The organism is Novosphingobium mangrovi, from assembly GCF_022818885.1.
Taxonomy (GTDB): domain Bacteria; phylum Pseudomonadota; class Alphaproteobacteria; order Sphingomonadales; family Sphingomonadaceae; genus Novosphingobium; species Novosphingobium mangrovi.
Genome location: NZ_JALHAT010000039.1, coordinates 1 through 56,703, shown reverse-complemented (window position 1 = coordinate 56,703; position 56,703 = coordinate 1). Strand labels below are relative to the sequence as shown.

The 56,703-nt window shown below is 67.6% G+C and carries 47 protein-coding genes and 1 pseudogene; 24 read left to right on the top strand and 24 right to left on the bottom strand.

Annotated features, from left to right (window positions below; all coding sequences use genetic code 11):
* From MTR65_RS16960 to MTR65_RS16945, 4 genes are all read left to right on the top strand, one after another.
* The coding region (locus tag MTR65_RS16960) for a TonB-dependent receptor (protein ID WP_243802300.1) at positions 1 to 2,329 on the top strand (2,329 nt) is incomplete at its 5' end.
* Positions 2,330 to 2,354: 25 nt separating this feature from the next.
* Positions 2,355 to 2,723 (top strand): hypothetical protein, encoded by a 369-nt coding sequence (locus MTR65_RS16955; RefSeq protein WP_243802298.1) that lies wholly within the window; start codon positions 2,355 to 2,357, stop codon positions 2,721 to 2,723.
* 85 nt (positions 2,724 to 2,808) lie between these two features.
* Positions 2,809 to 4,206, top strand: coding sequence for an FAD-dependent oxidoreductase (locus MTR65_RS16950; RefSeq protein WP_243802296.1), 1,398 nt, complete (start codon positions 2,809 to 2,811; stop codon positions 4,204 to 4,206).
* Positions 4,203 to 5,009 (top strand): alpha/beta fold hydrolase, encoded by an 807-nt coding sequence (locus tag MTR65_RS16945; protein WP_243802294.1) that lies wholly within the window; start codon positions 4,203 to 4,205, stop codon positions 5,007 to 5,009. The genes MTR65_RS16950 and MTR65_RS16945 overlap by 4 nt, the downstream gene beginning before the upstream one ends.
* Before the next feature lie 24 nt (positions 5,010 to 5,033).
* On the opposite strand, the gene MTR65_RS16940 is transcribed toward MTR65_RS16945, so the two are convergent.
* Positions 5,034 to 6,239, bottom strand: coding sequence for an FAD-dependent oxidoreductase (locus tag MTR65_RS16940; protein WP_243802292.1), 1,206 nt, complete (start codon positions 6,237 to 6,239; stop codon positions 5,034 to 5,036).
* 138 nt (positions 6,240 to 6,377) lie between these two features.
* Here MTR65_RS16940 and MTR65_RS16935 point away from each other — a divergent pair, with 138 nt between their 5' ends.
* The 3 genes and pseudogenes from MTR65_RS16935 (at position 6,378) to MTR65_RS16930 (ending at position 7,706) form a co-directional block, all read left to right on the top strand.
* A complete protein-coding gene (locus MTR65_RS16935) occupies positions 6,378 to 6,824 on the top strand; it encodes a (2Fe-2S)-binding protein (RefSeq protein WP_243802290.1) in 447 nt (148 codons plus the stop codon).
* Positions 6,821 to 7,216, top strand: a pseudogene (locus MTR65_RS20320) (molybdopterin cofactor-binding domain-containing protein); the annotation flags it as partial. The gene MTR65_RS16935 and the pseudogene MTR65_RS20320, both read left to right, overlap by 4 nt.
* Positions 7,203 to 7,706 (top strand): molybdopterin cofactor-binding domain-containing protein, encoded by a 504-nt coding sequence (locus MTR65_RS16930; RefSeq protein ID WP_243802288.1) that lies wholly within the window; start codon positions 7,203 to 7,205, stop codon positions 7,704 to 7,706. The pseudogene MTR65_RS20320 and the gene MTR65_RS16930, both read left to right, overlap by 14 nt.
* A gap of 10 nt (positions 7,707 to 7,716) precedes the next feature.
* On the opposite strand, the gene MTR65_RS16925 is transcribed toward MTR65_RS16930, so the two are convergent.
* Complete coding sequence (locus MTR65_RS16925; RefSeq protein ID WP_226631950.1) at positions 7,717 to 8,643, bottom strand: LysR family transcriptional regulator; 927 nt, start codon at positions 8,641 to 8,643, stop codon at positions 7,717 to 7,719.
* A 261-nt stretch (positions 8,644 to 8,904) separates the two neighbouring features.
* On the opposite strand from MTR65_RS16925, the gene MTR65_RS16920 reads away from it, so the two are divergent.
* Positions 8,905 to 10,329 (top strand): MFS transporter, encoded by a 1,425-nt coding sequence (locus tag MTR65_RS16920; RefSeq protein WP_243802286.1) that lies wholly within the window; start codon positions 8,905 to 8,907, stop codon positions 10,327 to 10,329.
* 135 nt (positions 10,330 to 10,464) lie between these two features.
* Here MTR65_RS16920 and MTR65_RS16915 read toward each other — a convergent pair whose 3' ends face one another.
* Positions 10,465 to 11,964: an OprO/OprP family phosphate-selective porin gene (locus MTR65_RS16915; RefSeq protein WP_243802283.1), complete on the bottom strand. Its 1,500-nt coding sequence runs from the start codon at positions 11,962 to 11,964 to the stop codon at positions 10,465 to 10,467.
* 351 nt (positions 11,965 to 12,315) lie between these two features.
* Between MTR65_RS16915 and MTR65_RS16910 the strand changes: the two genes are divergently transcribed.
* Together MTR65_RS16910 and MTR65_RS16905 are read left to right on the top strand one after the other, a co-directional pair.
* Positions 12,316 to 12,981 carry a response regulator gene (locus tag MTR65_RS16910; protein WP_243802281.1) on the top strand — a complete coding sequence of 222 codons (666 nt, stop codon included), beginning with the start codon at positions 12,316 to 12,318 and terminating at the stop codon, positions 12,979 to 12,981.
* On the top strand, positions 12,971 to 14,383 hold the full coding sequence (locus MTR65_RS16905; protein ID WP_243802279.1) for a sensor histidine kinase: 1,413 nt from the start codon (positions 12,971 to 12,973) through the stop codon (positions 14,381 to 14,383). Before MTR65_RS16910 ends, MTR65_RS16905 begins: the two co-directional genes overlap by 11 nt.
* Before the next feature lie 143 nt (positions 14,384 to 14,526).
* Here MTR65_RS16905 and MTR65_RS16900 read toward each other — a convergent pair whose 3' ends face one another.
* The 5 genes from MTR65_RS16900 to MTR65_RS16880 form a co-directional block, all read right to left on the bottom strand.
* A complete protein-coding gene (locus MTR65_RS16900) occupies positions 14,527 to 15,207 on the bottom strand; it encodes an SDR family oxidoreductase (RefSeq protein ID WP_243802277.1) in 681 nt (226 codons plus the stop codon).
* A 119-nt stretch (positions 15,208 to 15,326) separates the two neighbouring features.
* On the bottom strand, positions 15,327 to 16,481 hold the full coding sequence (locus tag MTR65_RS16895; protein ID WP_243802275.1) for a cytochrome P450: 1,155 nt from the start codon (positions 16,479 to 16,481) through the stop codon (positions 15,327 to 15,329).
* A 28-nt stretch (positions 16,482 to 16,509) separates the two neighbouring features.
* Positions 16,510 to 17,349, bottom strand: a complete 840-nt coding sequence (locus MTR65_RS16890; protein ID WP_243802273.1) for an SDR family NAD(P)-dependent oxidoreductase — start codon at positions 17,347 to 17,349, stop codon at positions 16,510 to 16,512.
* 2 nt (positions 17,350 to 17,351) lie between these two features.
* Positions 17,352 to 18,674: a cytochrome P450 gene (locus MTR65_RS16885; protein ID WP_243802271.1), complete on the bottom strand. Its 1,323-nt coding sequence runs from the start codon at positions 18,672 to 18,674 to the stop codon at positions 17,352 to 17,354.
* A gap of 124 nt (positions 18,675 to 18,798) precedes the next feature.
* A complete protein-coding gene (locus tag MTR65_RS16880; RefSeq protein WP_243802269.1) occupies positions 18,799 to 19,128 on the bottom strand; it encodes a 2Fe-2S iron-sulfur cluster-binding protein in 330 nt (109 codons plus the stop codon).
* 283 nt (positions 19,129 to 19,411) lie between these two features.
* Here MTR65_RS16880 and MTR65_RS16875 point away from each other — a divergent pair, with 283 nt between their 5' ends.
* Genes MTR65_RS16875 through MTR65_RS16860 form a run of 4 tightly spaced genes read left to right on the top strand, consistent with a single transcriptional unit; the run spans position 19,412 to position 24,508 of the window.
* A complete protein-coding gene (locus tag MTR65_RS16875; RefSeq protein WP_243802267.1) occupies positions 19,412 to 20,698 on the top strand; it encodes a metal-dependent hydrolase family protein in 1,287 nt (428 codons plus the stop codon).
* A gap of 25 nt (positions 20,699 to 20,723) precedes the next feature.
* Positions 20,724 to 22,148, top strand: coding sequence for an aromatic ring-hydroxylating oxygenase subunit alpha (locus MTR65_RS16870; RefSeq protein ID WP_243802265.1), 1,425 nt, complete (start codon positions 20,724 to 20,726; stop codon positions 22,146 to 22,148).
* 24 nt (positions 22,149 to 22,172) lie between these two features.
* Positions 22,173 to 23,303, top strand: a complete 1,131-nt coding sequence (locus MTR65_RS16865; RefSeq protein WP_243802263.1) for a CaiB/BaiF CoA transferase family protein — start codon at positions 22,173 to 22,175, stop codon at positions 23,301 to 23,303.
* Positions 23,300 to 24,508, top strand: coding sequence for a CaiB/BaiF CoA transferase family protein (locus MTR65_RS16860; protein ID WP_243802261.1), 1,209 nt, complete (start codon positions 23,300 to 23,302; stop codon positions 24,506 to 24,508). Before MTR65_RS16865 ends, MTR65_RS16860 begins: the two co-directional genes overlap by 4 nt.
* A gap of 6 nt (positions 24,509 to 24,514) precedes the next feature.
* Here MTR65_RS16860 and MTR65_RS16855 read toward each other — a convergent pair whose 3' ends face one another.
* Genes MTR65_RS16855 through MTR65_RS16845 form a run of 3 tightly spaced genes read right to left on the bottom strand, consistent with a single transcriptional unit; the run spans position 24,515 to position 27,524 of the window.
* On the bottom strand, positions 24,515 to 25,300 hold the full coding sequence (locus MTR65_RS16855; protein WP_243802259.1) for an SDR family NAD(P)-dependent oxidoreductase: 786 nt from the start codon (positions 25,298 to 25,300) through the stop codon (positions 24,515 to 24,517).
* Positions 25,297 to 27,060, bottom strand: a complete 1,764-nt coding sequence (locus tag MTR65_RS16850) for an FAD-dependent oxidoreductase (protein WP_243802257.1) — start codon at positions 27,058 to 27,060, stop codon at positions 25,297 to 25,299. The genes MTR65_RS16855 and MTR65_RS16850 overlap by 4 nt, the downstream gene beginning before the upstream one ends.
* On the bottom strand, positions 27,057 to 27,524 hold the full coding sequence (locus MTR65_RS16845; protein WP_243802256.1) for a VOC family protein: 468 nt from the start codon (positions 27,522 to 27,524) through the stop codon (positions 27,057 to 27,059). The genes MTR65_RS16850 and MTR65_RS16845 overlap by 4 nt, the downstream gene beginning before the upstream one ends.
* Before the next feature lie 153 nt (positions 27,525 to 27,677).
* Between MTR65_RS16845 and MTR65_RS16840 the strand changes: the two genes are divergently transcribed.
* Complete coding sequence (locus MTR65_RS16840; RefSeq protein WP_243802254.1) at positions 27,678 to 27,992, top strand: Rieske (2Fe-2S) protein; 315 nt, start codon at positions 27,678 to 27,680, stop codon at positions 27,990 to 27,992.
* Between the two features lie 22 nt (positions 27,993 to 28,014).
* On the opposite strand, the gene MTR65_RS16835 is transcribed toward MTR65_RS16840, so the two are convergent.
* The 6 genes from MTR65_RS16835 to MTR65_RS16810 form a co-directional block, all read right to left on the bottom strand.
* Positions 28,015 to 29,730 (bottom strand): class I adenylate-forming enzyme family protein, encoded by a 1,716-nt coding sequence (locus MTR65_RS16835; protein WP_243802253.1) that lies wholly within the window; start codon positions 29,728 to 29,730, stop codon positions 28,015 to 28,017.
* Positions 29,727 to 30,923, bottom strand: coding sequence for a MaoC family dehydratase (locus MTR65_RS16830; protein ID WP_243802251.1), 1,197 nt, complete (start codon positions 30,921 to 30,923; stop codon positions 29,727 to 29,729). The genes MTR65_RS16835 and MTR65_RS16830 overlap by 4 nt, the downstream gene beginning before the upstream one ends.
* A gap of 11 nt (positions 30,924 to 30,934) precedes the next feature.
* A complete protein-coding gene (locus tag MTR65_RS16825; protein WP_243802249.1) occupies positions 30,935 to 32,272 on the bottom strand; it encodes an aromatic ring-hydroxylating oxygenase subunit alpha in 1,338 nt (445 codons plus the stop codon).
* A gap of 42 nt (positions 32,273 to 32,314) precedes the next feature.
* A complete protein-coding gene (locus MTR65_RS16820; RefSeq protein WP_243802247.1) occupies positions 32,315 to 35,806 on the bottom strand; it encodes an indolepyruvate ferredoxin oxidoreductase family protein in 3,492 nt (1,163 codons plus the stop codon).
* Between the two features lie 7 nt (positions 35,807 to 35,813).
* Complete coding sequence (locus MTR65_RS16815; protein ID WP_243802246.1) at positions 35,814 to 36,845, bottom strand: helix-turn-helix transcriptional regulator; 1,032 nt, start codon at positions 36,843 to 36,845, stop codon at positions 35,814 to 35,816.
* Positions 36,846 to 37,009: 164 nt separating this feature from the next.
* Positions 37,010 to 37,996, bottom strand: coding sequence for an enoyl-CoA hydratase/isomerase family protein (locus MTR65_RS16810; protein ID WP_243802244.1), 987 nt, complete (start codon positions 37,994 to 37,996; stop codon positions 37,010 to 37,012).
* Positions 37,997 to 38,131: 135 nt separating this feature from the next.
* On the opposite strand from MTR65_RS16810, the gene MTR65_RS16805 reads away from it, so the two are divergent.
* Positions 38,132 to 39,190, top strand: coding sequence for a helix-turn-helix transcriptional regulator (locus MTR65_RS16805; RefSeq protein WP_243802242.1), 1,059 nt, complete (start codon positions 38,132 to 38,134; stop codon positions 39,188 to 39,190).
* 27 nt (positions 39,191 to 39,217) lie between these two features.
* Here MTR65_RS16805 and MTR65_RS16800 read toward each other — a convergent pair whose 3' ends face one another.
* The 3 genes from MTR65_RS16800 to MTR65_RS16790 all read right to left on the bottom strand — a co-directional run bounded on the left by MTR65_RS16800 (position 39,218) and on the right by MTR65_RS16790 (position 44,193).
* On the bottom strand, positions 39,218 to 41,293 hold the full coding sequence (locus MTR65_RS16800; protein WP_243802241.1) for a hydantoinase/oxoprolinase family protein: 2,076 nt from the start codon (positions 41,291 to 41,293) through the stop codon (positions 39,218 to 39,220).
* Positions 41,294 to 41,340: 47 nt separating this feature from the next.
* Positions 41,341 to 43,191, bottom strand: coding sequence for a hydantoinase B/oxoprolinase family protein (locus tag MTR65_RS16795; RefSeq protein WP_243802239.1), 1,851 nt, complete (start codon positions 43,189 to 43,191; stop codon positions 41,341 to 41,343).
* Between the two features lie 126 nt (positions 43,192 to 43,317).
* Positions 43,318 to 44,193: an SMP-30/gluconolactonase/LRE family protein gene (locus MTR65_RS16790; RefSeq protein WP_243802304.1), complete on the bottom strand. Its 876-nt coding sequence runs from the start codon at positions 44,191 to 44,193 to the stop codon at positions 43,318 to 43,320.
* Between the two features lie 283 nt (positions 44,194 to 44,476).
* On the opposite strand from MTR65_RS16790, the gene MTR65_RS16785 reads away from it, so the two are divergent.
* Positions 44,477 to 44,950 (top strand): MarR family winged helix-turn-helix transcriptional regulator, encoded by a 474-nt coding sequence (locus tag MTR65_RS16785; RefSeq protein WP_243802237.1) that lies wholly within the window; start codon positions 44,477 to 44,479, stop codon positions 44,948 to 44,950.
* 10 nt (positions 44,951 to 44,960) lie between these two features.
* Here the strand turns inward: MTR65_RS16785 and MTR65_RS16780 are convergent, their stop codons facing one another.
* From MTR65_RS16780 to MTR65_RS16765, 4 genes are read right to left on the bottom strand one after another with little or no spacing between them, the layout of a single operon-like run.
* Positions 44,961 to 45,731: an enoyl-CoA hydratase/isomerase family protein gene (locus MTR65_RS16780; protein ID WP_243802235.1), complete on the bottom strand. Its 771-nt coding sequence runs from the start codon at positions 45,729 to 45,731 to the stop codon at positions 44,961 to 44,963.
* A gap of 2 nt (positions 45,732 to 45,733) precedes the next feature.
* Positions 45,734 to 47,005, bottom strand: a complete 1,272-nt coding sequence (locus MTR65_RS16775) for an acetyl-CoA hydrolase/transferase family protein (RefSeq protein WP_243802233.1) — start codon at positions 47,003 to 47,005, stop codon at positions 45,734 to 45,736.
* Positions 47,002 to 47,883, bottom strand: a complete 882-nt coding sequence (locus MTR65_RS16770) for an HpcH/HpaI aldolase/citrate lyase family protein (RefSeq protein WP_243802231.1) — start codon at positions 47,881 to 47,883, stop codon at positions 47,002 to 47,004. Before MTR65_RS16770 ends, MTR65_RS16775 begins: the two co-directional genes overlap by 4 nt.
* A gap of 30 nt (positions 47,884 to 47,913) precedes the next feature.
* Positions 47,914 to 49,080: an acyl-CoA dehydrogenase family protein gene (locus tag MTR65_RS16765; protein WP_243802229.1), complete on the bottom strand. Its 1,167-nt coding sequence runs from the start codon at positions 49,078 to 49,080 to the stop codon at positions 47,914 to 47,916.
* A gap of 182 nt (positions 49,081 to 49,262) precedes the next feature.
* Between MTR65_RS16765 and MTR65_RS16760 the strand changes: the two genes are divergently transcribed.
* The 7 genes from MTR65_RS16760 to MTR65_RS16730 all read left to right on the top strand — a co-directional run bounded on the left by MTR65_RS16760 (position 49,263) and on the right by MTR65_RS16730 (position 56,672).
* Positions 49,263 to 50,429, top strand: a complete 1,167-nt coding sequence (locus MTR65_RS16760; protein WP_327194345.1) for a CaiB/BaiF CoA transferase family protein — start codon at positions 49,263 to 49,265, stop codon at positions 50,427 to 50,429.
* A complete protein-coding gene (locus MTR65_RS16755) occupies positions 50,426 to 51,223 on the top strand; it encodes an enoyl-CoA hydratase/isomerase family protein (protein WP_243802227.1) in 798 nt (265 codons plus the stop codon). The genes MTR65_RS16760 and MTR65_RS16755 overlap by 4 nt, the downstream gene beginning before the upstream one ends.
* A gap of 283 nt (positions 51,224 to 51,506) precedes the next feature.
* A complete protein-coding gene (locus tag MTR65_RS16750) occupies positions 51,507 to 52,643 on the top strand; it encodes an acyl-CoA dehydrogenase family protein (RefSeq protein ID WP_243802225.1) in 1,137 nt (378 codons plus the stop codon).
* 30 nt (positions 52,644 to 52,673) lie between these two features.
* Positions 52,674 to 53,435 carry an SDR family NAD(P)-dependent oxidoreductase gene (locus MTR65_RS16745; protein WP_243802223.1) on the top strand — a complete coding sequence of 254 codons (762 nt, stop codon included), beginning with the start codon at positions 52,674 to 52,676 and terminating at the stop codon, positions 53,433 to 53,435.
* Complete coding sequence (locus MTR65_RS16740; RefSeq protein WP_243802221.1) at positions 53,432 to 54,592, top strand: acetyl-CoA C-acetyltransferase; 1,161 nt, start codon at positions 53,432 to 53,434, stop codon at positions 54,590 to 54,592. The genes MTR65_RS16745 and MTR65_RS16740 overlap by 4 nt, the downstream gene beginning before the upstream one ends.
* On the top strand, positions 54,592 to 55,581 hold the full coding sequence (locus MTR65_RS16735) for an NAD(P)H-dependent flavin oxidoreductase (protein WP_243802219.1): 990 nt from the start codon (positions 54,592 to 54,594) through the stop codon (positions 55,579 to 55,581). The genes MTR65_RS16740 and MTR65_RS16735 overlap by 1 nt, the downstream gene beginning before the upstream one ends.
* Complete coding sequence (locus MTR65_RS16730) at positions 55,578 to 56,672, top strand: CaiB/BaiF CoA transferase family protein (RefSeq protein ID WP_243802217.1); 1,095 nt, start codon at positions 55,578 to 55,580, stop codon at positions 56,670 to 56,672. Before MTR65_RS16735 ends, MTR65_RS16730 begins: the two co-directional genes overlap by 4 nt.
* The last annotated feature ends 31 nt before the right edge of the window (positions 56,673 to 56,703 follow it).

Genomic DNA, 56,703 nt, shown 5'->3' with positions numbered 1-56,703 from the left:
CGAGCCCGCCGCCCAACCCGCCGCCCAACCCGCCCAGGCCACGCGCGGCGAGGCCATCCTCGTCACCGCGCGCCGTACCGAGGAGCGCCTCGAATCGGTCCCCCTCGCGATCACCGCCTTCTCTTCGGAATCACTCGAGGCGCAGGACATCCAGTCGCTCAACGACATCTCCGACAATTCGCCCGGTTTCCAGTTCCAGAACCAGGCGGGCGGCGGCTCGGGGCGTAACGACCGCTCGATCAACAACCTGACCTTCCGTGGCCTGTTCCTCGCCAACGTCACGCCGATCTCGCAGGGCGGCCTCGTCTTCATCGACGGCGCCCCGGTCATCAACTCCTCCGTTCCGGCGATCGACGACGTCGCCCGGGTCGAGGTCCTGAAAGGCCCGCAGGCGGCCTACTTCGGCCGCTCGACCTTCTCGGGTGCGGTCAACTTCGTGACCAAGGCCCCCTCCTACGAATTCGGCGGCCGGATCAAGGCGATGTACGGCAACTACGGCTCGAACCAGGTTTCGGGCAGCGTGGAGTTCCCGCTCATCGACCAGGTCCTGGCCCTGCGCGTAGGCGGCAGCCACGTCTTCGAGGGCGGTCAGTATAAGAACTCGGGCGATCCCAACGAGACCTTCGGCGACCGCAAGAACGATGTGGTCAGCGCGCAGATGCTGTTCGAGCCCGCCTCGAACCTCAAGATCACCGGGTTCTTCTCCTATGGCGAGATGCACGACGGCCCGCCTGCACAGGCCGCGCTCAAGAACACCGAATTCAATTGTGACCTGGGCGGCACCTCGGGCAGCTACTGGTGCGGGGCCCTGCCCAACCGCATGCCCGAGGAGCTGATCGGGGGCAATTACGACCTCGACGAGACCGCCTATGGCATCCTCATCGACAACGTCGATGGCTATCCCACGATCTTCGATCCCTCGTTCAACCCGCGCTCCGGGCTCAAGCGCCAGACGGTGCAGGCGGACCTGCGCATGGACTGGGAAATGGGCAACGGCATGGTGCTGAGCTCGATCACGGCCTACCACACCGACCGCACCCAGACCGCGCTCGACCTCACCTTCCGCGACACCAGCGGCTATCCCAACCCCAACTTCGGGATCATCCCGGGCGCGCCCTCGTTCAACCACTGGCTGCTCAACTACCAGACCGACATCAGCGACTTCAGCCAGGAAATCCGCCTGACCTCGGCGCAGACGAACCGCCTGCGCTGGACAGTCGGAGCAAGCTACTTCACCGCCGACTACGACAACGGCGCGATCTACGGCCTCAACGTCTTTGGCAGCGGCAACTCGAGCACGCTGCGCAACCAGAAGCCCAAGACCCCAGCGATCTTTGGCGCGCTCTATTTCGACATCACGCAAGACCTCACCATCGGCGCGGAAGGGCGCTACCAGTGGGACAAGATCGAAAGCTCGATCCTCGCCAGCAGCTCGGGCGTCTACTACCCCGAAGCGCTGGTCTCCAAGGCCACCTTCAAGAGCTTCTCGCCGCGCGTGACGCTGGACTACGCCTTCGCGCCCGACAGCACCGCCTACATCCTGTTCTCGCGCGGGTATCGTCCGGGCGGCTTCAACGATGGCTACGGCGCGCTTACGCCCACCGAGCAGGCCCAGATCGCCACATCGGCAGGCGCCACCTACGATGAAGAGCGGCTCGACAACTACGAGGCGGGCATCAAGACCGCGTTCTGGAACGGACGCGCCTCGCTGCGCGCGGCGATCTACATCGACAAGTACCGGGGCGGTCAGGTGGCGAACAGCTACACCTACTATCCGGACGGCTCACCCACCATCAACCTCATCAACGTGACCGAGAACATCGGCGCGGTGGACCTGTGGGGCATAGAGCTGGAAGGCGATGTCTCGCCCATGGAAGGGCTCAGCCTCAGCGGCTCGTTCGGCCTTGCCGAATCCGAGATCAAGAGCTTCGTGTGCGCCGAGTGCCTCAACATCGCGGGGACCAACGATGCCACCGGCAACCGCCTTTCGGGCGTGCCGCGCCTGACCTGGACCGCGTCCGCCAGCTACGAGCACCCGGTTGCCGAGGACTGGTGGGGCTATGCCCGCATCGACTACCGCCACCGCGGACGCCAGTACGTCGACTATTACAACGCGGCCTGGAGCCGGAACGACGACAAGGTCGACCTGCGCATCGGCGCGCGCCAGGACAACGGCCTCTCCTTCGAGGCCTTCGCCACCAACCTGTTCAACGAACAGACCCTCACCGGCTTTCGCGGCACCGACCTCGTCACGCTGGCCACCAACGACATCCGCATCGCGCTTCCCGAAAAGCGCCGGCTGGGCATCCGCTTCAGCTACGAATTCTGATCCCCTTCAAGAAGAGAGAACTGCCATGAGTGTAACCGAGGCATCCCGCGATACAGGCGCCGAGACCGACTTCGTTTCCGCCGAGGACGACTTCATCTTCGCGGATTCGGACAACATCTCGCTGTTTCCCGAGCAGGTCGTGGACAACCTGATGCACGTCGTCGTCGCGCTGGGCGCGGAGATGTGGACCATGCGCCGCCGCCTGATGGTAACCGAGAAGGTGCTCGAGAAGGTCGGCGTCTCGAGCGCCGACATCGAGCAGTACCAGCCGAGCGAGGAGGACCTTGCTGCCTGGGCGGAAGAGCGCGACATCTTCATCAAGCGCACCTTCGGCGCACTGGAACGGCGCGGCGGCGCCAATGTGAAGCAGATGGACTTCTCCAGGAACATGTAAGCGCGCAGGCCCGGTTCTCCGCCGGGCCTGTCCCTCATCCGTTCAGCAACAGCCCGCACGGCAAATACCCGGGAGCGCTCCCAAGATGCACAACGAATTCGACGTCCTCGTGGTGGGAGCCGGGACCGCCGGCGTGCCCGCCGCCCTTGGTGCGGCCGCGCGGGGCCTGCGCGTCGCGCTGGTCGAAGCCGCCGAAGAGATCGGCGGCACCCTTCACCTCTCCAGCGCCTCGATCAGCGCGGCGGGCACCTCGCTCCAGAAGGCCGCAGGCGTGGAGGACAGCCCCGATGCGCACTTCGCCGATTGCCTGCGCATCAACCACGGCACCGGCGACCCCGAACTTCTGCGCCTGTGGGTCGACGAGGCGGGCGACATGATCGAATGGCTGCTCTCGATCGGCTGGACCTGCGATCCGGGCGAAGCCGTGCTCGCCCCCGAGCACGACCTCTACGACCGCCCGCGCACCTACCGCAGCACCAACCAGGGCTTTTCCCTGATCGAGGCCTACCAGGCGCAGATCGACACGGCCGTCGCGCAGGGCAATCTCACCGTGATGACCGGCACGCGCTTTTGCGAGCTCCTGCTCGACCACGGGCAGGTCTGCGGGATCGTGGCCAAGACCGGCGAGGAGGTGCGCGAGATCGCCGCAAAGGCCGTCGTCCTCACCACCGGCGGCTTCAGCGGCAGCGCGCGGCACTGGCAGGAACTCCACGGCCTCGTGCCCTTGCGCTACCACGTCGAGACCGTGCGCGGCGATGCCATCGACCCGGTGCGCACGGCCGGGGGACGCCTGTGGTTCACCGACTACTGCCTGCCCGCCTTTGGCGGCACGCGTCGCCTCGACAGCCCGGCCTCGGCCTGGATCCACAGCGATATCCTGCCCTCGCGCCGTCCGCCCTGGGAGATCTACGTCAACGCGCATGGCGAGCGCTTCATGCCCGAGGACGAGCCCAGCATCGACGCGCGCGAACGCGCGGTCATGGCCCAGCCGAACTGGGCCTTCTGGATGATCTGGGACGAGCGCATCCGCGAGGAAGCCCCGCCCGTCTTCCGCTGGAGCGATGAACACCTCGACGAACTCCTGCGCGGCGACAACGAGGACTTCGTCGTGGCCGAAAACATCGGCGAACTCGCGCGCCTCTGCGGCCTCCCGGAAAAGACCCTGACGCAGACGGTCACGCTCTACAACGCGGGCCAGGCCGTCGGCAGCGACATGTGGCGCCGTCAGCACCTGCCCGCCCCCATCGCGCGCGGACCCTTCTACGCGGTGCGCCACTACGGCTGTTCGATCAGCTGCTACCCCGGCGTTCAGGTCAACAAGGACCTGCAGGTCGTCTCGACCACGGGGGATCCCATCGAGGGGCTCTACGCCGCGGGCGAGGTGATCGGCATCGGGTTCCTGGGCCATGGTTTCCTCAGCGGCTCGATCGTCTCCTCGGCGATCACCTTCGGGCGCAAGCTCGGCCGTGAGGTCCTGGCATGACACGCTGGGTGCCGCGCGGCTATGCAGACGGGCCCTACGGCCAGATCCACTACCGCCACGAAGGTCAGGGCCTGCCCATCGTGCTCCTCCACCAGGCGCCGATGACCTCGGCCCAGTACGACCGGGTGCTTGAGCCACTGGCGCGACGCGGCTTTCACGCCATGGCCATCGACATGCCCGGTTTCGGCATGTCCGATCCTGTCGAGGGCACACCGCGCGTGGAGGACTGGGCGGCCTGCGTGCCCCCTGTCCTTGATGCGCTGGGCCACGGCTCGGCCACGATCCTGGGGCACCACACCGGCGCCCTTGTCGCCACCGAAGTCGCGCTTCAGTTCCCGGAGCGGGTGAACGCGCTTGTCCTCAACGGACCCATGCCACTGAGCGAAGAGGAGCGCGCCGAGTTCCTGACCAATGGCTATCCGCGCGAACGCACGATCACCGCCCAGGCCGACGGTAGCCAGTTCGCGGCCGTGCACGCCGCGCGCACGCGCCTTGCCGCAGGCACAGTGGAACCCGAGCGGGTGAGCGAATACGTGGTCATGGCCTTCCAAGGCCAGGGCGCCTACTGGCATGGCCACCACGCCGCCTTCCAGTACCGCCAGGAAGAGACGCTGGCAGCCGTCGCCTGCCCGGCGCTGATCCTCACCAACACCGGCGACATCATCCACGACCATGCGCGCAAGGCCCACGAACTGCGCCCCGATTTCGCCTGGGTGGCGCTCGACGGCGGCGGTGTCGACATTGTCGACCAGCAGCCCGAAGCCTGGGCGCAGGCCGTCGCCGACTTCGTGCAGAGCCTCTAGGTTGCGCCTCCCGCCGCGCGAGCCTCAGGCGAAGGCGGCGATCTCGGTCGTGGCCGGATCGTAGGTCATCAGCGTTTCATGCCGGGGATCGGGCTTTCCACGCCGCGAGGTGTCGCCCGACTGATTGATCTCGCCTTGCTTGCGCGAGGCGAGCAGCACCCAGTTCGCGCGTTCGCGCCGCGTTGCCTCGTAGCGCTGGAGCGCGGCGACCGGGTCCGCCGTTTCGCCCAGGCTGCGCGCGAAGACCACCGCATCCTCGATCCCCATCGCTGCGCCCAGCCCCAGGAAAGGCAGCATCGGGTGGGCCGCATCGCCCATCAGGGTCACCCGGCCCACCGTCCATTGCGGCAGCGGATCGCGGTCGAACAGCGCCCACTTGCGTGTGCCCTCGCGCGGGGCGCTGGCGATGAGCCCGCGCACGTCCGCGTTCCAGCCCTCAAACTTCTCCAGCAGTTCCTCGACATCGGCCGGGGTCGACCAGCCCTCGCCGGTCCAGCTGTCGGTCTTCACGAAGGCCACCCCGTTGACCACCGATCCATGCCGGATGCGGTAGACCAACACCTGCCGGTTGGGCCCGAGGTAATTGACGGAAGGGCCCAGATGCATGTGGTGGCTGACGTCCTCGAACGGGATGAGGAAACGGTAGGCCACCTGCCCGGTAAAGCGCGGGTTTTCCTCGCCAAAAAGCTCGGCGCGCACGCGCGAATTGATGCCGTCCGCGCCCGCCAGGATCGGGGCGCGCACGCACGAACCATCGGCGAAGTGCGCGGTAACTTCGCTCGCGTCCTGCTCCAGACGGATCATCTGCGCGCCAAGCGTGATCGCCTCGGGATCGGCGGCGGCCACCGCGTCCGCCAGGATCGCGTGCATGTCGGCGCGGTGGAGTTGGTAGAAATAGGGAATGTCGCCGCGTTCGCGCGCAATCGCCATCTGGTCAGGACCGCCCAGCCGTTCACCGGTGCGCCAGTCCGCACCGCCTGCGCGCACCGGAATGTCGGCCGCGGCCTCGATGGCCTCTCGCAAGCCGAGCGAGAACAGGCCCCGGCTGGCGGGCTGGCTGAGCGTGATCCCTGCTCCCACATCGCCGAACGCGTCGGCCTGCTCGAAGAGGCGCACCTTGCGGCCCTGGCGGATGAGGCCGAGCGCGGCCGTCAGCCCCGCAATGCCGCCCCCGATGATGAGGATGTCGGCATCCTGCGCGCCTGCACTCCCGGACCCGTTCGCTGCCATCTTGCCCCCCTGAAAGACCTGGTTACCCCGCCAAGGTGTAAGCCTGCCCCCGGCAAGGCAAATCATTCCAGTTATGCCTTTCCTGGCGCCATTCCCGGTTTGACCGGCTAGCCCTGCCCCCCGCATGCTGCCTCCAGCATGGCCATCACACTCACCATCAACGGAACTTCCACGACACTCGACGCCGAAGGCGACATGCCTCTGCTCTGGGCGCTGCGCGATCTGGCCGGACTTACCGGCACCAAGTTCGGCTGCGGGGCGGGCCACTGCGGCGCCTGCACGGTCCATCTGGACGGCGAGGCCTCGCGCGCGTGCAGCGTGACGCTGGAGGAAGCCGCAGGCCATTCCATCGTCACCATCGAGGGCGTCACCGGCGCAACCGCAAGCAAGGTGCAGGACGCCTGGCTGCGTCATCAGGTCGCCCAGTGCGGGTACTGCCAACCCGGCCAGATCATGACCGCCATTGCGTTGCTGGAGGCGGGCTATGGCGATGCCGAGACAGTCGAAGCGGTGATGAGCGGCAACTTGTGCCGCTGCGCCACGTACCTGCGCATCCGCGCCGCCGTGCTGGACGCGGCGGTATGACGTCCCCTGCCACCTCCCGGCGCGCCTTCATGGTCATGGCGGGCAGTGGCCTGCTTCTGGGAATGGTCCCGAAGACCAGCCGCGCGCGTGAGGTCCACCGCCAGGGCCATCCCTTCGGCGACAGCCTGTTCCGCGCCGACCAGGTGCCGGGCGACGAACTGGTGCGCCGCTTCCTCCAGATCGCGCCCGATGGCGCGGTCACGGTCTTTTCCAAGCATCTCGACATGGGCCAGGGCACCTGGAGCGGGCTCGCCTCGCTGGTCGCCGAGGAGCTCGATGCCGACTGGACGAAGGTCCGTGTTACAGGCGCGCCGGTGAGCGATACGGCCTACGCCAACCACCTGTTCCAGCGCCAGGCGACCGGGGGCTCGACCTCGCTTGCCAACAGCTGGGACGAGTTGCGGCGCGCAGGCGCCGTCGCCCGCGCCATGCTGCTCGCCGCCGCCGCGCGGCATCACCCGCGGTGTCGCGGTCCACCGCTCGGAAGGCAGCTGCGTCGCGCAGGTCGCAGAGCTCAGCGGCAGCCCGGAGGACTTCCGGATCGAGCGGATCGTCAGCGCGGTCGACTGCGGCCTTGCCGTCAATCCCGACACCGAGCGCGCGCAAGTCGAAGGCGGCACCGGCTTTGGCCTTTCGAGCGCGCTCTACGGCGAGATCAACCTCGATCACGGCGCGGCCAGGCAGGGCAATTTCGACGGCTACCGCCTGCTACGCATGAACGAGATGCCCCGCCGCATCGACGTCCACATGGTCGAGAGCTCCGAGCGACCCTCCGGCATCGGCGAGCCCGGCTCGGTCCCCGGCGCGCCTGCCGTCATCAATGCCCTGGAGCGCATGGGCATGGCGCCTGTCACCCGCTTCCCGGTCTTTGCCTCTGCCTGAAAGCGCCGCGTCACACGCTGCGGCTCTCGACGATCTGCCAGGTGTTGCGGCCGGTGAGACCCAGGAGCTTCTCCTTCACCAGGCTCGCCAGCTTGTGGCTGGGCACCGCATCGGAACGCTGCGGGCCGGTCGCCACGTAGAGCGTGCGGCGGACAAGGTCGCTGTCGATGCGCACGACATCGAAGCGCTCCATACCCTCGTCACGCAGAAGTGCGGCCGGCGGCAGGATGGCATGGCCCAGCCCCTCCTCGACCAGTTCGAGGATCGATCCCAGCGCGTCGATCTCGACCGCGATCTGGAGCTCGGCCTCGCGCGCCCGAGCGGCCTTCTCCAGATCGCGGCGCAGTTGCTGGTGCGGTCCTGTCATGATGAGGGGAAGCTGCGTCAGATCCTCGAAGGAGACAGGTCCCGCCGGGCCGCTGCCGCGCTTGCTCACCAGCACCAGCTGCTCTTCCACCACCGGATCGCACAGCATGTTCTGGCTGCGGATCGGCGAATAGAGGATCGCGACGTCCAACCGCCCCTGCTGCACCCGCTCGGCAATGTCGCTGGACAGCCCCTCGACGAGGTGCAGCTTCACGTTGGGCAGTTCGGAACTGAAATGCTGGGCAAGCGGAACGCTGAGCGCCCGGCCCACGCTGGTGGGCATGCCGATCGCGGCGGTCCCGGCCAGGAGATTGCGCAGCTGGCTAAGCTCGCTGTAGGTCGCATCGATCGCCTCGCGCACGTTGCGCGCATTCTTGAGCAGGCAGCGCCCCGCCTCGGTCAGGGTGGCGCCGCGCCCGTTGCGGTAGAACAGCGGCAGGCCCAGTTCCTCTTCAAGGTTGCGCACCTGGCGGCTGAGCAGGGGTTGCGACAGGCGCAGGCTGACGGCGGCTTGTGAAAAGCTGCCCGTTTCCGCGACGGAAATGAAGTAATCGAACTTGCGCGTGTCCATGCTTCCCCCTTCATGCCTTGCCGGCATATCTGCTAGTAACTGTCGTCGATTTCGTGCCTTGCGAAGTTGAAATTCCCACTCAAATTGTTGTTTTTACAAATTAATTTTCAGAACTGCGGCGCATCTGAGATGACCTGCGCCGGCCCTCGCCCCAGTGGCATTCCCCGGCCTCCTGTGGCTTCCTTTTCCCCGAGAGAGCGCACGGCGGCAGCGCCCCTGCAAGGGCCTTCCGCGCGCGCCCACACAGTGAGGGGGAACGCGATGAAACAGGCAGGAGGCCAGCTGGCCGGAACGCAGCGCTCGGTCGTATTGGGCTTTGCCATCGGCGGGGCCGCGATGATGGCGGCCAACCAGGTCATCGCAGTGCTGGTGCTGCGCTTCCTGACCGACAACCTCGCGATTTCGGCGGGGATCGCGGCCACGCTCTTCGCGCTGGTGAAGATCTACGACGGCTTCGTCGATCCGCTTGCCGGTTACGCCAGCGACCGCGCGCGCACCCGCTGGGGACGGCGCGTGCCGTTCCTGTTTGCTGCAGGGCTGCTGATGCCGCTTTCCATCGTCGGCATCTTCGCCGCCCCGGCCTGGGAGAGCCAGCCGCTGCTGCTGGTCTGGATCGGCATCATGCTGGCGCTCCACGGCACCGCCTTCTCGCTCTACACCGTGCCCAGCACGGCGATGATCGTGGAGGTGAGCGATGATTACCACGCCCGCTCCAGCATCCTTGCCTGGAAGACCTACGGCAGTTTCGCTGGCCAGATCCTGGGGTCCTCGGTGCCGTCCTGGCTGCTCGAGAGCTGGGGTGCGGGCCGCGCGGGACATGCCGCGATGGGCTGGGTACTGGCCGGCCTCATCGGCGCACTCGCGCTCGGCTCGATCCCCTTGCTGCTGCGCGCGCGGGCCACCAACGCCGAGGCCAACCATCCGGGCCGCTTCACCGACCAGCTGCGCATCGCCTGGGGTAACCAGCCCTTTCGCATCATGGTCTTCGTGCACATCGTCTTCATGGTGGGCGTGGCGACGGCCAGCGTCTCGAACGCCTATTTCACCCGCTATGTGCTTGCGCGCAGCGACGCCTGGCTGGGGCTGTTCTATGTCTTCCTGACCGCGGGCAACATCCTCGCCCTGCCCGCCTGGCTGCGCATCTCGCGCCGTTTCGACAAGAAGAACGCCTATATCGCCGCGCTCGCCATCTACGGCTTTGCAGTGCTGAGCTGGGTTCTTGCCGGTCCCCACGAAACGATGATCGTGCTTGGCCTGCGCACCACCGTGATCGGCGCAGCGATGAGCGGGGTGGTCCTGCTCGCCGCATCGATGCTGACCGACGCCGTGCGCTACGACTTCATCTGCTCGGGCCAGCGGCGCGAGGGCGCCTTCTCGGGCTTCATGAGCTTCGTCGACAAGATCTCGAACGCGGGCGGCCTGATGATCATGGGCGCCACCCTCTCGGCCATGGGCTATGCCGCCTCGAGCACAGGCGCCGCGCAGGCCCAGAGCACCAGCGCGGTCTTCGCCATCCGCATCTGCTTTGCGATCATCCCCGCCCTTGCCCCGCTCCTCAGTATCTTCCTGCTGCGCGGCTACACCCTGACCGAGCCCGACCTTGTCGAAACCGTGGCCGAAACGCCGCTCGCCGCGCAGGATGTCGGCCTCGACAGCGAGGGGACGGCCGCCGCGGCAGCCGGTTGAAGTGGAAAGAGGGACATGAGCAGGTGGGCGTCGAAACACGGGTGGGGCTCCCTGACCTGAACGCGATTAGGTCAAGAGGGCCCCTCCCCTGTCAATTTTTCGCAAGATGCGTGTTCAACAGGCGATAGCCATGTTTCAGAATGTAACGCCAAAGCGCGCGGCAAGTGTCTCGCCCTTGTCGGTCCCGGCATAGGCCGGCAGCGCGTCGGTCACGCTCCAGTAGACGGCGTTGAGCTGGATGCGCGTAAAGCTGTTGAGGTACCAGTTGGCGCCCAGCGTCTCGGACCAGCCGTCGGCCGGGTCAGGCAGGTTGCGGAAGGAGACCTGCTCGTAGCGGGTGGTGAGCTCGATCGCGCCCGGTCCGCCATCGAAGACCGGCGCATGGACATGCGGGCGCCCGAAACTGCCCACGCGCGGGTTGTAGGGCGGCAGTTCGCCCGTCACGAACCACCCGGCCGAAATACTGTAGGCCCGCGTGCGGAAATCAGGACGCCCCCCGTCGAGCCGCGCGCGCCGCTCACCCCCTTCGGCCATGAACCAGACCGGCCCCTGATATCCGCCCAGTTCAAAGCCATAGCCGGTGGTGCCCGTCGCCCCTGTCAGCGCGCCGCTCTGGACGCGCAGCGCGCCGTTGAAGCGGGTGTCGACAAAGGTGCTCGGGGTGATCGTGCGCGAGGCACCATTGAGCGCCTCATCGAAGCCCCAGGCCGCGACATGCAGCAGCCCCCGGTCCGAGCGCAGGGGATTGAGGTGCAGGCGCGCCATCGCAGTGCGGCTGTCGCTCTGCGTGTGGTCGGCATCGACCGTGTCGCCCGTCACCGTCACCGCAAGGTGACCTGCCGGGAAGTACAGCCGCCCCATTGCGCCCATGCCGAAGTAGCCGCGCTCCGGCGCGATCGCATCGGCGACCACGCTGCGCTCCATGAAGGGCGTGGAATCCGAGCCGGTGGAGCCATCGAAGGACCGATCGTTGAAGAGGTTGCCCGCCTGCACGTCGAAGCTGGTCTTCGCGCTGATGTTGTCGCGCCAGCCCAGCGAGGCGGCCATGATCTGCACCTTGCTCTGCCCCAGCTCGGCTTCGAGCTGGTAGAACAGGTGGGTGCCCACCCCGCCCTCGAAGCCCAGCCGGAGCGAGCGCATGCCCGTAGTGGTGATGTTGCGCGCATCGTGGTCCGAGCCGAAGGTCGTGCCGACATCGCTGAGGATACGCCCGCGCGGCTTGAAGCTGAACTGCCCGTCGGCCGAGTGGAACACGGGAAGCCCTGCCCCCCATTCGGTGGTGACACCCGCATCCTTTGCCGCCTGCGCGCGCACGATGTCGCGCTCGACCGGGGTTGGCGTGATGAGCTGGGGGGCAAAGGGCAGCGTTACGACGCGCGCGTTCGCGCCCAGGCCGCTGTCCTTCTCCTCAGCCGATACGACAATGACCGAATCCGGGGCCTCCTCGGGGGTACTGTCAGCCCCACGACCTTCCAGCTGTTCGACCCGCGCGCGCAGATCGGCGATCTCGGCGGCCTGGCGCCGCACGAGGTCTGCCAGGGTCTCGTTGGTGGGGGCCACGGGCCCGGTCTGGGCGAGAGACGGGCTCGCCGCCACAATCGCAACGAGCGCACAACCGCATTTCAGCATTCGCATGGAGAGAGGGTTCCTTGGACTGAAACGGCGCCGCGCGGGTGACCCGGCGGGCGCCTGGAAGAAGGAGGCAAGGCGCATCCGCCCGCTTGCAGGAAAGGCACGCAAGGCCGCGCAATCAGGGAGATACTCCGCTTCGTGCACGGCCAACCGCGCGCTAAGAGCACGCCTGTCGAGGACGTGCGCGCAAGGGCGCGCGCCCTTCCTCGAAGGACGCAAGGACCGGAAGAATAGCAGGTATGGACGCAAGGCTGACACTCCTCCCGCCCGCACACGCCGCACCGGCCGGGCTCCGGAGCCGCTTGCGCTAAGTCCCCAGCCTGTCGCGAACCTTTCACGGAAAGACCCCACCGCGTGCGTATCATGCTGGTCGAAGACGATGATCTGCTCGCCCGCAGCCTGTGCGACCTGCTGCGCGGGGCGGGCCATGCGGTCGATCATGTCACCTGCGGCGAAGACGCGCTCCTCTTCGTCACCCACGAACCTTACGCCGCGCTGATCCTCGATGTGGGCCTGCCCGACATCGACGGCTTCGAGGTACTGCGCACGCTCCGCCGCCGCGGCGCACGTGTTCCGGTGCTGATGCTGACCGCACGCGATGGGCTAGACGACCGCGTGCGCGGACTGGATCTGGGCGCGGACGACTACCTGCGCAAGCCCTTCGCGCCCGAGGAACTGGAGGCGCGCGTGCGCGCCCTCGGCCGTCGGCGCGGGGGCGATCCGACCCCCGAAGTCACCATCGGCACGCTGAGTGTCAACCGTTCCACCGGCGAGGCGAGCCTCGCTGGGCGCCCGCTCGACCTGCGTCGCCGCGAGGCCGCCGTGCTCGATGCCCTGGCCACGCGGGCCGGACAGATCGTGGTGCGCGAGATCCTGCAGGGCGAAGTCTTCGGTTTCGACGAACCGGTCGGGCAGAACGCGCTGGAGGTCTACGTCACGCGCCTGCGCGCCAAGCTGGGGCCCGAAGGTCCGCGCATCCGCACCGTGCGCGGGATCGGCTACATGCTTGATGCCCGCTGAACCGCAGCGCGAAACCGGCGCCCCCGCCGAGCCGCGCACACCTGCCCTGCGTAGCCGTCTCCTGCTCGCGATGATCGCCCCGATGGCGGGCGTCGCCATCGTTCTGGCCCTGATCGGCGCAGTTATCGTCACGCGCGTGGTGCGCACCGGCAACGACCGCGTGCTGGGCGGCGCGCTGGCCGCGATTGCCGAGAGCGTGCAGGTCGAACATGGCAAGCTGCTCGTGTTTCCGCTCCACCCGGCCGCCCTCGCCATGTTGGAAACACCCCAGGGCGATACCGTCACCTACCGCCTCGCCCTGGGCGCGCGCACGCTGTCCGGACGCCGCGACCTGCCCGCTCCCGAGGACATCACCGCCCTGCCGCGCAGCGAACCGGCCTTCCGTTACATCACCTACCAAGGCCAACGCCTGCGCCTTGCCGAGATGCGTCGCCCGCTTCCCGGTCTTTCCGATCCAGTCCTTGTCCAGGTGGGCGAAACGCTGGGGCACCGCCAGGCCCTGCGCCGCCGTCTCATTGCCGCGCTGGTCCTGGGCGAAGCCCTGCTGGTGGGCCTTGCCGTCCTCCTCTTGCGCCCTGCCCTCAGTTGGAGCCTGCGCCCACTCGCGCGCCTTCGCGATGCCGTAGCCGGGCGCAAGGTTCCCGGCGCGCCCGACCTCTCCCCGCTCGATGCCGGGCCCCTGCCGCGCGAGCTGCGCCCCCTGGCCGAAGCCTTCGACAGCCTCCTTGCGCGTCTCGACGCGGCCACAGCCGGTATTCGGCGCTTCACCGCCGATGCCTCGCACCAGATGCGCACGCCGCTCTCGGCGCTGAAAGTCCAGGTCGCGCTCGCGCGGCGCGGGGAGCCCCACGCCCTTGCCGCCATCGCCGATGCGACCGAGCGGCTCGAGCACCTGATGACCCAGCTGCTGGTTCTGGCCCGGGCCGAGGAAGCGGGCGTCCCCTCAGCACGCGAACAGGTGAACCTGCGCGAAGTGGCCATCGCCGTGGTCAATCGCCACATCGGCCAGGCCATCGATGCGGGCATCGACCTCGTGCTGGACGCCCCGCAGGCGGGCGCGGTGTGCGTATCCGGCCACCGTACACTCGTCTTCGAGATCCTCGCCAACCTGATCGACAACGCGATCCGCTACGGCGCAGGTGCCCACGACGCGACGATCACCGTCGCGATCACCGCGCCGGGCACGATCTCGGTGCGCGACACCGGCCCGGGCCTGTCGGAAACCGACCTAGCCCGGCTTGGCGCGCGCTTCGTGCGACTTGAGAGCAGCGTGGGCACGCGCGGCAGTGGCCTGGGCTTTGCGATCGTGCGCTCGGCCGCGCGGCGCATGGAGGCCCGGGTCGAGGTCGCCAACGCGCACCCCGGCCTTTGCGTCACTCTCATCTTTCCCGAAGAGGGCTAAGGGATTTCAGGAAATATATCCGAGGGCCATCGCCCTCGGGCTCCCAGAACGGGCTACCTCACTTTTCGCCCGCTGGCTTGGCCAAGAGATCTGAGGTCGCCCATTCTGGGGTCAAGGGGCGATGGCCCCTTGGATGATCTTCTTCAATCGTCTTTTCCCTGCCCCATCGAGAGCGCGATGCCCTCTCCGGTCACGCACGATGCCGCAGGCGAAAGCAGCCAGGCGATGACCTTGGCCGCGGCGTCAGGGGCGATCCATTCGCCGGGATCGGCATCGGGCATGTCCGCGCGGTTGGTGGGGGTATCGAGGATCGTGGGCAGGACCGCGTTCACGCGGATGCCCCGAGGTTTCAGCTGCGCGGCAAGCGCCTGCGTCAGCGCCATGACCCCGGCCTTGGACGCCGCGTAGGCACCCATGCCCTCACCCGCATCGCGCGCCGCCGCCGCGCCGATGTTGACGATGGCCCCGCCCGGCGCGAGCGTATCCAGCACCGCTTCGCAGGTCGTCGCGGCGGTGTGCAGGTTGGTGCGGTACATCCGCTCGAACGTGGCCGGAGAACCCGGCCCCAGCGGCTCCCACACGAAACCGCCCGCAACATTGACAAGGCCGTCGAGCCCGCCCAGTTCCATCACCATTCGCGCCACGGCGGGCCCGACCGCGGCCGCCTCGGTCAGATCGATGCCCCCCTCGGCAGGACCTTCGTAGTCGTCCGGGCACGAGGCCATGTCGATCACGCCGACGCGGTGGCCTTCTCGGCGAAGCTGCGCGCAGACGGCGCGGCCCAGCACCCCGAAGCCGCCAGTGACGATATATCTGCCTGCCATCTGCTTTTCTCCCTGCCTGCCCGGCGCCGGACGGCGCGCCACATCTGCCCTCGTGGTAGCCATGGCGGGGGACCGGAAACAAGCAGGAGGCGTATCGCAGCGCCGATATCACCTGTCGATCAAGGTGTGCAGCGCACTTGCGCATCGCGCAGTTCATAGCTCATCAGGGGCGTGTTCCAGAGCATTTCGGGCGGCTTCACCATCGCGACACCCGGCACGCGCAGCAGACGGTCAATGAAGATGCGCGTCTCATGGAGCGCGACCTGCCAGCCCGGACAGTGGTGCGCACCATCGCCAAAGCTCATGAAGGTGCCCTGCTGCCCCTTGGCACGATCAGGATCAAGCGCATGGGGGCAGGCCCCGACCGCCGCTTCGTCCGCATTGACCGCGCGCATGTCGACGACGAAGCGCGCACCTTCGCGCAAGGCGCCCAGGCAGGTCTCGGGCAGGTCCTGCGCCGAGCGGCGATAGAGCAGCGCGGCAATCGGTTCGAGGCGCAGGATCTCGAGCAGGATAGCGAACTGCCGGTCCTCATCGGCGGCGAGGAAGTCTGCGCGCAATTCGTCGCGCTCGAACATGTACCAGGCGACCATCACGATGAACTCGCGCGTGGTGACCATGCCGGCCGTGGCGTAGGTCATGCATTCGATCATGATCGCCTTGTCAGAATAGCCCTTGGCGAGGCACTGCGAGATGATGTCCTCGCCCGGTTCCTCGCGCCGTGCCCGCACGGCGGGACGCACGTCCTTGACGTAGAAGCGGTACCCGTACCACGAGCGCAGCAGCAGGTTCTTCCAGCGCGCCAACCCCTTGGCGTTGTTGAACGAAGCGCGCAGCAGCACTGCGATACGCGGCGCCATGTCGTGCGGATCGCTTTGCGAAAGCCCGACGATCTTGGAGGCGACGGCCACCGCAAGCTCGAAGCTGATCTCGTCGAGCCGGGCCTCTCCCCGCGCTCGAAAATCGGCGAGGAGGCGGTCGGTGGTGGCTTCCATCACCGCCTGATACCGCTCGGAAATCGCGCGTGGGGTGAAGAAGCGCGCAATCGCCGCGCGCCGGGTCTTGTGCGGCTTGCCGTCGAGATAGAAGACCGGGACCTGCTCGGGATCGCCCACGTCCACCTCGTCCGCGCCGGCCCCATCCTGGAGGACCTGCGTGTGGCGCAGCATCTCGCGCGCCGCGGCAAAGGTCGTCACTTTCTGCGCACCGTCCTCGACACGCAGGTTCGCCTCGGCCAGCGCCGCCGACTTGCGCTCGTCCACTTGGGCTTCCATCACCGCCTTCTCCCTTCGCGTAACCCGCTCATGTGCCCAGAACCCGGCTGCGGGCCTCCAGGATGTCTGCGAGATGATTGACCGGATCGCCGGTGGTCACCCCGCCTTCGACCGGGAGCGCGATGCCGGTAATCTGCGCGGCGCGGTCACTGGCGAGGAACAGCGCGGCTTGCGCGACGTCCTCGGGGCTGCCGCGCCGCTTGAGCGGCTGGTTCGAGAGGTAGATCGCGTCGATCTCCTGGCTCAGCTGCGCCAGGTTGTCCGCGCCGGAGCCTTCCTCGAACGAGCTGAGCGGCGTGCGGATATGGCCCGGGACCAGGCAGTTCACCCGGATGCCGTGGCGCGCGAGGTCAATCGCGGCCGACTTGCTGAAATGGATAAGCCCCGCCTTGGAAGCGCGGTAGGTCATCATCGCCTGGCCCGCGAGCACGCCGGCGATCGAGGCGTTGTTGAGGATCGCGCCGCCCCTGCCCTGCTGCTTCATCGCACGCGCGGCGGCCTGCGTGCCGACCATCGGCCCGAACAGGTTGACCCCCACGACCTTACCGAAGTCCTCCAGCGTGTCGTCGAGAAAATCGGGAAAGGCACCGCAGGCGATCCCCGCGTTGTTGAACATGACATCGAGCCGACCGAAACGCTGGACCGCGACGTCGACGAGTGCCTCCACATCGCCCTTCTGCGCCACGTCCACCCGGCGGAAAACCGCCGCCGAACCCAGCTTCGCGCACAGGCTCTCGCCCGCATCCATGTCGACATCGGCGACGACCACCCGCGCGCCCTCGGCCACGAACAGGTCGACGGTGGCCTTGCCGATCCCGCCCGCCCCGCCCGTGACGATGGCGACCTTGCCGTCCAGTTCCCCGGCCATGGTCAGTCGCGCAAGGTGAAGGTGACGGGCAGGCTCTCGATCGAGCGTGTCGCCACGGTGGGCAGATAGGCGATGTCCTCCTCGGCAATCGCGAGGCGCACGTCGGCGAACTTGCGCACGAGCAGACGCGCGGCGACCTTGATCTCCATGCGCGCGAGCGCCAGCCCGACGCACTTGTGCACCCCGCCCCCGAAGCTCACGTGTTTCATGATGTTCTTGCGCTCCATGTCGAAGCGGCGCGGTTCGGGAAAGATCTCGGGCTCGTCGTTGGCCGAGGCGTAGAGCAGCAGGAGGTGCGCCCCTTCGGGTAGAACGCGCCCGCCCAGTTCGACCTCCTTCGTCGTCATCCGGCTGAGCCCGCGCACGGGCGGCTCGATGCGCAGGAGTTCCTCGACGAAGCGGTTCATCAGCCGGTCGTCATCGGCCGAGGCACGCAGCATCTCGGCAACATCGGGCTCGGTCGCGAGGATCAGGACGAGGTTGGAAAGCGCGGTCGCGGTGGTCTCGTTGCCCGCGATCAGAAGCGCGCGGATAAGCGAGACCGCCTCCTCGAAGGTCAGCACCGAGCCTTCCCCCTCACCATCACGGGCGTGGACGATGTCCGAGATCATGTCCTCGCGCGGATCGGCCTCACGCTCGCGCATCTTGGCGATAAGGTACTGCTGCAACTCGCAGATCTGCGCGGCGTGCCCCAGCATTTCCTCACGGTCCTGCATGCGCCCGATCTGGGCAGTGACCGCCGTCGACCAGCGCGCGATCCTGTCCTTGATCGACCAGTCGAGCCCCAACTGCTCGCAGATGATGCGGATCGTGAGCGGCTGCGCGAAATCGGTGACGGCGTCCATCGCGCCCTTGTCCGCCAGTTCGGCGAGAAGTCCGTCAACGACCGCCTCGATGCGCGGTTCGAGGTCCTTCACGCGGTGCGCGGTGAAGGCGCTTTCCATCAGCTTGCGCACGCGCGTATGGTAGGGCGGATCGGACATGATCGCGTCGGGGAAATAGCCCCCGCCCTTCTCGCGCAGGATCTGCTGGAACTCCTCGGCAAAGCCCTTGGCCTGCTGGGTATGATACCCCTTGTTGACCGAGAACGTCAGCGGATCGCGCTGCACCGTCTGGATGTCCTCCCAGCGCGAGACGAGGTACATGTCGAGCGCCGCATCGTAATGCACCGGATCGAGCTTGCGCATGGCTGCGTAGAAGCGGCGCGGCTGCTTGTGCACGACCGGGTCGAGCAGGGTCGCCTCTGCAACCAGGCGCGCATCCTCCCCTTCCATGCCCGGTCTGGCCTGCGTGTCGTCGTTCGCCGCGTCTCGCACGATAGTCATGTCCTCTCCCCAATCCTCGTGTTCACTCTCGGATTGCTGGCCCTTGCACAGTGCGCCCAGGCGTACCCTTGCACCATGCCTGCAGCCCGCCCCGCACTTGTCCCTGCGGGCAATGCCGCCACGCTCAAAGTTCGGGCGCGACCTCGACGGCCAGGCCGTCGAGCCCTGGATGCAGTGTGATCTGGCAGGACAGGCGGCTCGTCGGGCGGCGGATGTCCTCGACCATGTCGAGCATGTCCTCCTCGACCGGATCGGGTGTTCCGACCGCCGCGGTCCACGCCGCGTCGATGTAGACATGGCAAGTGGCACACGAGCATGCACCGCCGCATTCGGCGATGATGCCCTTCACATCGTGGCGGCGGGCCAGTTCCATCAGGGTCTCCCCCTCGGCCCCGTCCTCGATTTCCACGACCGATCCCTCGATGTCGGTCAGCGTGACGCAAATCTCGCCCATGCGGTTCGCCCTCCCAAATGGCTTTACGCGAGATAAGCCCATGGCGGGTCTTGGTGAAAGGCGCGAAAGCAAGCCCGCTGCGAACATCGCCGGGCCGAATTGTACGCTCCCCACTTGCCGCCAGGCCCGCCTTTTCGCGAGATTTCGCAAACGGGCAGCCGCTGCGGCCAAGTGGGCCTGCCGCTGCAGTCATTCGGACCTGCACGCGGCAGGGCTAGGCTCTGCCCCTAAGACGCGCGCGGCAAGGCGCGGCACGACCAGGCGGGAAAGGAACCGAAACGGCATGACGGCAACGCTGATCTGCAACGCGCGCATCTTCGATGGCACCGGCGCGAACCCCTTTCCCGGCGCGCTGCGCGTGGAGGGCAACCGCATCGCCGAGGTCGGCGCACTCGACCCGTGCGAGGGCGACACGGTCATCGATGCGGGCAGGCGCTTCCTCATGCCCGGCATGGTCGAGGGCCACGCCCATCTTTCCTTCGAGAACGTCTGCGCGACCGAAGACCTCATCAAGCCCACGCCCGAGGCCCAGTGCTTTGCCACCGCGCGCGGCGCCGCTGCCCTGCTGGAGGCAGGCTTCACCAGCGCCTACGGCGCGTCCGAAGCGCGCCTGCGCCTTGCCGTCGCGGTGCGTGATGAAGTCAACGCCGGGCGCCTGCCCGGTCCGCGCATCCGCGCCGGGGGTCTGGAAATCAGCGTCACCGGCGCGATGGGCGACGAAGCGCGCGAACACGATCCGCGCACCGGCCCCTCCAGCATCGTCGATGGAGTCGAGGAAATGCGCAAGATGGTACGCCTGCACTGCCGCGAGGGCGTCGACAACATCAAGATCGACGTCTCGGGCGACCCGTTCTACCCCGGCACGCCCGACCACACGACGCCCATGACCGTCGAGGAAGTGCGCGTCGCGGCCGAGACGGCGCACGCCTACGGGCGCCGGATCAACGCCCATACCCGCTCGATCGAAGGCTCCAAGCGCTGCGTGCGCGCAGGCGTCGATGCGCTGTTCCACTGCGAGTACGCCGACGAGGAGCTGCTCGACATGATGGAAGAGGCGAAGGAGCGAATCTTCGTCGTCCCCACGGTCGGCCTGTTCCACCAGATCATGGCGGGCGAGGCCGCCGGGCATGGCCTCTCGGCCGAGGTCGGGGGCTACATGAACATCCCCGAGCTGCTCGAGAACAGCTGCCGCACCCACACCGAACTGCGCAAGCGCGGCGTGCGCCACCTGATCGGAGGGGACTACGGCTTTGGCTGGAGCCCGCAGGGCACGCAAGGCCGCGATATCGAGTTCTTCATCGACTACTACGGCTACTCCCCGCAAGAGGCGCTGGTCTGCGCCACCGCGAACGGGGGCCAGGCAATGATAGACGATGGATCGCTCGGCACCCTGCAACCGGGCAAGCTTGCCGATCTCATCCTTGTCGACGGCGATCCGCTGGCCGATCCGCGCGTACTGCAGGGGCCCGGCCACATCGCCCTCGTCATGAAGAACGGGGCCTTGTGCAAGACCTCCCTTCCCCTCGTCCCGGCCGGGCCGCGCACCGCGCCCGAAGCGGTGACGCCCTGACTTTCCCCTCAAGGAGACCTTCACGATGAACGTCGAAACCGGCCCCTTGCGCCCCGGCGAAGCCCGCCACCCCGCCGAGAGCACGCAGGACATCATCGCGCGTGACCGCAACACCGCGCCCGGATGGGCCCGCGATGTCAGCTACACGTACCTGGGCAGCGAAGACGTCTCGAAGGACCGCTACACCAGGGCCGAATTCGCAGACGGCGAGTTCGCGCGCCTCTGGCCGCGCACCTGGCAGATGGCCTGCCGCGAGGACCACATTCCCGAAGTGGGCGACTATTATGTCTACGACCTCGGGTCCTACAGCTTCATCGTCGTGCGCAGCGGCGAGGACGAGATCAAGGCGCACTACAACGCGTGCCTCCACCGCGGCACCAAGCTCAAGCCCTCGGCAACCGAAGGCTTTGCGATGAACCTCAAGTGCCCGTTCCACGGCTGGACCTGGAACCTCGACGGTACACTGGCTGAGATCCCGGAGAAGTGGGATTTCGCCCACACGAAGACACGCCGGATGTGCCTGCCCCAGGCCCGCGTCGCCCGGCTCGGCGGGTTCGTGTGGGTCAACATGGACCCCGCCGCTCCCTCGCTCGAGGACTACCTCGGCCCCGAGGCCCTCGCCCATCTCACGGCCTGGAAACTGGAGGACCGCTACATCTACCTCCATGTCCAGAAGAGCTATCCGGCCAATTGGAAGCTCACCATGGAGGCCTTCATGGAGGCCTACCACGTGGGCGACACGCACCCCCAGGTCGCGCCCGCCAACGGCGACGTCAATTCGCAGTACGACGTCTATGGCGAACACGTCGACCGCTTCATCTCGACCCTGGGTGTGGTCAGCCCCAAGCTGCGCGAACGCTACAGCGAGGCCGACATCATCGCCAACTTCACGCTGGGCGACAGTTCGGCGCTGGGCGGCGCGCGGCCCGAACTGAAGGAGGGCGAGCGTGCCCGCCAGGTCATGGCCGACATGTTCCGCCAGATGTTCGAAAGCGCGAGTGATACCGATCTCTCGCATGTCTCGGACACCGAACTGCTCGACACCTACAGCTACACCTTCTTCCCCAACCTGTTCCTCTTCCCCGGCATTTCGCTGCCGATGATCTACCGCTTCCGGCCCGACGCGCGCGACCATCGCCGCACCATCTACGAAGTCATGTTCATGCGCCCCAAGCCGCGCAGTGGCGACTTCGAGACCGCCGAGGTGCAGGTCCTCGCTGACCACCAATCCTTCGCCGAGGCCGAGGGCATGGACCCGGGCTTCGGCCGCATTCTCGACCAGGATACCGACAACCTCCACGCCCAGCAGGAGGGCCTGGAAGCCAGCGCCAAGGCGGGCCTGACCCTTGCCGACTATCAGGAGATCCGCGTGCGCCACTTCGAGCAGACGGTCGATCGCTACATGGCGATGGCCCCGTTCTCGGCAAAACTCGAGGACCTCCAGCCCTGACATGACAACAGACGGACACAGGCCATGACCGCGCTTTCCGGTACCACCATCATCGAAACCGCCGAGCGCGTGTGCGGCGAATGGACGGCCCGGCTCCTTGCCGACTTCGGCGCCGAGGTCATCAAGGTCGAGCGGCCGGGAGGTTCGCCCACGCGCCGCTTCGGCCCGCCCGTGGCCAACGGGTCCAGCGCCGTCTTCGCCTATGCCAACACCGGCAAGAAGTCGGTGGTGCTCGACCTCGAAACGCCCGAAGGCTGCGCCGCGCTCGAACGCCTGCTCGCGCGCGCCAATGCCCTGATCGATGACCATACCCCGGCCTGGTGCGCAAACCGGAACCTCGCACCCGAAGACCTTTCGGCCCGCTTCCCCCGGCTCGTCCAGTGCCACATCACCCCCTTGGGGCAGGATGCGTCCGAGGACATGGCCCGTGCCTTTCCGATCAACATCGCCGCGGCAGGCGGCTGGGCCTGGCACACGCCGAGCGAAAGCGGCGACAGCGATCCCCCCCTGATGGGGGCCAGCCCCTTCATGCCCGATTTCGACACCGGTTACGACGCCGCGCTGGCCACCGCCGCAAGCCTCTTCCACCAGCGCCGCACCGGAGAAGGCCAGGCGATCGACCTCAGTGAAGTCGCCGTGCAGCTGAGCCGCGCCGACGTGGTGCTGGGCCGGGTGCTCGCAGGTGACGACGAGCCCAGCCACTCGCGCCGCCGCTACGACATGGGCGGGCCGGGCCGCGTCTTTGCCTGCGCGGACGGGCACGTCCATCTCATCATGACCACCGCGCGCCACTGGCGCGGCCTCGTCGGCCTGATGGGCGATCCCGCCTGGGCCCAGGAATTTCCCGAGGACTGGCTGGAGTTCCACTGCACGCCCGAACGGGTGGCGAGCTTTCGCGAGCATTTCCGAAGCTGGATCGCGGACAAACCACGCGATGCAATCACGCACGAGGCGCATCGGCGCAGCGTCATGCTCGCCCCTGTCAATCTGGCGCCCGATCTCTTCACCAATCTGCAGTACCGCCACCGTGGCTTCTTCCAGACGCTGGACGGGATCGACACCCCGGCTGCGCCCTACCGCATGACCGCCTCGCCGCCCCGGCTCACCCATCCCGCGCCCGAACCCGGCGCCGATGACCGGGAGCTCGCGGCATGAACGGACATGCACGCGGCGGCCCGCTTGCCGGTGTCCGCGTCCTCGCCATCGCCAAGGTCTGGGCCGGGCCCTACACCGCCAAGCTCCTTGGCCAGCTTGGCGCCGAAGTGCTCAAGGTGGAAAGCACCTCCTCGCTCGACGAGATGCGCGCCTATGGCGGGCTCGACATCGAGCACGCCCCCTACTTCCTCAGCCAGAACACCGAGGCGCTGAGCGTGCGCGTCAACATGAAGAGCGCCGAGGGGCTCGCCCGGCTGAAGGACATGATCGCGATCAGCGACATCGTGCTCGACAACCTGCGCCCGGGCGCAATGGCCAAGCTCGGCCTGTCCTTTCCCGAGATGCAGGCCATCCGGCCCGACATCATCCACGTCTCGATAAAGATGTACGGAAGCGAAGGCCCGCTTGGACAGCAGACCGGCTATGCCCCCAGTTTCGGCGCAATCGGCGGAGTCACCGGGCTCGTCGGTCACGAAGGCGGCTTGCCCGAAGGCATGAACATCCGCTTCGGCGATACCAGCGCGGGCGCGGCGGCCGCCTTTGCCGCCGTCGCCGCTCTGCACCACCGCGAACGCACCGGCGAGGGCCAGCAAGTCGACCTCTCCGCCGTCGAGACGATGTCGAGCCTCGTCGGCGACCGCCTCCTGGAATACGCGCTGACCGGAGACGTCCCGCGCCACAGGGGCAATGCCCACGATGCCCTCGCCCCACACGGCTTCTTTCCCTGCGCCCAGAACGGCTGGATTTCGATTGCCTGCGAGGCGGAGCGCGACTGGCAGGCCCTGTGCGATGGGCTCGACAGCCCGGCCCTGGCAAAGGACCCACGCTTTGCGAGCCTTTCCCAGCGTCTGGCCCATCGCGGTGAGCTGGAGGCCGAACTCGCCGCATTGACCGCTGTGCACGAGGCCTGCGAGCTTGGCGCGCGGCTGCGCGCGGCAGGGGTCGCGGCCTATCCGGCCGCCTCCTCGCTCGACCTCATGGCCAGCGACACCTTCTGGAGCAACGGCACCTACCGCACCGTCCTCAACGGCAACGGCGATGCGCGCCCAGTGGTCGGCCCTAGCTGGCGCATGACACCCGGCGAGGCGGACATCGCGAACGGAGCCCCGACGCTCGGCCAGCACGATGACTACGTCTACCGCGAGCTTCTCGGCCTTGAGGAGGCCGAGTACGACCGCCTCAAGGCCAATGGCGCAATCAGCTGAACCGCCTCACAGCCGCGTCGCCCCCAGCGCCTCGGGCGCGAGGTAACGGGTGGCGGATATCCCGCCATCGACCGCAATGGTCTGGCCGTTGACGAACCCGGCCCGGTCCGAACACAGGAAGACCACCATTTCGGCAATGTCCTGCGCCGTGCAGTCGCGGGTCAGCGGGGTGAACTCGTGGTTGATCCGCCGGAAGGCATCGGCCTCCCAGAAGCTTTCGGTCATGCCCGTCTTCACGACAGTGGGTGCCACATAATTGCTGCGGATGCCGCGCGGTCCGTATTCCGCCGCCATCGTCTGCATGAGCCCGATCTGCCCGGCCTTGACTGTGCTGTAGGCCCCGCCCCCGCAGGTGCCATAGAGCCCCCAGGTCGAGCCGATGAAGATCACCGCCCCGCCCATGCCGTCGCCCCCCATGTGCGCCAGCGCCTCGCGGCACAGGCGGAACGGGGCGCGCAGCGAAATGCCGAGCACTTCGTCGAGCATGGCGTCGGTGGTCGCATCGACCGGGCCGATGTTGAAGGAGCCTGCGTTGTTGACGACAAAGTCGATCCGGCCGAAGCGCTCCATGGCGCGGGCCACCACCGCAGCGGGCCCCGCATCGGCGGCAAGATCGGCCACCGCGTAGTCAAATTCCATCTCCCCCTCGAGCCGCGCCTTGAGATCGGCGAGCGCAGCCTCGGTGCGCCCCGTTCCCAGGACCGCAACGCCCTCTTCGCCGAAACGCCGCACGATTGCCTCGCCAATCCCGCCGGCCGCGCCCGTCACGATGGCCACCTTGCGCGCGTTCATGCCACGATCTCCCCTTCATGTGCCGATTGGTCTTCGTCCCCACGTGCGGACGCACTGTTGCCCGCCCGCTCGGCAATGTCATTCGCTGCGACGAAGCCAAAGGTGAGCGCGGGCCCGATGGTCGCTCCGGCGCCCGGATAGCAATCGCCAAAGGGCGATCCCGCGCAGTTGCCCGCCGCGTAGAGATTGCCGATCGGCACGCCTGCCCCATCGAGCACGCGCGCACGCTCGTCGCAGCGTAGCCCCCCCTTGGTGCCCAGGTCCCCGTTGTTGATCGGCACCGCGTAGAACGGGGCCTTCGCAATGGCCCCAAGGCACGGGTTGGGCGCCACGCCAGGATCGCCGAACATCCGGTCATAGGCATTGCCTCCGCGCCCGAACTCGGGATCGGTCCCGCTCGCGGCGTGGGCGTTCATCCTGGCAACGCTCTTCTCCAGCGCGTCGACAGGCACATGGATCTGGCGCGCAAGGTCGGCCAGGCTTTCGGCACGGAAGAGGTAGTGCCCCCACCAATCGCCCGGCACCTTGGCATCGGGCATCAGCACATTGGGCATCAGGCCCCCTGCACTGAACTTCTCCCGGAAGGTCGCATCGAAGACGAGCCAGCATGGGCAATTCGCGCCCGTCGCCAGATGGTCCGCAACCATGGCCTGCCCGAAGCGGTCATAGCCCGTCGCCTCGTTGACGAAGCGCACACCCTTGCGGTTGACGCACAGGCTATGCGGGCGCCCGACGTCAAAGGCGGCCTGGTGGATCTCGTGAAAGTTGGAAGCCCGGGGCATCGGCAGCTGCATGGTTGGAATCCACCAGCCCTGTTCGGTGTGCTCGGTGCTCGCCCCGATCTTCTCGCCCGCGATCAGCGCCTCGCCGCGGTTGGCATCCTCCGGGGTGGAGCTGTGGCGTGTGCGGCCGGGGACGGGGTAGAAGCGCTCGCGCAGTTCCTGGTTCCACTCAAAGCCACCCGCGGCCAGCACCACACCATGGCGCGCGGCAATGGTGTAGCGGCGGCCATAGTTGTCGACTTCCAGCGCGCAGACGCGCCCTTGCGCGTCGGTCTGCAATTCGACAAGCGCGGTCTCGGTGCGCAATTCCACCCCGCGCGCGAGCACTTTTTCATAGATCTCGCCCATGAGCGCGGCGCCTTGCGTGAAACGCCGGTCGCGCCGCCCCACCTTGCGCGTCTCCCGGTCGAGCCAGTAGCGGCGCAGGATGTTGGTGACGGTGCGCCGCCAGCCCTTGGCCTGCATCATCAGCGTGAAGGTCTCGGTGAGGTCCATGGCGTAGCGCCCGAACAGCTTGAAGCGGTTGTACTGCTCGCGCATCGCCGGGTAGACGCTGTCGCCCAGCCGCCGTCCGTCAAAGGTCGGCACGACCAGCGAGCGGTCGCTGCGCGCGCCGGGCCGGTCGGGGAAATAGTCCGGCCAGACGCCCGAGGCGACGGGCACCCCCGCGGCGTTCAGGAACGCGAGCATCAGGGGCGCCATGTCCACGTAGGCCTCGAGGCGCGCCGCGTTCACCGGCACCGTGATGATCGCGCGCAAATATTCGAGCGCCGCCTCACGGGTATCGCCCACGTCGCCATCAAGGCCGTGGTTGGGGACCCACATGACCCCGCCCGAGACCGCCGAAGTCCCGCCGAACTTGCGCTCCTTCTCGACGATGAGGACCGAAAGACCGCGCTCCGCTGCGCGAAGGGCCGCCATCGCGCCCGCCGCGCCGGAGCCCACGACGACGACATCAAAACTCTCCTGCGCGCTCATGAGCGGGGCACTCCCTCAAGGTGCGAGCCGGGCGGGAAGATGAAGTATTCAAGGAAGTGGCCGGTCTCCGCGCGCGCATCGAAATAGGCATATTCGCCCCCCATCGTCTCGGCCGCGACGGGGCGGGCGTAGCGCGCCTTTGCGGCCTCCAGCTGGCGGTCGAAGTCGGCGCGCTGCGCAAAATGGCGGCCGAGGTGATGGAAACGCTTGGCATAGCCCGTTTCAGGAAGGCCCGCACGGTAGACCGCGCAGTCGCCTGCGACGGGCTCGATCACCTCGAACTGCAGGTCCCCCTTGAAGGCAAGCGCGAAGTGGCAGACCGCCTTCGTGCCGGGCCCTGTATCAAACTCGGCCTCGGGCATCTCCATCCAGGCGGCGATGTCGTGCTGCGCGCCCAGTTCCTCCAGCGCGCGCCGCCAGTCGGTCGTGACATAGGCGAATTGATAGTAGTCCTGCTGCGCCATCGCTCTCTCCCGATGTTCGTGCCTGGCGGTTCAGCCGCCCTTTCTGAATTCCTGTGCGCGGCCGGTTTCGCGGCCGTTTTGCCATTGATCGCGCCAGCGAATTGCGCGCGGGCGAATTGCGCGCCGCCCCCCTCGCGCGGCATGCCCAAAGGCATGACCGACACCAGCTACACGGCCGCCGCCCCGCTCGATTCGCTGCCCGAAGGCGGCGTTGCCAAGGTCGACATCGACGGGATCTCGATCCTCCTGTGCCGCAGCAAGGGGCAGGTCTTCGCGGTGCGCAACAAGTGCAGCCATGCCGACGAGGAACTGGCCTGCGGGCGCATGCGCAGCGGCTGGATCGCCTGCCCCGCGCATGGCGCGCGCTTCCGCCTCGAAACCGGTGAGGCGATGAACCCGCCCGCGACCGAGCCGATCCAGACCTTCCCCGTGCGGGTCGTCGAAGGCATGATCGAGGTGAAGATCTGAGCCCACCGGACGCACTCCTTGCCTAGGCCGCGCCCTGCGCCAGGAGGCGCTCGGCAAGGGTGCGGATCGCGGCGGGCTTCACCTTCTCGTTGCCCGTGATCGCAAAGTCCTCCTCCCGGCAGACCAGGACCTGGCGGGGCACCTTGAAACTGGCAAGCCGGGCCTTCAGGTGCGTAATCAGCGCGTCCTCATCGATCACGGCCCCCGCGATGGGCACAAGGCAGGTCACGACCCGCTCACCCAGCAGTGGATCAGCCACCCCCACGGTCTGCGCGCGCTTGACGCCGGGCCAGTTGGCGACCAGCTCGTCGATCTCCTCGGGCGCGACATTGGCCCCGCCGGTCTTGATCATCGCGGTCAGCCGCCCCTCCCAGAAGAAACGCCCCTGCGCATCGACGCGTCCGCCATCGCCGGTGCAATAGAAGCCCTGGGCATCGAAGCAGTCCTCGTCTCGCTTGCCCAGATACCCGCTCATCAGCGTCGGGCCCTTGATGCACATCTCGCCATGCGCACCTACCGGCACGGCCTCTCGCGTCTCGGGATCGACGATCTTGAGTTCGTTGCCGGGCAGGGGCACGCCGTAGCTGCCGGCGTAGTCCTCTTGGCTGGCATGATGGCCGATCGAGGTGCACAGCGACATGGTCTCGGTCGTCCCGAAGGTCTGCGGAACCTCCCAGTCCGCCGAACAGGTGGGATGGGCGTAGACCAGTTCGCCGCGCGGCACGTAACGCAGAGAGGACAGGTCGGCCCCGGCCCACTTTGGCGAGGCCTGAAGACGCGCCCACTGGTGCGGGCGGCCATTGGCAAACGTGACCTTCTCCGCCGCAATCACGCGCAGCGCCTCGTCCGCGTCGAAATAGCGCTGGAGGACCACGCAGCCACCGGTCGAAAGGCCGGTGCCCACCACCATCGAGATGTTGCCCGACCAGAAGAAGCCGTTGCCCGTCCAGGCGCGAACGGGCTCTGTCATTCCAAACAGGCGCGGCCAGCGCCACCACTGGATCGCGAAGGCCTGCTGGCTATGCGCAATGCCCTTGGGCAGACTCGTCGTTCCCGAGGAGAAGAAGATGCCGCCCGGATCCTCGGGCGTGACCTGGGCCAGACGCGCATCGACGTCCCTTGCGGACACACCCTCCCCGCCCGCGCGCCACGCCGCCCAGTCGCGAATGGCCCCGCGCGGCGCCCCGCCAAGAGCCACAAGCGCGCGCAAGGCCGGGAAACGGGCCGAAACAAAGGTTTCGGGCGAGGTGGCCGCCAGCGCGGGCTCCAGGTCCTCCAGCATGGCCACGAAGTCGGTCTTGAGAACGCACGCTTCGAACAGCAGCGTGCGGATTTCGGAAGCCCCGATCAGGTGCGCCAGTTCCTCCGGCGTGGAAAAGGTGGAGAGCGCCACCGCGACACCGCCCGCAAGCGCGATACCGAAGAAGGCCGAGAGGAATTCGGGCCGGTTGGTCATCAGGATGCCGATCCGTGCCCCCGGCTCCATGCCCTGCGCCAGGAGCGCGCGGGCCGTTGTCCTGGCCTCGTCCCAGAGCGCGTCATAAGTCCAGGACAGCCGCTCGCCCCCCTCGTTGAAGACGACCGCTTCGGCCGGGCCATAGCGCGCCGTCACCTCGCGCAGATAGCCCCCGATGGTGCGCGCGCCGATGCCGGGCTCCTCGTCCAGCGGGATCGCGACAACACGCGAGAGGCCACTGTCACCGGGCGCCTCGCGCACCAGATCGGAGAGCACGCTCATCGCACGTGGGGCAGCGCGACATCGGCGCTGCCGGTCAGGATCGTGTCGCCGTCCTGCGTGGTCAGGCGGGTCTTGATGCGTACGGTCGGCATGCCGAATTCGCTGGTCTCGAACTTCTCGACAACCTCGCCCTCGAAGAAGGTGACGTCGCCTTCGAAGGCGGGTTTGCGAAACTGCGTCTTCGAATGCCAGACATAGCCCCCGTGCCCGGCCCAGTAGGCCACGTAGTCAAGGTGCCACGCGTTCATCGAGGCGCCGTAACCATAGGTCCCGCCCATGCCGATCTTCTCGGCCTTGGCCGGGTTCAGGTGGCCGCTGGAGGGACCGTAGTAGAGCCCGTCCTTCTGTCGCGGATCGATCTTCTGCGCTTCGAAATCATAGGTCATGTCCTTGTCGAACCCGGCGTTCTCCTTGGCCGGATCCTGATACCCCTCGGGCGGGTTCCAGCGCCAGGTGCCCCAGATGTTCTGGCGGTGCGCGCGGTACTCGAAACCGAAGGTGAGCGGCGTGTGCGGACCGATTACCCGGCGCGGGAGCGTGTCGCCCACCGTGACCGCGTGCCAGTTGGGCGTCGCGCCCTCACGGTTGGAGAGGATCCAGTCGAGCCGGATGCGGTCGATCTCCTCCATCTCGGCGGCGGTCCAGCTTTTCACCCCGCGGCTTTCCTTGCCATAGACCCCGCGCCGGTTGGCCTCCTCGCGCAAGTAGCGGATCGAGGTCGCGCGCTCCTTGGCAAAGAGCGTGCCGTCCTCGCGGTAATGGTAGGTGTCGCCGTCCGAGAACATGGTGGGCCCGGCGAAGCTGGTGTCGGTGACCTTGTAACCGGCGAAGAAGCGTTCCTGGCGCAGGAAGTCACCGGGGCGGATACGCCCGCCGTAGAACCACCATTCCTCCCCCCCGAAGATAAGGTGGGTGCCTGGCACGTTGCCGATGCACGAGGGATGGCAGCCATGGCCATAGTCCATCGCGACAGTGAAGCTCTGCGGGGCAATGATTCCGCCAAAGCGCGAGGCGCGCGCGGCTTCCTCATCGTAATGGAGCGGGTTCGCGTAGTCGAGCGCCTGAACCCAGCGGCGGATTTCCGTCGCGCTGGCAGGGTCCCACATCTCGGCAAAGACGACCTGTTTGCCGACGTAGCGGTCGACATCGCGGGTATCGAGGATGAGGTCGGTCTCGGGACTGGTCTGCGCCATGGTCGGTACCTTCAATCGATGGGTTCAGGAGCGCCGCGCCCGACATAGTCAGCGAGCACGCGGTGGAAATTGACGATGGCCTTTTCCTCGACGGGGCTGGGGTAGATCCCTGCAAAGGCGCGCGAGCGCAGGCCCTGCTGGACCGCCTCCATGTTCGAGAAATCCTGGCACAGGACCTTGCGCCAGTTCGCCTCGGTCATCTCGGGGCGGTAGAGGTTCTCGGGCCGCGGCTCTGCGCCTTCGGGGAACTTCTCGAGCGTATAGACCTCGAAGATGCAGCGGTTCGGGTCCTCACCGCAGGGCCGCGCGCGGTAGCACAGCGCGAAGACCGGACCATGCACGATGACCGTGTTGGGGAATATGTGCAGGACATTGCCGACCTTGGCGAAATGGGCCGGGTCGATCCGGGGCCAGAGCACGCCGCGCTTGGCGTCTTCCTCGATCGTGCGCTTCATGAGGTGCATCTGCACCTCGGCAGGTGGTGTACCCTCGGGCAGTTCGCTGGGCAGGAGATTGGCGACATCGACCATGGTCTGCGTGGTCGTCGCGTTCACTTCCTCCCACAGCTGGTTGAGCGAATGCTTGAGCCCCTCACGCATGTCCGCCGCACCGGCCGCCCCGCTGCTCGCCCCGCCCGAGCCTTCCCGCGCGGCCGAACCGAACACCCCGTGCAGGCCCCAGGCATCGCTCCAGGTCGGCTTGACCGAAAACTTGGTGAGCTGCGGATGGGTACCCGCGACATGGTAGCCCTCGTTGAAGGCCTCGATGGCCACTTTCCAGTTGCAGGGAAAGGTGAGGTACTGGCGCCAGCGATAGCGCATCTTCTCGAACTCGAAGGGCGCAAGGTTGCTCGCCACTTCGCCCAGATACTCGGCAAGCGGCGGCGCATCCTCGTCCATCGTCACGAAGACCCACCCGCCCCAGGTCGCCGCGCGGACCGACAGCAGCGGCACGTCCTCCTTGCCGAGCGCCCCGTCCCAGGCATCGCCCCGCGTCATGCCAAGGCACGCGCCGGACAAGTCCCAGCTCCAGGCGTGGAAAGGACAGGTGAAGCCTTTCCTGTTCCCGCAGCCTTCGGCGAGGCGCCGCGCGCGGTGGCGACACAGGTTGTGAAAGGCGCGGATGTCCCCGTCCTGCCCGCGCACGACAATCACCGAATCCTCGGCGATGTCATAGGTCACATAGTCCCCGGGGGCCGCGACCTCCTCCTCGCGGCAGGCGATCTGCCAGACCCGCGGCCAGAGCCGCTCGGCCTCGGCCCGCGCGTAGTCGGGGGAGACATAGGCCTCGTTCCCGATGCGGACCGCGCGGTCGATCAACCGCTTCTCGACGCTTGCCTGCACGCTCATCGCATTTCCTCTCCGGTTTTTCCTCTCCGGGTCCTGCCGAACCTAGGCGATGACCTCGCCAATGGCCTCGCCCGGAGCGCAAGCATCGCTCGCCCGATCCCTGAATTCCGGCAGCGTGCGGGCGACGAGCGCGCGCCACGCGGCCATGCTTTCCTCCTTCACCGGACCGTAGCCACGCACGCCGCTCACGCTCTGGGCGATCTCGATGGCACGCGCGGCATTTTGCGCGCTCAGCCCTTGTGCCAGTTCGCGCAGCAACGCGCCGTACTCCTGCACCAGAGCGCGCTCTGCTCGCCGCTCGGCGCTGTACCCGAAGGGATCGAAAGGCCCTCCGCGCAGGCGTTTGCCTCGCGCCAGCAGACGCAGGGGCGGGAATATCCAGGACCCGAAGCGGATCTTGCGCGGTCGTCCGGTCTTGCGGTCACGGCCCAGCGGCAGGAAGGGCGGCGCCAGGTTGAGCGCAATGCGCACCTCCCCGTCGAACGCCGCGTCCACAGAGCGCGCAAACTCGGGCCGGGTGTAGAGCCGGGCGACCTCATACTCGTCCTTGTAGGCCATGAGCCGGGCAAGCTGGCGCGCGGCCGTGCGCAAGAACCTGTCCCCTACGTCCCCGGCTTCCGGCGAAATCCCGGCGCGCAGGTCCGCCATGCGCTCGCGATAGGCGCGCGCGTAGGCCCCATCCTGATAGGCCTCGAGATGCGCTGCGCTGCTGTCGAGCACGCCCTCCAGCGTCTCCGGCTCGTCGCGGCCTGTGTCCGCCAGGCCAGCCAGACGCTCCAGACGGCCCGGATCATGCGCGGCCAACCGGCCCAGCGCCAATGCCTTGCAATTGGCTCCAACCGCCGTGCCGTTGAGCGCCAAGGCCTCCTCGATCGCCGCCAGCGTAACCGGCAGGAGGCCCTTCTGCGCGGCATAGCCGACCATCAGGAAATTGGTGAAGATCGCATCGCCCAGGAGCGCGCTCGCCAGGTCACCCGCGTGCACCGCAAAGGCGCGCGCGGGATCACCCCGCTGCTCCAGCGCGGAGAGGAAGCGTGCCGCCGACAGGTCGAGGCCGGAGTTGGTCTGGAACTCGGCCGTGGGCGCGACGTCCTCGTTGGCGACGAGCGTGGTCCCGGGCCCCTGCGCGCGCCGCACATCGGGTGCACTCGCCACGACGAGATCGCAGGCGAGGATGACGTCGGCCTGCTCGGTGCCGACCCGCGCGCAGGGGATCTGCGCAGGCTCGGGCGCGATGCGTAAGTGGCTGACGACCGCCCCGCCCTTTTGCGCCATACCGGTCATGTCGAGCAGGCTGGCCGCCTTGCCCTCGATCTGTGCAGCCATCGCCAGCACCGCACCGACGGTCAGAACGCCTGTCCCGCCGATTCCGGTCACGAGCATATTGAAGCCCTGCGCGCACGACACGCACGCCGGTTCGGGCAGGGCCGCAAGCTCGCCCTCAAGCCCGTCGAGATCCGCCATGCGCCTCGCCGGGCGCCCACCCTCCACGGTCACGAAGGAAGGGCAAAAGCCCTTGATGCAAGTAAAATCCTTGTTGCAGGTCGACTGGTTGATGCGGCGCTTGCGGCCCCATTCGGTGTCGACCGGCTCGATGCTGAGGCAGTTGGACTGAACCGAGCAGTCGCCGCAGCCCTCGCACACGGCCGCGTTGATGAAGAGGCGCGTATCGGGATCGGCGAGCTGGCCGCGCTTGCGGCGGCGACGCTTCTCGTTGGCGCAGGTCTGCTCGTAGAGGATCGCCGAGGTGCCCTTCACCTCACGCAGGTCACGCTGCACGCGCTCCAGCTCATCGCGGTGGAGGACGCGCACCTTGGCGGGCAGCCCCTCGCGCGCGAAAGCCTCGGGCGCCTCGCTCACGACCACGACCGGATCGACACCCTCGGTCACCAGCTCGCGCACGATCTGCTGGGGAGTGAGCCCGCCTTCCATCGGCTGCCCCCCGGTCATCGCGACGGCATCGTTGTAAAGGATCTTGTAGGTGACCGCGCTCTTCGCCGCGACCGAAGCGCGGATCGCCAGCAGCCCGGAATGGGTATAAGTGCCATCGCCCAGGTTCTGGAAATAGTGCGGGGTATCGACGAAATGCTGCGCAGCAATCCAGGGCGTGCCCTCGCTCCCCATGCCCACCGTCTGCATCGTGCGGCGGCCGGGCATGTAATGGGCAAGGCCATGGCATCCGGTCGCCCCCATCGCCGAACTGCCCTCGGGAACCTGGGTGCTGCGGTTGTGGGGACAGCCCGAGCAGAAATAGGCCGGGCGCGCCGCGACCATCGACAGGCCTTGCGCGCGTTCATCGGACGCCGCCAGAGCCTCGGCCCGCGTATCGAGCGGCGGATCGCTGCGGCCCAGATCCCGCAATCGCCTGACCAGCCCCGCGCGCACCTCGCTCGGGTCCAGCACCCCCTCGGCGCGCAGCAGGGGCCTGCCCTGCGGATCGGTCTTGCCCGAAAGCGCAGGAGCCTGCGATGCGCCGTAGAGGATCCGCGCGATCTGGTCCTCGATCCAGCCCCGCTTTTCCTCTATCACCAGGACTTCGCGCGCAGGTGCGCAGACGTGCTTCACGATCTCGGGATCGACCGGCCAGGTCAGCGCGAGTTTCAGGACAGTGATGCCCAGTTCCCGGCACCGCGCGGCATCCAAACCAAGATCGAGAAGCGCCTGCGCGGTGTCGAGCCAGGCCTTGCCCGCCGTCACGATGACAAGCCCTCCGCGCGTGTCCGCCTGTCCATGCGTGACCCGGTCAAGCCGGTTCGCGCGCACGAAGGCGTGCGCTGCGGGCAGGCGGTGGCGCACCGTCAGCGCCTCCTGTTCCAGCGCGGACATGCCTTCGCGCAAATTGCGGACCGGGCCGGGCGCGTTGGGGGTGTGAATAGGAAATGTCCAGCCTGGCAGGTCGACACTTGCCGTCAGATCGAGCGTGTCGGTCACCGCCTTCATCCCGCAGTACAGGCCGGAATGACGCGAAAGCGCCCAACCGTACTGCCCATAGGCCAGGATCTCGGCGTTGGTGGCGGGATAGAGCGTGGGCACAAAGGCTGCGGCCAGGTTCTGGTCGGACTGGTGCGCGCTGGCCGAGCTTTTTGCCGCATGGTCATCGCCTGCCAGAAGGAGCACACCGCCCCGGTGCGCGGCACCTTCCAGGTTGCCCAGCTTGAGCGCCTCGTGCGCGCGGTCGACGCCGATGCCCTTGGCGTACCACAGCGCGAAGACCCCCTCGACACGCGGCGTGCCGAACCAGCCCAGTTGCTGCGTGCCGCGCAGCGACGTCGCGGCCAGTTCCTCGTTGAGGCCCGGCTCGAAACGGATATCGTGTTCGGCCAGTAATTCCCCCGCGCCCCAGAGCTGCGCGTCGAGCGTCGTCACCGGCGAGCCCCTGTAGCCGCTCACATAGCCCGCACTCGCCACCCCCTCGGCCCGGTCGCGCCGCGCCTGGTCGAGCAGGAGGCGCACATAGGCCTGCAAGGCGCCGATCTGGATGCGCCCGCTCTCCTCGACGTACTTGTCGGTGAGCGTGGTGACACTCTTGGTCAAACGTGCCTCACTGCAGCGTCGCCCCGACAGCGAGGCGATGCGGCGTGCGGGCAGTTCCTGCGAGCGCCGAGCGCCCCGCGCCCTCACGCTCCCGGTAATCGCGCGGGTTGAGCCCGAAGACCTGTTTGAACTTGCGGCTGAAATGGGCGGTGCTCTTGAAGCCGACCCCGTAGGCGACCTCGCTGATCGCAACCGCGCGCGGATCGCTGCGGCCCAGCCATTCCTTCGCCTTCTCCAGCCGCTTCGACCATACCAGCTCGGAAAATGTATGTCCGGTGCCCTGGAGCAGGAGCGAGAGATAGCGCGGGCTGAGCGCGCACCCCTCGCCAACCATGGCCATGCACAAGTTCGGGTCGGAGAGGTGAATCTCGATGAAGCGCAGGACCTCCTCAAGCCGCTGCTCGCTGAGCGTACGGCGCGGCGGGCGCGCCCTGGCCTCTTCGTCGAGGGCAAGTCCGATCAGACGGCAGGCGGTTTCGGTCAGCAGCTGCATGGCCTCGCCGCCAAGAGCATCGCCCTCCTCGAAGACCTGCGCCAGGATCAAGCCCGCAGTCGCGACCGCACGGCAGTCGGCATCCAGAGCCGCGCAATCCTCCACTTCGCCGCGCAGGAATCCGCGCAGGACATGGGTCGGTACCGTCATGTGCAGGACATCGAGCACTTCGCCCGCCGGCGGCTCGAGCTCGATGAAAAAGGGCGACATCGACCGGGTGAGCAGGAACCCACCCGGCGCAACGGTCAGGCGCCCCTGCCGGTTGGAATACTTGAGGCGCCCCTTGCGCACGAACCACAAGACACTGAGGTCGCTGGCGTTCGTGCGGATATGGCGCTGGGTGCGACGAAAGAACTGGCGCGTCGCCGCGCGTGTCTCGATGATCGTGCAACTGCCGCTGGTACGCTTACGGGCGCGCACCTCGACCGGCATCGTCTCATCGATCCAGAAATCGCCTTCGTAGTATTCACTGCGGCCTGGGCCGCGAAACATGTTCTGGCAGTCGCGGTAGTTGTCCGCATCGAGCGCAAAGAGCGTCTCGGGCATACCCGTTCTCCCGTCGGGACCGGGTCTTGGCGCCCTGGTCCGCTGCCCTGCACCCTAGGCCACGCCTGCAAGCCAGCGCCTGACCGCAGGCGCAAGGGCTTCGACAATCTGCGCAAGATCGCGCGCGCAACGCCGGCGGGCCGAAGTCCGCGCAATGGTGCCGATCAGTCCTTGGCCGCGCGCCCCTTGCGGCTGAGCCGCCATTCAGGAGGATAGTTAAGGTCGTTGTTCTTGACCGTCCTGGCTATGCCGCCCGCAAAGGCATCGCCGCCCAAGTCCACGCCCGTCTCGCGGTCGGGCTTCATGGCGGGCAGCATTCCCTCCAGCCAGCCGGTGAGCAGGCTTCCCAGGTACTCGCCCCGATACTGCTTGTAGGCTTCGAAGAAGGTCTTTTGCGCCACCACCACGTCGAGCGGGCGCGAGCGCGAACAGGCATCGGCGTACTTGGCGACCTCGGCCTCAAGGTCTGCGCGCGGCACGACCGAGTTGACGAAATTGCAGTCGGCCATCTCGTCGGCCGTGAAGGGACGCCCCGTGAAGACCATCTCGACGAACTTGCGGTAGCCCATCGTCTCCAGCCAGCTCCACATGCGCGGCCCCCAGCCCGCATAGCGGAACGAGGGGTGCCCGAAGAGCGCATCGTCCGAGGCAATCACCATATCGGCATCGCCGCACTGGTAGAAATGCCAGCCATAGCAATAGCCCTTGGCCTCGACGATGCTGATCTTCTTGAATTCCTGGAGCGGACGCTGCCCTGCGGCCGCGCGCGTGTAGTAGTCGGTCAGCGAGTGGAGGTGGCGGTAGGAACCTGGCGGCGGCCAGGCGACGTCCTCGTCCGGGTCGATCTCCAGGTCGGGCAGGAAGCTCTCCCCGTCCTTGGGGTTGAGGTACATGTCGCCGTGCTCATCCAGGTCGCCTCCGGTGCCCAGATCTTCCCCCTCGCCGCGAATGACGAGGACCTTCACCTCGTCATCGACATTGGCGCGGTGGACATAGTCGGCATAGAGCATGCGCATGCCGATCGTGGTCGCGTTGCCGCGCGCCGGGCGCACCAGCGTCAGCGTCGCGATGCGGCGCTCGGTGTCCTTTTCGTAGCGCACGTAGGCGCGCGCGGCCTCGCGGTGTTCCTGGGGTGTCTTCATTTCGGCCATTGGGCTCTCTCCCGTTCACGTGACGGCACGCTGCCAGCGCCGTTTCCGGCTGCCCAGCCGCAGGCCAACTCATCGCCCGTGCAGTGTCATCGGTGTTGGACCCCGCGCGCGAGGCGGCGTAGAACTGCACGCTCGATGAGCGAGGATGCGATCTTCTTCGGCCTCGAAGGCCCGCTCGATGCGGTGCCGGGCAAAGGCCAGATGCGCGCGGCGAACCTGCGCGGCTTTTCCGATTTCGCGCGGGGGCATGGGCGCGATGCGCGCGCCATCCTCGAGCGCACCGGGATCGACATGCGCGCGCTGGGCGATCCCGACAGCCACGTCGGCGCGCAGGCGCTGGTCGACACCTTCGAATACTGCAGCTCCCTGTTCGAGGATCCGCTGTTCGGCCTCCACTTCGCGCAAGGTCAGGACGCCGAGGTGTTCGGCTGCATCACCGCGCTCGCCCGCGCCGCGGCAGACCTGCGCACCGCCATCGACGCGCTTGTCAGTTACCTGCCCATCATCCACTCGCCCGAAGCCGCCCCCGAACTGGTCGAGGGCGAGCGCAGCGCGGAACTGCGCTGGGGCGTGGTCCATGACCTTGGCATCAATGACCAGGCCAACCTGCAGGCCGTGGTGCTGCAGATGAAGCTGCTGCGCCAGCTGGGCGGAGCGGACTTCACGCCGCGCTATGTCCAGCTCGCCATCGATCCGCGCCCTTGCGACGTCGCGGAGATCGAGCGCGTGGTCGGCTGCCGCCTGCACGTGCGTGCGCCGGTCAACGCCATCGGCTTCCAGCGCGCCCATCTCGACCTGCCGCTCGCCAGCAGCAACCGGCTCCTCTACCGCCTGCTCGGCGGCTATCTCGACCGCGTGCGCTCTGCGAACCGGATCACCTTCACCCAGCGGGTGCGCGACTACATCCGCGGCGACCTGCCCAAGGGGCACTGCACGATCGAGCGCGCCGCCGAGCGCTTTGCGGTCTCGGTCCGCACGCTCCAGGGCCGCCTTGCCGAGGAGCAGACCTCGTTCAGCGCGATGGTGGAGGACGTGCGCCGCACGCTTGCCGAGAGCTACCTGCGCCGCCCCGATGCCAGCCTCGACGAGATTGCCGAGTGGCTGGGGTATGGTGAGCAGACCAGCTTCGGCCGGGCCTTCAAGCGCTGGACCGGTACCACGCCGCAAAAGTACCGGCAGGACCTCAAGGTCTGATAGCGGCATGGCGTCCCACGCCTCCGATCAGCACCGCACCAGCATGTAGTCGCCCGCCGCATCGACCTCGGCGCGCCAGCTGGTGGGAACGACAATGGTGGTGAACGTCTCGGCGATGACCGCTGGCCCTGCCACGAAGTCGCCCGGCTCGAGCGCGGAACCCGCCACGATCGGCGTCTCGGCATAGCCCTCGCCCAGCTGGACCGGGCGCGTGCTCGCGATCTTCGCCGCGCGCGGGGACGGTGCTGCGCCCTTCCGGACTGGCGGGCTTGGCGTGGCCGCCCGGCTGACAAGACGTACGCCGGTCACCTCGGGCAGTTCATGCTCGCGGATATGGCCGTATTCCTCGGTGTGGCGGGCGTTGAACAGCGCCAGCGCGCTCTGCCCCAAGTCCCTGTCCAGCCACGCGAGATCGCTCAGCGCCCCATGTGCGACATCGAAAGTCAGCGCGAAGTTCTGCCCCGGATACCGCATGTTGAGCTGCCAGGAGGCGGCGACCTCGTCCTCGGCGAAACCGGCGGCCTGAAGGCTTTCCCGCGCACGTGCCGCCAGCTCCTCCCAGAGCATGCGCAGCCGTTCCAGCGGCAGGTCCTCGACCGGCGCGATAAGCGAGCGTTCCTCATCAACCGTAGGATCAGCCACCAGCGTACCGAGCGCAGAGAAAGTCGGGCTCGCGCGCGGGATCAGCACCCGTGCAATGCCCAGTTCCGCGGCCTGGATTGCGGCGAAAGCCGGGCCGTTGCCGCCATAGGCCAGCATGGTGAGCCCGGCCGGATCGACACCCTTGCTCGCCGTCGTGCGGCGGATGCCGTTGACCATGTTCGCGTTGACGAGGCGGAAGGCGTCGTAGGCGGTCTCCTGCGCGCTCTTGCCGAGGTCACGCCCGAGCGCGGCGAAAGCCTCCTCGACGCCGGCCCGCTGCAACGCGAAATCACCGCCCGCAAAACCCTCCTCGTCCGAGAGGATGCCCAGCAGAAGGAGCGCGTCAGTAACGGTCGGGCGCGTGCCACCCCGATCATAGCAGATCGGCCCCGGCACCGAGCCCGCGCTCTCCGGCCCCACCCGCAGGACACCGCCCGCAACCGAGACGATCGAGCCGCCGCCCGCCCCCAGCGTCTCCACCTTCACCATCGGCACACCGACAAGATAGCGGTGGTGCATGTTCCAGCCTGCCTCGGCGGGCGCGGCGCCGTCCTGCACGAGGCTCATGTCGTAGGACGTCCCGCCCATGTCCACGCACAGAAGGTCGCGGTAGCCTTTCGCGGCGCCGACATGGGCCGAGCCGATGACCCCGCCCGCCGGGCCCGAGGCGAGCACCCGCACCGGAGCGCCCTCGATGTAGTCGACGCTCATCACCCCGCCCGAAGCCTGCATCACCATCAGGCGGTTGGCGTAGCCCGCCTCTTCAAGACGCGTGACCAGCCGTTCCAGATAGTCCGCAACGCGCGGGGCGACGAAGGCGTTGACCACCGTCGTGCTGGTACGGTCGTATTCGGGCGCACGGGGCAGGACGCGGTGGCTCATCGAAATGCGCGCGCCGGGCATTTCCTCGGCCACGATCTCGGCCGTGCGGCGCTCATGCTCGGGATTGAGGAAGCTGAACAGCATGGCGATGGCGACCGAATCGACGCCCTGCTTGCGCAGCCGCGCGCATTCCTCGCGCACGCCGTCTTCGTCGAGCGCGAGATGCACCGAACCGTCCGCCATGATCCGCTCGCGCACCGGACGGCGGCGGCGGCGCGGCACGATCTGGGGCGGCGGGCGCAGCGTCGGATCCCAGATATCCTCCTTGAAGCCGCGCCGATACTCCATCTCGTCGCGAAAACCCTCGGTGCACAGGAGCCCCGTGGTTGCCCCATCCATCTCGATCAGCGCGTTGTCCGCGACGGTCGTGCCGTGCACGATCATGTCGCAGGCGCCGAGGAAAGCGCCGAGATCCAGCCCTTCCATCTGCGCCAGGCGTTCGAGCCCCTGCATCACGCCCAGCGAGCGATCCTCGGGCGTCGTCAGATTCTTGTAGAGGCGCACGTCCTCCTCCGCGCTGCCCAGGAGCGCGAAGTCGGTGAAGGTGCCGCCGATATCGATGCCGACCCTGTAGGCCATCCCGTCCCCCGTCTTTCGTCGTGTGTCTGTTCTCTGCCCGCCGCCAGCTATTCGGCCACGACAAGTCCGGTGTCGGCCTCGGCCATCTCCGCGCGCAGGTGCCGCGTGGCCTCGGCATCGACGGCAAGGTCATAGTCCTCCAGGCGCCCTGTCAGGACGACGCCGTAGCGCGTGCGCGCGGCCTCCTCGCTGACGAGTTCGTCGAGCACGTCCTCCTTCACCGCCTCGGGATCGCGCGCGGTGGGCGGGCCGAAGCCGCCGCCGCCACCGTGCTGGTAGGCCATGACCGCGCCTGCCGGGAGCATCGCCTGCTCGGCCAGCGCGATGCGCCGCTCGTTGGGCGAGCCAACCTCGAAGCGATTGACATAGGGCGATCCCGGATCGCCGCCGCCCATGCCGCTGATCGGGTGGTCGTGGCTTACCATCCAGGCGGTCGCCATCATCGGTTGCAGGACCTGCTTGACGTTGCAGCTGCCCGGCATTCCCCGCCACTGACCGGCTCCGCCCGTGTCGGTGGTCAACTCGCGCGCGATGTTGAGCACGGGAAAACGGCTTTCCGCATCCTCGGCCTGGCCGAGCAGGAGGTTGCCCAGACTGGAAGGGCAGGCCCCCCAGCCGTCAAGCCCGGCAACCGCGGAAACATCCATCGAACGGCAGTCGACGCCCTGATCCATGTACATCTGCCCCGCCGCATCGAAGCCGATCACGGCATTGGGCATGCCGATCTTGTAGACCTGCGGCTGCGCGCGGGCGGGCACGATCCCCGAGAGCGCCACACAGACCGCCTCGGTAATCTCGCAGGCGGGGTGGAAACTGCCAAGCGCCGCAGGCTTGTTGGGCGGCGGGTTGGCAATGCAGCCTTCGGGAATGACGATCTCGACCGCCTGGAAGAGCCCCTCGTTCTTGACGATGGCCGGGTCGATCATGGCCGCGAGCTGGACCATCACGTAACCGCGTGAATTGGCAAAGGTGTTCCACACGCCCGTCAGGTTCGCGCGCTCATCGGTGCCGGTGAGATCGACCGTCAGGTCCTCGCCCGCAACGGTGACCTCCACATGAACCTTCACGTCCTTCGTCCCGGCGGTATCATGGTCGATGTAGACAGTGGCGGGATAGGTACCGTCGGGCCATTCCGCGATTTCGCGGCGGAACTGACGCTCGGTCTCGTCGATGGCGTGGTTGATCGCTGCGCGCACATGATCCGCGCCATGGCGCGCGATCAGGGCCTCGATCCGCCGCGCGCCCTTCTCGACCGCGCTGATCATGGCGGCCAGGTCTCCTGCAAAGGTTGCAAAGCGGTTGTTGCGCACGATCATGTCGATGACATCGACGCGCTTCTCCCCGCGATGGACGAGCTTGACGCAGGGGATCGCCAGACCCTCGGTGAAGATGTCGGTGGCCTCCAGCGTGAAGCCGCCCGGGTCCTTGCCTCCGGTATCGCCCTGGTGCGCCTGGAGCGCGATGCAGGTGACGAGCTCGCCCGCATCATCATACACCGGGGCATAGACGTTGTAGTCGGGCAGGTGCCCGCCCCCGGCATCGGGATCGTTGCCGAGGAACACGTCGCCCGCTCCCCAGTCATATTTCGCCTGCTGCAGAAGCCCGTAGCGCACGGTCAGCTGCGAGACGAAGGTGAGGTGCGGCGTCCCGATCGAGCCCATGGCAAGGCGCCCGTGGGCATCGACAATGGCCGCGTTGCGCTCGTTCGACTGATTGATGATCGGCGAGGAAGCCGCCCGGCCCAGGTGCGTCGCCACCTCGAAGCAGATCGTCTCGAAAGCCCCGCGGATGATATCGGCGCTGACCGGGTCAATGGTGACGCTCGTGGGCAGTGCCCCGGGTTTCTTCGCCAATTCGCGGCGCAGCGCGAAGGCAGGGGCAGTGGCGGGCGCGGTCATGGCTGGGAGCTCCTCTCCGGCGCCGGTTCGCGCCCTGTCTTTCCCTCGCACGCTAGGGCGCACACGCGCTGCGCTTCTCGACAGGAGACGCAAGGCGCTGTGCCGATGGCGCAGGGGCGCCCCGGATCAGTGGTGATCGTCCTCGGTAATCAGGCCGATGTCGGCGTGACCGGTACGCACCGCGCAGGACGCCGGCCCCGGTACGGCAAGATCATGCGTGTAGAGCGCGGCGCCCTGTGCAGTGCGGGCACAGATGTAGAGGATCTCCGCCCCGCGTCCGCCAAAGCCGAGGCCCGTGACCTCGCGACAGGGCACGTCCAGTTGCGCGTGCAGCGTTCCATCCGCCGCGTAGTGACGCAGGTGCGCGCTGCCTGCAAAGGCGAGCCACACACCGCCCTCATTGTCGCGCGCAAGGGCCGCAGGACGCAAGGCGTCCGCCGCCAGATCGAGGAAGGGCGCCTCCTCCCAGAGGCTCCCGGCCCGGCTGACGCGGTAACGGCGCACCCGGTGGGCCCCGCCATCGGCCAGCAGCAGCTCGCGCGCCTCGGGATCGAGCGCCATTCCACCCGCCATCGGCATATCGAAGACCATGCGCACCAACCGTTCGTCATGGTAGCGCACCAGCCCGGCCTGCCCATGCCCTGCCACCTCCGCAGCAGCCTCCCCAAAGGCTTCCATCGTGAACCACACGCGCCCGCGCGCATCGACGTGGACGTGGCCTGTCTGCTGCGCGCCGGGTTCGAGAAGGAACTCGCGCGACGCCCTCCCCTCACGGTCCAGCACCAGCAGTTCGCGCGCAGTCCCGACCAGCAAGCTTCCCTCCTGCGTCGGCACCCCGAAACCGGGCTGCCCCGGCACCGCGATCTCGCCGCTCTCGCCGGTGTCCGGCGCGAAGCAGCGCAGCGTCCCGTGTGCCCTGTCGGCCAGCACCAGCATGTCCGCCCCGTCGAGCCAGACCGGCGCCTGAAGATGGGCCCCGGGCACCTCCCAGCAGCAGTGCATGGTGTTCACGAAGCCCTCCCTTGGTTGCGGCAACGGCCAATGCCTCGGCCCGCCCCGGACCTTGGTCAAGCCGCGGCGCCGGGCATCGCCTTTGCGGTAAAATCGCGCCTGAAGAGAGGACGTAAACAGGGAAAAACAGACTCAAGGGGCCATCGCCCCTTGGACCCCGAAATCGGCGGCCTCACTTTTCTCAGCCATGGCGGCGCACGAATGGGTGGCTCGACATTGCGGATCGCGCGCGTTTGCGGGACAAGCGCAAGCACCGATGCGCAAGGAGAGGGAATTGGACGGTACACCGCTCAAGGATTTCGAGGACCCGCGTCGCACGGCGTCGGTGCGGATCACCGTGCTCGCCCGCCTGCTGCGCGCCCGCTTCGACGAGATGGTGGCGGACCTTGGCGTCACCCGTTCGCAATGGGGCGCGCTCGTCGTTGTCGGGCAGGAAGAAGGCATCGCCCAAAGAGGGATCGCGCAGAAGCTGGAGATCTCCGACGCCTCGGCCGGGCGGATCGTCGACCGGCTGGTCGCCGAAAATCTGGTCGAACGCCGCCGTCAGGAACAGGACGGCCGGGTTCAGGCGATCCACATGACCGAGGCGGGCCGGGGCATCACCCGCGAGCTGGACCGGATCGCTGCGCACGCCGAAGAGACCGCCTGGCGCGGCTTCAACGCGGACGAAATGGCCACGATGAACGCGCTGCTTGGCCGCCTCCACGCCAATCTCGCACCGCCTTCGGAGAGCGAAACGAGGGGCTGACGAGCCCCCCTCAGTCGAAGGACGTCCAGACGGGCGCGCGTTTCTCGGCAAAGGCGCGCGGGCCTTCCTGCGCATCCTCGCAGCGGTAGGTCCATTCCGAGGCGTGGCGCGCGGCTTCCAGCGCGGCGCTGCGGCCCATTTGCGTCGCCAGCATCACCGTCTCGCGTCCCGCACGGACCGATTGCGGCGCGCCCTGCAGCACCTCGCGCGCGAGTTCGAGCGCGACCTCCAGCGTCTCTCCGGGTTCGGCGAGGCGGTTGACGAGGCCGATCTCGTAGGCGCGCTGCGCATCGATCGGCTTACCGGTGAGTATGATCTCCATCATGATGCGCTGGGGGATCATATGGATGAGCGGCGCGGCCCAGGGCGAACTGCGCCCGACCTTGACCTCGGTGATCGCAAAGCGCGCGGCCCGGCTCGCCACGCACAGGTCGCAGCCCTGCGCGATCATCCAGCCGCCCGCAAAAGCGACGCCGTTGACCGCCGCGATGGTCGGCTTGCTCAGCTGCACCGTGTCGTAGGGCACCGGAAACATGTCACGCGGGGGCACCTGGAGCCCGGTCTCGACCATCTCCTTGAGATCGCCGCCCGCGCAAAAAGCCTTCTCGCCCGCGCCGGTGAGGATCGCGATGCGGTACTCCGGGGTCGCCTCGAAAGCGTCCCAGGCCGCGTAGAGCCCGGCCCGCACCTCGGCCGAAAGCGCGTTGCGCTGCTCCGGGCGATTGATCGTGATGAGGGCAATCCCCGGCTCGGGGCTGGTCAGGGTGACCGCATCGGACATCGTCAGAAACCTCTCTGGCACGTGGCGTGGGCCTCACGTTCGAGGTCCTCGCGGAAATCGGGGTGGGCGATGGCGCACAGGCGCCGCGCCCGTTCGGCGAGCGGCTGGCCCTTCAGTTCCGCAGCGCCAAACTCGGTGACGATCACGTCAACCTCGCTGCGCGCGGTGGTGACCGGGCCGGAGAGGTTCGCCGTGATCCGGCTGATCGTGCCGCCGCGCGCCGTGGCCGGCAAGACCATCAGCGCATGTCCGCCCGGCGAACGTGCCCCAGCGCGCACGAAATCGACCTGGCCGCCCGTTCCGCCGAGATAGCTTTGGCCGCTCTGCTCGGCGTTGACCTGTCCGGTGAGGTCCACTTCCAAGGCGGAATTGATCGAGACAAGCCCCTCGATCTGCGCCAGCACCGCATCGGCATGGGTATAAGTGCCCGGGCACATGCGCAGGGCCGGGTTGCGGTGTGCCCAGCGGTAGAGCCGCTCGGTCCCGATCAGCGCGCCATTGACCGAGACGCCCCGGTCGATGGCCTTGCGCGCGTTGGTGACGACGCCCGCCTCGATCAGGTCGACAAGGCCATCGCCCAGCATGCCCGAATGGACGCCCAGGTCGCGGCGGTCGGTCAGCTGGCGCAGGATCGCATCGGGGATCGCGCCCACGCCGGTCTGGATCACGGCGCCGTCACGGATGTACTGCGCGGCGTGCCCGGCAATGGCGCGGTCGGTCTCGGTGATCGCGGCGGGGGCGACCTCGACCGGCGTGCGCGCGACCGGGACGGCGACGTCGATCTCGGCGGCGGGGATCGCCTCGCCCGCCGTGTAGGGCACCTGCGCGTTGACTTCGGCCAGGACCACGCGCGCCCTGTCGGCCGCCGCACGCACATGGTCGGCGATGAGCCCGCAGCTGTGAAGGCCATGTTCATCCGGCGTGCTCAGCTGCAGCATGGCGACATCGCAGCCGATCACCCCCGAGGCGATCATCGCGCCGACCTGCCCGACGTGAACGGGAATAACCGAAAGGCGGTTCGCCTTGCTCATCGCGCGAAGAGCCCCGATGGCACCCATGCTGGAAAGCGCGATGGCCTGGCTGCGTTCCGGCCGGAACAGCCCGGAAAAGCTCGTCGCGATGAAGACCTTGAGATCGCCAATGGCGCTGGCCTGCTCCAGCAGCGCCTCGACCAGCGTGGTCGGCTCACCGCAGGCCTGGCCGATGACGATGCTGTCGCCGCGCCGCAGGTAGCGGGCAAGGTCAAGGTCATCGGGCGAGACGGTCACGCTCATGCGCGGCCTGCCAGGCGCAGGACGGTTTCCGCTCGGGCGAGATAGGGCCGGTCAAGCATGCCGCCCTTGTAGCCGATGGCCCCGACGCCGGGATTGGCGGCAAAGATCGCCACGATTTCCTGTGCCTCGGCAATTTCCTGCTCGCTCGGCGTGAAGGCGGCGTTGATGATCTCGACCTGCGCGGGGTGGATCGCGAGCATCCCGCGATAGCCCTCGGCGCGCACCTTCTCGGCGCGCGCGCGCAGCCCGTCGAGGTCACGAAAATCGCCGTGGATGGTCTCGATGGGAAGAACCCCCGCGCTCGCCGCGCCGATCAGGCACAGGCTGCGCGCCAACTTGTAGGTAAAGGCATAGTCGCCATCTGTATCGCGGTTGGTGCTGGCGCCGAGCGCATCGGCGAGGTCCTCTGCCCCCCAGGTCATGCCCACCAGGCGCGGCGCGTCGCGATAGTCGCCGGTCGTGAACATCGCCTCGGCGGCCTCGGTGACGAGCGCGATGACCTTCGTGGTGCCCTGTTCGATCCCGTTCGCCGCCTCAAGTGCGGTCAGGTAGTGGTCGAGCAACTCGACATCGCCGCGCCCGCGCGCCTTGGGCAACATGATGCCGCCGGGGCGTCCCGGCATAACGGCGGCCAGATCCTCGACCGCGAAGGGCCCATCGACCGGATTGATGCGCACCCAGAGGCGGGCGTGGTCATCCCCGCGCCCTTGCAAGAACTCGCGCACCAGGGTGCGGGCGGCGGGCTTCTGCTCCACCGTCACGGCATCTTCCAGATCGAACAGCGCGATGTCAGCCGCGCTGTCCGCACACTTCTCCATCTTGCGCGCCGCATCGCCCGGCGCGAACAGCCAGGAGCGCATGGGCAAGGTCTCAGGCATGGTCTCTCTCCGCCTCTTTTGCGATACAGCTTAGTAGGAACGCGGTTGTTCCAGAACCTTTTCGGCGAGAAAGTTGAGGATCATGTGCGGGCTGACCGGCGCGGTGCGCGGGATCAGCACTTCGCGCAGGTAACGCTCGACATGGTATTCCTGCGCATAGCCCATGCCGCCCAGCGTCAGCATCGCGGTGTGGCATGCCTCGAAGGCGAATTCCCCGGCGAGGTACTTGGCCGTGTTGGCTTCCACCCCGCACTCCGCGCTGGCATCGAACAGGCTCGCTGCCTTCATGGTCATCAGGTTCGCCGCCTCAAGCTGGGCCCAGCACTTGGCCAGCGGATGCTGGATCGCCTGGTTCTGGCCGATTGGACGATCGAACACGACGCGTTCGCGCGCATAGTCGCTGGCGCGGCGGATCGCGGCGCGGCCCAGTCCGATAGCCTCGGCCGCGAGCAACGCGCGTTCGGGGTTGAGGCCGTGCAGGATGATGCGAAAGCCCTCGCCCTCGGCACCGATGAGGTCCTCGTCGGGAATGAACAGGTCCTCGATGAAGAGCATGTTCGAATCGACCGCATGGCGCCCCATCTTGTGGATCAGGCGCACGTCGATCTTCGAGCGGTCGAGGTCGGTGTAGAACAGCGAGAGGCCACCGGTCTTGCTTTTGACCTCTTCCAGCGGAGTGGTGCGCGCAAGCAGCAGGATCTTGTTCGCGACCTGCGCGGTGGAGATCCAGATCTTTTCGCCCGAAACGCGGTACCCCCCGTCCACCTTCTGCGCGCGGGTGGTGATGCGCGTGGTGTTGAGCCCGGCGTTGGGCTCGGTCACGCCGAAGCAGGCCTTGTCCTCGCCCGAGATGATGCGCGGAATGTGGCGCGCGCACTGCTCCTTCGTGCCGAACAGGATCATCGGCTGAAGCCCGAAGATGTTGATGTGGATCGAGGAGGCACCCGTCATGCCAGCCCCCGATTCCGCGATGGCCTGCATCATGATCGAGGCCTCGGTGATGCCAAGGCCCGCGCCGCCGTATTCCTCGGGCATGGCGATGCCCAGCCACCCCTCGTCGGCCATGGCGCGGTAGAAGTGCTCGGGGAAAGTGCCCTCGCGGTCGCGCTCCAGCCAGTAGTCGTCATCATAGGCGGCGCAGCGTTTCAGGATCGTGTCCCGGATTTCCTGCTGGTCCGCCGAGAACGTGAAATCCATTGCCCGCGCCTCGTCCCGTTCCATCGCGCGCCTTCGCGCCGAATTGTGCAATCGGGCTAGCAAACAAGCCGGACAGCGCAAATTGGCGCCCGCGCATATTCGCTCGGGCGATCCAAATCGGCGCGAGAGGACAGCGCCCGGCGAGACGGTTAGCTTCCCTTGCAGAACGGGAGGAAGCACAGGTGTCCGAACACGGCAGGCAAGGCCCCCTGGCCGGCATCAAGGTCATCGACCTTACCGCCATGGTCATGGGGCCCTACGCGACGCAGATCATGGCCGACATGGGCGCGCAGGTGATCAAGATCGAGCCCCCTGAGGGCGATGGCACGCGCTTCATCTCGGTCGGCCCGGAACCGGGCATGGGTGGCGTCTTCGCCCATGTGAACCGGGGCAAGCGCAGCCACGTGATGGACCTGTCGCAGGAAGCCGCGCGCGCCCAGCTGCTCGACATGATCGCCGAAGCCGACGTCTTCATCCACTCGATGCGGGGGCGGGCGATTGCCCGCCTCGGGCTCGACTACGCGGCGGTGTCCAGGGTCAATCCGGGCATCGTCTATACCAACTGCTACGGCTACGGGCGCAAGGGCCGCTACCGCGACCAGGCCGCCTACGACGACACCATCCAGGCCGAGTGTGGGCTGACCTCGGTGCAGGAACTACTGAACGGCGAGCCGGGCTTCGTCGGTTCGATCATGGCCGACAAGATCGCCGGGATGACCGCGCTCTACGCCACCGTCATGGCGCTCTTCCACCGCGAACGCACCGGCGAGGGGCAGGAGGTCGAGGTCCCCATGTTCGAGACGATGAGCGCCTTCATGCTGGTCGAGCACGCCAACGGCGCGCTGTTCGATCCCCCGCTCGGCCCCGCGCACTACCCGCGCGCGGTCGCCCGCAACCGCCGCCCCTACCGCACGCGCGACGGCCACGTCGCCGCGCTCATCTACAACGACAAGCACTGGCGCCTGTTCACGCAGGCCGTGAAGCCCGAATGGGTGACAGACGACATGGCGACGCTGGCCCAGCGCGCGGCCCAGATCGACACGATCTACGGGCTGCTCGCCGAGACCTTCCTCACCCGCACCACGCAGGAGTGGCTCGATCTGCTACTCGAACTGGGCATTCCCGCCGCGCCGCTGCGCACGACCGACGACCTCCTCCACGACCCCCACCTTGTCGAGAGCGGCTTCTTCCAGACCGTCCCCTCGCGCTGGGGGGACATTCGCTATCCGGGCATCCCGGTCGATTTCTCGCGCACGCCCGGACGCATTTCCGGGCCGCCTCCGGCGCTGGGCGAAGCGGACGAGGAGCCGTGCGACGAGATGACCCGTGAGGTACAGGTCCGGTCATGAGCCCGCTTCCCTCCTTCGAAACCCTGATCCTGGAGCGGCGCGAACGGCTGCTCGTGCTCACGCTCAACCGCCCCGAGGCGCTCAATGCAGTGAACCTGACGCTCCACGACGAGCTGCCCGAAGCCCTCGTCTTCATCGCGTCCGATCCGGGCAGCGACGTCGTGCTGCTGACAGGCGCGGGCCGGGCCTTCTCGGCAGGCGGCGACCTCGACCACATGGAGCGCAACGCGCGCGAACCCCACCTTTTCGACCACGAAGCCCGGCAGGCCAAGCGTATCATCGAGGCCCTGCTGACCCTGGAAAAGCCGCTGGTGGTGCGCATGAACGGCCACGCGGTGGGCCTTGGCGCAACGATTGCGCTCATGGGTGACATCATCGTCGCCGCGGACGGCGCGAAGATCGGCGATCCCCACGTGGGTATAGGCCTTGTCGCGGGCGATGGCGGCGCGCTGATCTGGGCCGCACGCATCGGCCTCACCCGCGCCAAGGAATTCCTGCTGACAGGCGAACTGGTTCCCGCCACAGAAGCGGAGCGCATCGGCCTCATCAACCGCTGCGTACCCGCAGACGAACTCGATGCCGTAGTCGAAGACTATTGCCGCAAGCTCACCGGCGGCGCGCCGCAAGCGCTGCGCTGGACCAAGGTGCTGACCAACCTCGAACTGCGCCGCGTAGGCGCCGCCCTGCTCGATGCCGGGATCGCCTATGAAGCGCTCAGCGTGCGCACGGCCGACCACCGCGAAGGGCTGACTGCGCTAAGGGAACGGCGAGCGCCCCGGTTCAAGGGGGAGTGAAGGTCACGCAGAAAAAAAGATGATTCCGAGGGCCATTGCCCTCGGGCTCCCGAAACCGTCTAGCTCACGATTGGCAAGCAGCCTTGCGCGCAATACGCGAGGTCGACCGTTTTGGGGTCAAGGGGTAATAACCCCTTGCATCCGTTTCTCCTTTTTCTTGTTTGCCTCCTCCGCAAAGCCCCGCCACCGCGATATCGGTTGCCCCAGCGCCCGGCTTCCTTGCCGCGCGCTTTCGCGCTGATACGCTCCGAGGCGAAACAACAGATCACGATCGGGATGGGGCATGATCTTCACCGAAACCCAGGAGGCCATCCGCGAGGCCGTGCGCGCCTTCGCGCAGGAGCAGATACGCCCCAGAAGCGCGGCGTTCGAGGCTGCGGGGGGCTATCCGCCCGCGCTGTTCGAGGAGCTGGCGGGCCTTGGCCTTATGGGCATGACCGCGCCCGAAAGCTTCGGCGGCGCCGAGGCCGATTTCGTCTCCTACGCGCTGGCCCTGATCGAGATCGCCGCGGCCGACGGGGCGCTCTCGACCATCGTCTCGATCCAGAACAGCCTCATTGTCTCCAGCCTCATCAAGGACGGCAGTGCCGAACAGCAGGCGCGCTTCCTGCCCGATCTCATCGCGGGCCGCATGATCGGTGCCTTTGCCCTGACCGAGACCGACGCAGGATCCGATGCCTCGGCGATCCGCACCCGCGCGCGCAAGGTGGAAGGCGGCTACGTTCTTGACGGCGCCAAGCAGTTCATCACCTCCGGCAAGATCGCCGGGCTGACGATCGTCTACGCGGTCACCGATCCGGAAGCTGGAAAGCGCGGGATCACGGGCTTTCTCGTACCCACCGACAGCGAAGGTTACAGTGTCGACAAGGTCGAGCACAAGCTGGGCCAAGGCGCGTCGGACACCTGCGCGATCCGCTTCGACAATCTCTTCGTGCCCGAGGACCTGCGCCTTGGCGCAGAGGGTGCGGGCTATGGCCTGGCCCTCTCGAACCTGGAGGTCGGGCGCATCGGCATCGCCGCGCAGTGCATCGGCATGGCGCAGGCCGCACTCGAGATTGCGGTCGCTTACGCACGCGAACGCACCAGCTTCGGCAAGCCCATCCTCGAACACCAGGCCGTTGGTTTCCGTCTGGCCGACCTCGCCGCGAAGCTGGAGGCCGCGCGCCATCTGGTGCTCCACGCGGCCAGCCTCAAGGACGCAGGGCTCCCCTGTCTCAAGGAGGCCTCGATGGCAAAGCTCGTCGCCTCCGAAACCGCCGAGCAGGTGGTCTCGGGCGCGATCCAGACACTGGGCGGCTACGGCTACCTGGAGGAATTCGGGGTCGCCAAGATCTACCGCGATGTGCGGGTCTGCCAGATCTACGAAGGCACGTCCGACATCCAGCGCATGGTCATCGCGCGCGCGCTTCAGGCCGCGTGACGCACACAATATCAGGGAAGGATACAAGGGATGAAGGTGGAAGGGCTGGCGGCCGTCGTGACAGGCGGCGCATCGGGTCTGGGCGGCGCCACGGCGGCGCGCCTCGCCGGGCTGGGCGCGAAAGTGACCCTGTTCGACCTCAACGAGGAAATGGGCACAGCCCATGCCGAAAGGATCGACGGGCGCTTTGCCAAGGTTGACGTGACCGACGAAACCGGTGTCGCGGCAGCCCTGGATGAGGCCGAGGCTGTGAACGGCAAGGCGCGCATTCTCGTCAACTGCGCCGGGATCGGCCCGCCGCGCAAGGTGCTTGACCGCGATGGAAGCCCGATCCCGCTCGGCGACTTCGCAAAGATCGTGAACATCAACCTCATCGGCAGCTTCAACGTGCTGTCGAAGTTCGCCAGCCGCCTCCACGATGCCGAAGAGGTCGAGGGTGAGCGCGGCGTTGCCATCAGCACGGCGAGCGTCGCCGCGTTTGAGGGGCAGATCGGGCAGGCCGCCTACTCCGCCTCGAAGGGCGGGGTCGTGGGGATGACGCTGCCCATCGCCCGTGAGCTTGCCCGCTACGGCATTCGCGTGATGACCATTGCGCCGGGTCTCTTCCTCACCCCGCTGATGGAGAGCTTTCCCAAGGAAGTGCAGGATTCGCTGGGCGCGCAGGTGCCCTTCCCCAGTCGCCTGGGCTATCCCGACGAATACGCGCAGCTCGTCGAATCCATCGTCACCAACCCGATGCTGAACGGCGAGACGATCCGCCTCGACGGCGCGATCCGGATGTCGCCCAAGTGAGCGCGGCCTACATCGTCGAGGCGGTGCGCACCGCCGGAGGGCGGCGCAAGGGCGCCCTCGCCGAGGTCCACCCCGCCGACCTTGGCGCGACCGTGCTCGACGCGCTTGTCACGCGCGCGGGGATCGATCCCGGGACAATCGAGGACGTGCTCATGGGCTGCGTCACGCAAGGGGGAGAACAGGCCTTCGCCTTCGGGCGCAACTGCGTGCTCGCCTCGGGCCTTCCCGACAGTGTGCCGTCGGTCACGATAGACCGGCAGTGCGGCTCCTCGCAGCAGGCGCTGCAGTTCGCCGCGCAGGCCGTCATGTCGGGCACGCAGGACCTCGTCATTGCAGCCGGGACCGAGAGCATGACCCGCGTGCCGATGTTCTCGAACATGTCGGTCTACGAGAAGATGGGCATCGGCACAGGTCCCTTCGCGCCCTCGATCCAGAAGCGCTACGGCGTCCCCGCCTTCAGCCAGTTCACCGGCGCGCAGATGGTCGCCGACCGCCACGACCTCACCCGCGAGGCGATGGACCGCTTCGCGCTCGACAGCCACCGCAAGGCCGCAGCCGCCATCCAAACCGGCGCGTTCGATGCCGAGATCGTTCCCGTCACGACCGCCAACGGCGCGTTCGCACAGGACGAAGGCGTGCGCTTCGACGCCACGCTGGAAGGCATCGGCGCGCTCGATCCGCTCACCGAAGGCGGCACGATCACGGCGGGCAACGCTAGCCAGATGACCGACGGCGCCTCGGGCGTGCTGGTCGCCAGCGAGGCCGCCATCAAGACCCATGGCCTGACCCCGCTTGCGCGCATCCACGCCTTTGGCGTCAGCGCGGGCGATCCCGTGGTCATGCTCGAGGAGCCGCTGCCCGGCACGCGCAGGCTCCTGGCCAGGACCGGCCTCTCGCTCGCGGACATCGACCTTTACGAAGTCAACGAGGCCTTCGCCTCGATCCCGATGGCCTGGGCAAAGGCGCTGGAGGCGGACCCGGCCAAACTCAACGTCAACGGCGGCGCCATCGCGCTGGGCCATCCGCTCGGCGCGAGCGGCACCAAGCTGATGACGACCCTTATCCACGCCCTGAAGGCACGCGGGGGGCGCTATGGCCTCCAGACCATGTGCGAGGGCGGCGGCATGGCCAACGTGATGATCGTGGAGGCGATGTAATGGCTCTCAAGACACGGATTACGCAGCTTCTGGGGATCGAACACCCCATCGTCCAGGGCGGCATGATGTGGGTGGGCCGCGCCGAACTGGCAAGCGCGGTCTCGAACGCGGGCGGCCTTGGCATCCTGACCGCCCTCACCCAGCCCACGCCCGATGACCTGCGGCGCGAGATCGACCGCTGCCGGTCGATGACCGACAAGCCCTTCGGCGTGAACCTCACCATCCTGCCCTCGGTAAACCCGCCCCCTTACGCCGAATACAGGAAGGCCATCATCGAGAGCGGGGTGCGCATCGTCGAGACTGCGGGCAGCGGCCCGCGCGAGCATGTGGAGGATTTCAAGAGCCACGGCATCACCGTGCTGCACAAGTGCACCGCAGTGCGCCACGCACTTTCCGCCGAGCGGATGGGCGTCGACGTCATCTCGATCGACGGCTTCGAATGCGCCGGCCACCCCGGCGAGGACGATATTCCAGGCCTTGTCCTGATCCCCGCCGCCGCCGACCAGGTGAAGATCCCCATGCTGGCGAGCGGCGGCATCGGCGATGGACGCGGGCTTGCCGCCGCGCTCGCGCTGGGCGCCGAAGGCGTCAACATGGGCACCCGCTTCTGCGCCACCAGGGAGGCGCCGATCCACGACAATATCAAGCGCTTCCTAGTCGAGAACGACGAACGCGCGACCAACCTCATCTTCCGCCAGTTCCGCAACACCGGACGCGTCGCGAAGAACAGCATCTCCGACGAGGTGGTGACAATCGCGCAAGTCCCCGGCGCGCAGTTCCAGGATGTCCAGCCGCTCGTCTCGGGCGCGCGAGGACGCACCGCACTCGAAACCGGCGATACCGAGGCCGGACTGGTCTGGGCCGGACAGGTGCAGGGCCTGATCCGCGACATCCCCTCCTGCGCGGAGCTTCTCACCCGGATGGTGTCCGAGGCTGAAAGCATCATCGCCACGCGTCTGGGGGCAATGCTGGCCGAGCCGGTCGCGTGAACGCGCCTCCCTCGCGGGGGGCGCAAGGCCCGCTCAAGGGCCTGCGCGTCGTCGAGTTTCTTGGCATCGGCCCCGGGCCGCAGGCGGCCATGATGCTCGCCGATCTGGGTGCCGAGGTCCTCCGGATCACCCGCAAGGGGGGCAACGGCTGGCCCAACCCGGTCAATGACCGGGGCCGCGCCGAAATCGAGATCGACATTCGCAGCAAGGCCGGACGCCTGCAGTGCCTCGAGGCGCTCGATCGCGCGGATGTCCTCATCGAAGGCTTCCGTCCCGGCGTCATGGAGCGCCTGGGCCTTGGGCCCGACGACATCGCGCCGCGCAATCCCCGCCTCGTCTACGCACGCATGACGGGCTGGGGGCAGGAGGGCCCGCTCGCCCGCACCGCCGGGCACGACATCAACTACATCGCGCTCTCGGGCGCGCTTGCGGCCATGGGGCGTCCCGGAGAGCCCGCCGCGATCCCGCTCAATCTCGTCGGCGATTTCGGGGGTGGTTCGATGCTGCTGGTCACGGGAATCCTGGCCGCACTCTTCGAACGCGCCACGTCCGGGAAGGGGCAGGTCGTCGATGCCGCGATCCTCGACGGGGTGACGACGATGATGTCCTTCTTCGACGGGCTGACCACGACAGGCCAGCTCTCGCTCGACCGCACGGACAACCTGCTGGGAGGCGCCGCCCCCTACTACCGCACCTACCTGTGCTGCGACGGGCGCGAAATGAGCGTGGGCGCGCTGGAGCCCCCCTTCTTCGCCGAACTCATCGCCCGGCTCGACTTGCCTGAGTTCGCCGACGGACAAACGCCGGAACGCTGGCCCGCGCTCGAAGCCGCCCTCACCGCGCGCTTTGCCGAGCACGACCAGGCCCACTGGATCCGCCTGTTCGAAGGCAGCGATGCCTGCGTGGCCCCGGTCCTGACCCTCGCGGAAGCCAAGGTCCACCAGCACTTCTGCGCCCGGGAAACTTATGTCGAAGGCGACAGCCTCATGCAGGCCGCACCCTCGCCGCGTTTCTCGCGCACGCCCGGCGCCGCACGAAGCGATGCCGGGGAAGATGGCGCGGCGATGATCGCGCGCTGGCGGGAATCGTAAAGAAAGAAAATACTATTCAAGGGGTTATTAC

Coding starts and splice junctions, on each gene's coding strand:
- MTR65_RS16880 (WP_243802269.1), bottom strand. CDS start 19,128: ATGGGCGAGATTTGCGTCACGCTGACCGACATCGAGGGATCGGTCGTG.
- MTR65_RS16950 (WP_243802296.1), top strand. CDS start 2,809: ATGCACAACGAATTCGACGTCCTCGTGGTGGGAGCCGGGACCGCCGGC.
- MTR65_RS16830 (WP_243802251.1), bottom strand. CDS start 30,923: ATGGCGCAGACCAGTCCCGAGACCGACCTCATCCTCGATACCCGCGAT.
- MTR65_RS16900 (WP_243802277.1), bottom strand. CDS start 15,207: ATGGCAGGCAGATATATCGTCACTGGCGGCTTCGGGGTGCTGGGCCGC.
- MTR65_RS16745 (WP_243802223.1), top strand. CDS start 52,674: ATGAAGGTGGAAGGGCTGGCGGCCGTCGTGACAGGCGGCGCATCGGGT.
- MTR65_RS16890 (WP_243802273.1), bottom strand. CDS start 17,349: ATGGCCGGGGAACTGGACGGCAAGGTCGCCATCGTCACGGGCGGGGCG.
- MTR65_RS16915 (WP_243802283.1), bottom strand. CDS start 11,964: ATGCGAATGCTGAAATGCGGTTGTGCGCTCGTTGCGATTGTGGCGGCG.
- MTR65_RS16850 (WP_243802257.1), bottom strand. CDS start 27,060: ATGAGCGCGCAGGAGAGTTTTGATGTCGTCGTCGTGGGCTCCGGCGCG.
- MTR65_RS16885 (WP_243802271.1), bottom strand. CDS start 18,674: ATGACTATCGTGCGAGACGCGGCGAACGACGACACGCAGGCCAGACCG.
- MTR65_RS16875 (WP_243802267.1), top strand. CDS start 19,412: ATGACGGCAACGCTGATCTGCAACGCGCGCATCTTCGATGGCACCGGC.
- MTR65_RS16865 (WP_243802263.1), top strand. CDS start 22,173: ATGACCGCGCTTTCCGGTACCACCATCATCGAAACCGCCGAGCGCGTG.
- MTR65_RS16920 (WP_243802286.1), top strand. CDS start 8,905: ATGAAACAGGCAGGAGGCCAGCTGGCCGGAACGCAGCGCTCGGTCGTA.
- MTR65_RS16845 (WP_243802256.1), bottom strand. CDS start 27,524: ATGGCGCAGCAGGACTACTATCAATTCGCCTATGTCACGACCGACTGG.
- MTR65_RS16855 (WP_243802259.1), bottom strand. CDS start 25,300: ATGAACGCGCGCAAGGTGGCCATCGTGACGGGCGCGGCCGGCGGGATT.
- MTR65_RS16805 (WP_243802242.1), top strand. CDS start 38,132: ATGAGCGAGGATGCGATCTTCTTCGGCCTCGAAGGCCCGCTCGATGCG.
- MTR65_RS16870 (WP_243802265.1), top strand. CDS start 20,724: ATGAACGTCGAAACCGGCCCCTTGCGCCCCGGCGAAGCCCGCCACCCC.
- MTR65_RS16780 (WP_243802235.1), bottom strand. CDS start 45,731: ATGTCCGATGCGGTCACCCTGACCAGCCCCGAGCCGGGGATTGCCCTC.
- MTR65_RS16945 (WP_243802294.1), top strand. CDS start 4,203: ATGACACGCTGGGTGCCGCGCGGCTATGCAGACGGGCCCTACGGCCAG.
- MTR65_RS16765 (WP_243802229.1), bottom strand. CDS start 49,080: ATGGATTTCACGTTCTCGGCGGACCAGCAGGAAATCCGGGACACGATC.
- MTR65_RS16815 (WP_243802246.1), bottom strand. CDS start 36,845: ATGCCCGAGACGCTCTTTGCGCTCGATGCGGACAACTACCGCGACTGC.
- MTR65_RS16935 (WP_243802290.1), top strand. CDS start 6,378: ATGGCCATCACACTCACCATCAACGGAACTTCCACGACACTCGACGCC.
- MTR65_RS16755 (WP_243802227.1), top strand. CDS start 50,426: ATGAGCCCGCTTCCCTCCTTCGAAACCCTGATCCTGGAGCGGCGCGAA.
- MTR65_RS16840 (WP_243802254.1), top strand. CDS start 27,678: ATGACCGACACCAGCTACACGGCCGCCGCCCCGCTCGATTCGCTGCCC.
- MTR65_RS16750 (WP_243802225.1), top strand. CDS start 51,507: ATGATCTTCACCGAAACCCAGGAGGCCATCCGCGAGGCCGTGCGCGCC.
- MTR65_RS16735 (WP_243802219.1), top strand. CDS start 54,592: ATGGCTCTCAAGACACGGATTACGCAGCTTCTGGGGATCGAACACCCC.
- MTR65_RS16925 (WP_226631950.1), bottom strand. CDS start 8,643: ATGGACACGCGCAAGTTCGATTACTTCATTTCCGTCGCGGAAACGGGC.
- MTR65_RS16860 (WP_243802261.1), top strand. CDS start 23,300: ATGAACGGACATGCACGCGGCGGCCCGCTTGCCGGTGTCCGCGTCCTC.
- MTR65_RS16825 (WP_243802249.1), bottom strand. CDS start 32,272: ATGAGCGTGCAGGCAAGCGTCGAGAAGCGGTTGATCGACCGCGCGGTC.
- MTR65_RS16800 (WP_243802241.1), bottom strand. CDS start 41,293: ATGGCCTACAGGGTCGGCATCGATATCGGCGGCACCTTCACCGACTTC.
- MTR65_RS16775 (WP_243802233.1), bottom strand. CDS start 47,005: ATGAGCGTGACCGTCTCGCCCGATGACCTTGACCTTGCCCGCTACCTG.
- MTR65_RS16955 (WP_243802298.1), top strand. CDS start 2,355: ATGAGTGTAACCGAGGCATCCCGCGATACAGGCGCCGAGACCGACTTC.
- MTR65_RS16795 (WP_243802239.1), bottom strand. CDS start 43,191: ATGACCGCGCCCGCCACTGCCCCTGCCTTCGCGCTGCGCCGCGAATTG.
- MTR65_RS16895 (WP_243802275.1), bottom strand. CDS start 16,481: ATGGAAGCCCAAGTGGACGAGCGCAAGTCGGCGGCGCTGGCCGAGGCG.
- MTR65_RS16905 (WP_243802279.1), top strand. CDS start 12,971: ATGCCCGCTGAACCGCAGCGCGAAACCGGCGCCCCCGCCGAGCCGCGC.
- MTR65_RS16940 (WP_243802292.1), bottom strand. CDS start 6,239: ATGGCAGCGAACGGGTCCGGGAGTGCAGGCGCGCAGGATGCCGACATC.
- MTR65_RS16835 (WP_243802253.1), bottom strand. CDS start 29,730: ATGAGCGTGCTCTCCGATCTGGTGCGCGAGGCGCCCGGTGACAGTGGC.
- MTR65_RS16790 (WP_243802304.1), bottom strand. CDS start 44,193: ATGCACTGCTGCTGGGAGGTGCCCGGGGCCCATCTTCAGGCGCCGGTC.
- MTR65_RS16770 (WP_243802231.1), bottom strand. CDS start 47,883: ATGCCTGAGACCTTGCCCATGCGCTCCTGGCTGTTCGCGCCGGGCGAT.
- MTR65_RS16810 (WP_243802244.1), bottom strand. CDS start 37,996: ATGGCCGAAATGAAGACACCCCAGGAACACCGCGAGGCCGCGCGCGCC.